This is a genomic window from Duganella fentianensis, assembly GCF_964031615.1.
Lineage (GTDB): Bacteria > Pseudomonadota > Gammaproteobacteria > Burkholderiales > Burkholderiaceae_D > Rugamonas > Rugamonas fentianensis_A.
The window spans coordinates 114,653-172,323 of sequence record NZ_CAXIQN010000014.1; the positions used below are offsets into that span (position 1 = coordinate 114,653).

44 protein-coding genes and 1 riboswitch (1 of these 45 cut by a window edge) are annotated in these 57,671 nt (G+C 61.9%); of the genes, 18 read left to right on the plus strand and 26 right to left on the minus strand.

The window, feature by feature from the left end; translation table 11 throughout:
• Both ABNT42_RS10245 and ABNT42_RS10250 read right to left on the minus strand, forming a co-directional pair.
• Positions 1-665: the start of a glycerol-3-phosphate dehydrogenase/oxidase gene (locus tag ABNT42_RS10245; RefSeq protein ID WP_348696656.1), read on the minus strand. The gene continues 967 nt to the left of window position 1, outside the view; the window shows 665 of its 1,632 coding nt (coding positions 1-665); it begins with the start codon at positions 663-665; its stop codon lies off the left edge, out of view.
• Positions 662-2,266 (minus strand): FAD-binding oxidoreductase, encoded by a 1,605-nt coding sequence (locus ABNT42_RS10250; RefSeq protein ID WP_348696657.1) that lies wholly within the window; start codon positions 2,264-2,266, stop codon positions 662-664. The genes ABNT42_RS10245 and ABNT42_RS10250 overlap by 4 nt, the downstream gene beginning before the upstream one ends.
• Before the next feature lie 122 nt (positions 2,267-2,388).
• Between ABNT42_RS10250 and ABNT42_RS10255 the strand changes: the two genes are divergently transcribed.
• Complete coding sequence (locus ABNT42_RS10255; RefSeq protein ID WP_348696659.1) at positions 2,389-3,417, plus strand: AraC family transcriptional regulator ligand-binding domain-containing protein; 1,029 nt, start codon at positions 2,389-2,391, stop codon at positions 3,415-3,417.
• A gap of 21 nt (positions 3,418-3,438) precedes the next feature.
• On the opposite strand, the gene ABNT42_RS10260 is transcribed toward ABNT42_RS10255, so the two are convergent.
• From ABNT42_RS10260 to ABNT42_RS10270, 3 genes are all read right to left on the minus strand, one after another.
• Positions 3,439-3,966, minus strand: coding sequence for an SRPBCC family protein (locus ABNT42_RS10260; protein WP_348696661.1), 528 nt, complete (start codon positions 3,964-3,966; stop codon positions 3,439-3,441).
• A gap of 64 nt (positions 3,967-4,030) precedes the next feature.
• Positions 4,031-4,231, minus strand: a complete 201-nt coding sequence (locus ABNT42_RS10265) for a hypothetical protein (protein WP_155435041.1) — start codon at positions 4,229-4,231, stop codon at positions 4,031-4,033.
• A gap of 58 nt (positions 4,232-4,289) precedes the next feature.
• Positions 4,290-7,148, minus strand: a complete 2,859-nt coding sequence (locus ABNT42_RS10270) for an insulinase family protein (protein WP_348696663.1) — start codon at positions 7,146-7,148, stop codon at positions 4,290-4,292.
• Between the two features lie 129 nt (positions 7,149-7,277).
• Here ABNT42_RS10270 and ABNT42_RS10275 point away from each other — a divergent pair, with 129 nt between their 5' ends.
• Entirely contained in the window at positions 7,278-7,631 is a 354-nt protein-coding gene (locus ABNT42_RS10275) for a translation initiation factor Sui1 (RefSeq protein WP_348696665.1), read from the plus strand.
• Here the strand turns inward: ABNT42_RS10275 and ABNT42_RS10280 are convergent.
• Positions 7,628-8,887, minus strand: a complete 1,260-nt coding sequence (locus ABNT42_RS10280; protein ID WP_348696667.1) for a DEAD/DEAH box helicase — start codon at positions 8,885-8,887, stop codon at positions 7,628-7,630. The two genes, ABNT42_RS10275 and ABNT42_RS10280, sit on opposite strands and share 4 nt — an antisense overlap.
• 161 nt (positions 8,888-9,048) lie before the next feature.
• Here ABNT42_RS10280 and ABNT42_RS10285 point away from each other — a divergent pair, with 161 nt between their 5' ends.
• Positions 9,049-10,020: a membrane dipeptidase gene (locus ABNT42_RS10285; protein ID WP_348696669.1), complete on the plus strand. Its 972-nt coding sequence runs from the start codon at positions 9,049-9,051 to the stop codon at positions 10,018-10,020.
• Here the strand turns inward: ABNT42_RS10285 and ABNT42_RS10290 are convergent.
• The gene (locus tag ABNT42_RS10290) at positions 10,017-11,837 is read right to left on the minus strand and encodes a DUF4153 domain-containing protein (RefSeq protein WP_348696671.1); all 1,821 of its coding nucleotides are present in this window, start codon (positions 11,835-11,837) and stop codon (positions 10,017-10,019) included. The two genes, ABNT42_RS10285 and ABNT42_RS10290, sit on opposite strands and share 4 nt — an antisense overlap.
• A gap of 183 nt (positions 11,838-12,020) precedes the next feature.
• Here ABNT42_RS10290 and dapC point away from each other — a divergent pair, with 183 nt between their 5' ends.
• The 3 genes from dapC to ABNT42_RS10305 are packed head-to-tail and all read left to right on the plus strand — an operon-like array spanning position 12,021 to position 15,270.
• Positions 12,021-13,235, plus strand: a complete 1,215-nt coding sequence (dapC, locus tag ABNT42_RS10295; protein WP_348696673.1) for a succinyldiaminopimelate transaminase — start codon at positions 12,021-12,023, stop codon at positions 13,233-13,235.
• 11 nt (positions 13,236-13,246) lie between these two features.
• A complete protein-coding gene (gene dapD, locus ABNT42_RS10300; protein ID WP_348696675.1) occupies positions 13,247-14,074 on the plus strand; it encodes a 2,3,4,5-tetrahydropyridine-2,6-dicarboxylate N-succinyltransferase in 828 nt (275 codons plus the stop codon).
• A gap of 56 nt (positions 14,075-14,130) precedes the next feature.
• Complete coding sequence (locus tag ABNT42_RS10305; protein WP_348696677.1) at positions 14,131-15,270, plus strand: PilT/PilU family type 4a pilus ATPase; 1,140 nt, start codon at positions 14,131-14,133, stop codon at positions 15,268-15,270.
• A gap of 20 nt (positions 15,271-15,290) precedes the next feature.
• Here ABNT42_RS10305 and ABNT42_RS10310 read toward each other — a convergent pair whose 3' ends face one another.
• The 4 genes from ABNT42_RS10310 to ABNT42_RS10325 form a co-directional block, all read right to left on the minus strand.
• On the minus strand, positions 15,291-15,791 hold the full coding sequence (locus ABNT42_RS10310; RefSeq protein ID WP_348696679.1) for a YfiR family protein: 501 nt from the start codon (positions 15,789-15,791) through the stop codon (positions 15,291-15,293).
• On the minus strand, positions 15,788-17,761 hold the full coding sequence (locus ABNT42_RS10315; protein WP_348696681.1) for a TonB-dependent receptor: 1,974 nt from the start codon (positions 17,759-17,761) through the stop codon (positions 15,788-15,790). The genes ABNT42_RS10310 and ABNT42_RS10315 overlap by 4 nt, the downstream gene beginning before the upstream one ends.
• Positions 17,748-19,049: a diguanylate cyclase gene (locus ABNT42_RS10320; RefSeq protein ID WP_348696683.1), complete on the minus strand. Its 1,302-nt coding sequence runs from the start codon at positions 19,047-19,049 to the stop codon at positions 17,748-17,750. The genes ABNT42_RS10315 and ABNT42_RS10320 overlap by 14 nt, the downstream gene beginning before the upstream one ends.
• A gap of 149 nt (positions 19,050-19,198) precedes the next feature.
• Positions 19,199-20,839 (minus strand): methyl-accepting chemotaxis protein, encoded by a 1,641-nt coding sequence (locus tag ABNT42_RS10325; protein ID WP_348696685.1) that lies wholly within the window; start codon positions 20,837-20,839, stop codon positions 19,199-19,201.
• 363 nt (positions 20,840-21,202) lie between these two features.
• On the opposite strand from ABNT42_RS10325, the gene ABNT42_RS10330 reads away from it, so the two are divergent.
• The 4 genes from ABNT42_RS10330 to ABNT42_RS10345 all read left to right on the plus strand — a co-directional run bounded on the left by ABNT42_RS10330 (position 21,203) and on the right by ABNT42_RS10345 (position 25,754).
• Positions 21,203-21,556 carry an ArsC family reductase gene (locus tag ABNT42_RS10330; RefSeq protein WP_348696687.1) on the plus strand — a complete coding sequence of 118 codons (354 nt, stop codon included), beginning with the start codon at positions 21,203-21,205 and terminating at the stop codon, positions 21,554-21,556.
• A gap of 9 nt (positions 21,557-21,565) precedes the next feature.
• Positions 21,566-22,699 carry a succinyl-diaminopimelate desuccinylase gene (gene dapE / locus ABNT42_RS10335; RefSeq protein ID WP_348696689.1) on the plus strand — a complete coding sequence of 378 codons (1,134 nt, stop codon included), beginning with the start codon at positions 21,566-21,568 and terminating at the stop codon, positions 22,697-22,699.
• 67 nt (positions 22,700-22,766) lie between these two features.
• Positions 22,767-23,654, plus strand: a complete 888-nt coding sequence (gene prmB / locus ABNT42_RS10340) for a 50S ribosomal protein L3 N(5)-glutamine methyltransferase (RefSeq protein WP_348696691.1) — start codon at positions 22,767-22,769, stop codon at positions 23,652-23,654.
• A 42-nt stretch (positions 23,655-23,696) separates the two neighbouring features.
• Positions 23,697-25,754, plus strand: coding sequence for an ATP-binding cassette domain-containing protein (locus tag ABNT42_RS10345; protein WP_348696692.1), 2,058 nt, complete (start codon positions 23,697-23,699; stop codon positions 25,752-25,754).
• Between the two features lie 64 nt (positions 25,755-25,818).
• Here ABNT42_RS10345 and ABNT42_RS10350 read toward each other — a convergent pair whose 3' ends face one another.
• Positions 25,819-26,301, minus strand: coding sequence for a chemotaxis protein CheW (locus ABNT42_RS10350; RefSeq protein ID WP_348696694.1), 483 nt, complete (start codon positions 26,299-26,301; stop codon positions 25,819-25,821).
• 116 nt (positions 26,302-26,417) lie between these two features.
• Here ABNT42_RS10350 and ABNT42_RS10355 point away from each other — a divergent pair, with 116 nt between their 5' ends.
• Entirely contained in the window at positions 26,418-27,521 is a 1,104-nt protein-coding gene (locus tag ABNT42_RS10355; protein WP_348696696.1) for a CaiB/BaiF CoA-transferase family protein, read from the plus strand.
• Between the two features lie 2 nt (positions 27,522-27,523).
• On the opposite strand, the gene ABNT42_RS10360 is transcribed toward ABNT42_RS10355, so the two are convergent.
• The 3 genes from ABNT42_RS10360 to ABNT42_RS10370 form a co-directional block, all read right to left on the minus strand.
• A complete protein-coding gene (locus ABNT42_RS10360) occupies positions 27,524-29,398 on the minus strand; it encodes a flagellar assembly protein A (RefSeq protein WP_348696698.1) in 1,875 nt (624 codons plus the stop codon).
• A 72-nt stretch (positions 29,399-29,470) separates the two neighbouring features.
• On the minus strand, positions 29,471-31,333 hold the full coding sequence (locus ABNT42_RS10365; protein ID WP_348696700.1) for a flagellar assembly protein A: 1,863 nt from the start codon (positions 31,331-31,333) through the stop codon (positions 29,471-29,473).
• 230 nt (positions 31,334-31,563) lie between these two features.
• Positions 31,564-31,971 (minus strand): hypothetical protein, encoded by a 408-nt coding sequence (locus tag ABNT42_RS10370; RefSeq protein ID WP_348696702.1) that lies wholly within the window; start codon positions 31,969-31,971, stop codon positions 31,564-31,566.
• Positions 31,972-32,143: 172 nt separating this feature from the next.
• Here ABNT42_RS10370 and ompR point away from each other — a divergent pair, with 172 nt between their 5' ends.
• Genes ompR through ABNT42_RS10385 form a run of 3 tightly spaced genes read left to right on the plus strand, consistent with a single transcriptional unit; the run spans position 32,144 to position 35,043 of the window.
• Positions 32,144-32,911, plus strand: a complete 768-nt coding sequence (gene ompR / locus ABNT42_RS10375; protein WP_348696704.1) for a two-component system response regulator OmpR — start codon at positions 32,144-32,146, stop codon at positions 32,909-32,911.
• Between the two features lie 15 nt (positions 32,912-32,926).
• Positions 32,927-34,282 carry an ATP-binding protein gene (locus ABNT42_RS10380; RefSeq protein ID WP_348696706.1) on the plus strand — a complete coding sequence of 452 codons (1,356 nt, stop codon included), beginning with the start codon at positions 32,927-32,929 and terminating at the stop codon, positions 34,280-34,282.
• Complete coding sequence (locus tag ABNT42_RS10385; protein ID WP_348696708.1) at positions 34,279-35,043, plus strand: hypothetical protein; 765 nt, start codon at positions 34,279-34,281, stop codon at positions 35,041-35,043. The genes ABNT42_RS10380 and ABNT42_RS10385 overlap by 4 nt, the downstream gene beginning before the upstream one ends.
• On the opposite strand, the gene ABNT42_RS10390 is transcribed toward ABNT42_RS10385, so the two are convergent.
• A complete protein-coding gene (locus ABNT42_RS10390) occupies positions 35,030-35,518 on the minus strand; it encodes an Imm26 family immunity protein (protein WP_348696710.1) in 489 nt (162 codons plus the stop codon). The genes ABNT42_RS10385 and ABNT42_RS10390 overlap by 14 nt on opposite strands.
• A gap of 110 nt (positions 35,519-35,628) precedes the next feature.
• A riboswitch (TPP riboswitch) is annotated at positions 35,629-35,727 on the plus strand.
• Positions 35,728-35,782: 55 nt separating this feature from the next.
• Between ABNT42_RS10390 and ABNT42_RS10395 the strand changes: the two genes are divergently transcribed.
• Positions 35,783-37,930, plus strand: coding sequence for a TonB-dependent siderophore receptor (locus tag ABNT42_RS10395; RefSeq protein WP_348696712.1), 2,148 nt, complete (start codon positions 35,783-35,785; stop codon positions 37,928-37,930).
• Here the strand turns inward: ABNT42_RS10395 and ABNT42_RS10400 are convergent.
• The 8 genes from ABNT42_RS10400 to ABNT42_RS10435 all read right to left on the minus strand — a co-directional run bounded on the left by ABNT42_RS10400 (position 37,927) and on the right by ABNT42_RS10435 (position 51,186).
• Positions 37,927-38,631 (minus strand): hypothetical protein, encoded by a 705-nt coding sequence (locus ABNT42_RS10400; protein ID WP_348696714.1) that lies wholly within the window; start codon positions 38,629-38,631, stop codon positions 37,927-37,929. The genes ABNT42_RS10395 and ABNT42_RS10400 overlap by 4 nt on opposite strands.
• Before the next feature lie 20 nt (positions 38,632-38,651).
• Entirely contained in the window at positions 38,652-39,173 is a 522-nt protein-coding gene (locus ABNT42_RS10405) for an ATP-binding protein (protein WP_348696716.1), read from the minus strand.
• Positions 39,170-39,814, minus strand: coding sequence for a nicotinamide riboside transporter PnuC (pnuC, locus tag ABNT42_RS10410; RefSeq protein ID WP_348696718.1), 645 nt, complete (start codon positions 39,812-39,814; stop codon positions 39,170-39,172). Before pnuC ends, ABNT42_RS10405 begins: the two co-directional genes overlap by 4 nt.
• Positions 39,811-41,949, minus strand: a complete 2,139-nt coding sequence (locus ABNT42_RS10415) for a S46 family peptidase (protein WP_348696719.1) — start codon at positions 41,947-41,949, stop codon at positions 39,811-39,813. Before ABNT42_RS10415 ends, pnuC begins: the two co-directional genes overlap by 4 nt.
• Before the next feature lie 123 nt (positions 41,950-42,072).
• Positions 42,073-43,509 carry an efflux transporter outer membrane subunit gene (locus tag ABNT42_RS10420; RefSeq protein ID WP_348696721.1) on the minus strand — a complete coding sequence of 479 codons (1,437 nt, stop codon included), beginning with the start codon at positions 43,507-43,509 and terminating at the stop codon, positions 42,073-42,075.
• Complete coding sequence (locus tag ABNT42_RS10425; protein WP_348696723.1) at positions 43,506-46,790, minus strand: efflux RND transporter permease subunit; 3,285 nt, start codon at positions 46,788-46,790, stop codon at positions 43,506-43,508. The genes ABNT42_RS10420 and ABNT42_RS10425 overlap by 4 nt, the downstream gene beginning before the upstream one ends.
• Positions 46,787-49,897, minus strand: coding sequence for an efflux RND transporter permease subunit (locus ABNT42_RS10430; protein WP_348696725.1), 3,111 nt, complete (start codon positions 49,895-49,897; stop codon positions 46,787-46,789). The genes ABNT42_RS10425 and ABNT42_RS10430 overlap by 4 nt, the downstream gene beginning before the upstream one ends.
• Positions 49,897-51,186, minus strand: a complete 1,290-nt coding sequence (locus ABNT42_RS10435) for an efflux RND transporter periplasmic adaptor subunit (RefSeq protein ID WP_348696727.1) — start codon at positions 51,184-51,186, stop codon at positions 49,897-49,899. Before ABNT42_RS10435 ends, ABNT42_RS10430 begins: the two co-directional genes overlap by 1 nt.
• A gap of 248 nt (positions 51,187-51,434) precedes the next feature.
• Here ABNT42_RS10435 and ABNT42_RS10440 point away from each other — a divergent pair, with 248 nt between their 5' ends.
• The 3 genes from ABNT42_RS10440 to ABNT42_RS10450 all read left to right on the plus strand — a co-directional run bounded on the left by ABNT42_RS10440 (position 51,435) and on the right by ABNT42_RS10450 (position 53,989).
• Positions 51,435-51,905, plus strand: a complete 471-nt coding sequence (locus ABNT42_RS10440) for a Spy/CpxP family protein refolding chaperone (RefSeq protein WP_348696729.1) — start codon at positions 51,435-51,437, stop codon at positions 51,903-51,905.
• 72 nt (positions 51,906-51,977) lie between these two features.
• The gene (locus ABNT42_RS10445) at positions 51,978-52,712 is read left to right on the plus strand and encodes a response regulator transcription factor (protein WP_348697134.1); all 735 of its coding nucleotides are present in this window, start codon (positions 51,978-51,980) and stop codon (positions 52,710-52,712) included.
• A complete protein-coding gene (locus ABNT42_RS10450) occupies positions 52,712-53,989 on the plus strand; it encodes an ATP-binding protein (RefSeq protein ID WP_348696731.1) in 1,278 nt (425 codons plus the stop codon). The genes ABNT42_RS10445 and ABNT42_RS10450 overlap by 1 nt, the downstream gene beginning before the upstream one ends.
• A 48-nt stretch (positions 53,990-54,037) precedes the next feature.
• Here the strand turns inward: ABNT42_RS10450 and sppA are convergent, their stop codons facing one another.
• Together sppA and ABNT42_RS10460 are read right to left on the minus strand one after the other, a co-directional pair.
• Positions 54,038-55,921 (minus strand): signal peptide peptidase SppA, encoded by a 1,884-nt coding sequence (gene sppA / locus ABNT42_RS10455; protein WP_348696733.1) that lies wholly within the window; start codon positions 55,919-55,921, stop codon positions 54,038-54,040.
• 51 nt (positions 55,922-55,972) lie between these two features.
• On the minus strand, positions 55,973-57,427 hold the full coding sequence (locus ABNT42_RS10460; protein ID WP_348696735.1) for a sodium:solute symporter: 1,455 nt from the start codon (positions 57,425-57,427) through the stop codon (positions 55,973-55,975).
• Positions 57,428-57,671 lie beyond the last annotated feature (244 nt).

Below are 57,671 nucleotides of genomic sequence, written 5' to 3' on the forward strand. Positions count from 1 at the left end.
ACGGCATACGCTGCCGCATGCGCGGCATCACTGTGCATGTCGCGCACCTGCACGCCAGTCACCTGCGCGTCATCGCGCAGCAGGCCCTGCACCACCATATAATTGAGCGCCACACCACCATGCGCCTGCGCTTCCTGCAGCACACGCAGCACCAGCCGCGCATCATCCGTCTTGGCATCGGTGTAGACCATGCCGCCTAGCAGGCCTTGGGTTGACACATTCGGCGCCAGCGCAGCGAACTCCGCGCGCTCGTAATAATGGCGGCTGCGCTGGCCGGCCAGCCGGTCATACATGGCTAGCCCGAGCAGGAACATCAGCTTGCCCGGCTTGCGTCCTGCATAGTGGCCGAAGGCGAAACTCTGCGGCTCCACCAGTCCGGCCGCCTGCTGCAGCAGATGTTCGCGCTCATGCACGGATTCGCGCGTCAGGCCGATCTGGCCTTCCTTCAGGTAGCGCAAGCCACCGTGCACCAGCTTGGAGGAACGGCTGGAGGTGCCCCAGGCGAAATCGCGCTGCTCCAGCAGCAGCGCTTTCAGACCGCGCCGCGCCGCTTCCAGCAGAATGCCGGCACCGGTAATGCCGCCACCGATCACTATCACATCCCACTGCTGCGCCAGCAAGGCAGGCAGCGCCGCCCGCCCCCCTTTGCGCCACACGGCGCTCATGGCAGCAGCTTTCCGGGGTTCATGATCTGCTGAGGATCGAAGTGGCTGAACAACGCCTGCATGGCTGATAGCCCCAGCTCGCCCTTCTCCGCTGCCAGATACGGCGCATGGTCAGTGCCCACACCGTGCTGATGACTGATGGTGCCGCCCTGCGCCACAATGGCCGAGCTGACCGCATGTTTGAGCGTGCGCCAGCGCGCCAGATCCTGTGCGTAATTGCCAGCCAGCCGGAACACAAACGTGGTGTACACGCTGGCGCCCTGCGCGTACAGATGCGACAGATGGGTGTAGGTATGCACTTTTTCGCCATACTGCGCCAGCGCCGCCGTGGCTGCCGCTTCCACCGTCTGCATCATGCTGCCCACGCGAGTCCAATCTACCGCCGTCTCCACCGTATCGATGGCATAGCCGTGCTGCCATGCGGCGTTACGCAGATACACATTGCGGAAGCGGTTCTGCTTCCACTTATCGCCCATGGCACGGCCGATATGCACGCCGCCCAGCGGCGCAGTGATTTCCAGCGCCGCCCGCAGCGCCGCCCTGGCTGCACGCTTTTGCCCGCTCACACCCAGCATCAGCATGCACTTCTGCTGTTTGCAGCCACGCAGCGCCAGATAGCTTTCCAGCATACCGATCAGGCGCTTGTGACCGGCCAGCGCCAGCATGGTGGTGGTCTCCAGCGGATTCGACAGCCGCAGCATGGACAGCGCCAGCCCCGCCTGCGCCAGCAGACGCACAGCCGTTTCGGCGCTCTGCCAGTCCGGCAGGAATACGGCATGGAAGGCTTCGTATTGCGGCAATGGCGTGACCCGCACCGTGGCTTCCGTCAGCACGCCCATGCGGCCTTCCGAACCCAGTACCAGTTCACGCAGATCGGTACCGGCCGCCGAGGCTGGGAAAGTCTGTATTCGCAGCGTCCCGGCCGGGGTCTCGACCACGCCGCCACGGAACAGCTGCTCGATGCGGCCATAACGCAGCGACTGCTGGCCGGACGAACGGGTGACCACCCAGCCGCCCAGCGAGGAATATTCAAAGGACTGGGGGAAGTGGCCCAGCGTGTAGCCGCGCGCACGCAGCTGTGCTTCCAGATCCGGCCCCAGCACGCCGGCACCGAAAGTCGCCAGCTGGGCTTCCGTATCCAGATAATGCATCTGGCGTAGCCGGCTCAGATTCACCGTCAGCACCGGCTGGGCACCGGCTGGTGCCGTCAGATGGCCCACCACACTAGTGCCGCCGCCTTGTGGTATCAGCGCCACGTTGTGGCGCTGCGCATACGCCAGCAGCATGCGGACGTCTTCACTGCTTTCCGGATAGGCCACACCATCGGGTGCCGTCTCGATCACGCCATAGCGCAGGCGCAGCCAGTCCGGCAGACTCTGCCCCAGCGCATTACGCAAGCGGACTTCCGCGTCGGTCTGTATCAGGCTGGCGACGCTGGCATCTGCCGGCAGCCGGCTCGCCGGAATGCTGGCGCAAGCCTGCTCCAGCGTAGCATCCGGCACCGCCGTACCGGCCCCTATGCGCTGCGCCAGAAATGCCAGCGCCTCATCATGCAGCGCAAACTCTACTGCTTCGTCTCCCCAACCGTTCCAGCGTCTCATCGTTTTCCTGTCAGCGTAGCGGCGCGCTTGCTATACTGGGGCGCGCCTAGTTTGAATGACACGAGAATAAAAGAAGCTGGAACACCGGTATTGCGCTTTCATGACAACCATCTTGTTCGATTATGCCAAGCCCGCACCCTGAGCACGCCCGGCGCGTGGCGGGCTCCTATCTGCAACCTCTGCTCGACGCCGCTGCGGCCCGCGGCGTGACGGCGGCTGCGCTGGAACAGGCGGCCGGTCTGGCCGCAGGCGCGCTGGCGCCGCTACCGGACAGCCTGCCCGCCAGCCTGTACGTGCAGTTGCTGGAACTGGGCGCGCAACTGGCGCAGGATGAACATTTCGGCCTGCACGTGGGCGAATGCGTCAAGCTGGGCACCTACAGCGTATATGGTCTGATACTCCTGAGCTGTCGCGATTTCGGCATGGCGCTGGAACAGACCATGCGCTACGAGCAGCTGGCCCATGATCTGGGGCGTTCGGCCATCACGGTGCAGGATGGCGTGGCTAACTACCACTGGCACAGCAATTATCCGGCCACCCAGCGCCATCTGGCCGACAGTGTGTTTGCCGGCATACGGGTGTTCGGTAACTGGCTGGCCGGCACCGCCCTGCCCGCCGCGCAGCTGCGCCTGACCCACGCGGGCGGGCCGCCACAACTGCGCGAGGAATATGTGCGGGTACTGGGCGCCATGCCGGTCTTTAACGCGGCAGAAAATTGTGCCAGCTTCGATGCGGCCATGCTGGGCTGGCCGGTGCCGAATGCCGATGTGAGCCTCTACCCCGTGCTGCAGCAGCACGCCGAACAGCTGCTGCGTCAGCGCGCAGCCCAGCCGCCGGACATCGGCGGGCAGGTGCATGCGGCCATCGTGCGCAATCTGGCACATGGTCAGGTGAGGCTGGCCACCATTGCCGATGAACTGGCACTATCGCCACGCACCCTGCAGCGCAAACTGAGCGAAGCGGGCGCCTCGTTCCAGCAGGTGCTCGATCAGGCCCGCTTTGCACTGGCGCGCGACTACCTGCGCCGGCCCGAACTGAGTCTGGTGGATATCGCTTTCCTGCTCGGCTATCAGGAGCAGAGTGCCTTCAACCACGCCTTCCGCGAATGGGCTGGCGTGAATCCGGGCGCCTACCGGCTGGAACAGCAGTAAGCCGCCCGTCCACTTCGGCGGCTATTTTTCCGCCACTTCCTTGAGGTTGGCAAGACCGGCCTCGAAGTCCTTGCCTATCATCTTGTCCATGCTGACAAATAGGCCCATCAGGCGGGTGGTAAAGTCGGCCGGCCCCGTCATGGTCCACACCACGGTAGTCATTTCGCCTTTGCTGGCCAGCGCAAAATCAGTCTGGCAGGCGGAGGCAAACGGCTTGATGAAATCCAGCTTGATCTGCACCAGTTCCGGCGCTTTCAGGCCGGTAATCTCCATCCGGCCGGCGCCTACTTTATCATCGCCTTCCCATGCATACACGGCGCCCAGATCTTCCGTTGCGCCGCTATAGGTACGCTTCATGGCGGGATCGAGCTTTTCCCATGGCGACCACTGGGTCCAGTGGTGGAAGTCGCTAATCAGCGGCTGGATACGTTCGGCCGGCGCCTTGATATCGATCTGGCGCTGCACGCGGAATGTAGTTGGCTGCACAGTCGCCATGCCCAGTATGATGGCGATCAGCAGCACGACACCTAGACCTATCTTCTTCAGCATTGTCCCTACCTCCTACGGAAATAAGGGGCGCACCAGCGCCCGCTACACTCAAGAACCCGGCTACTCAGGCCAGCGCTTCCTTGGCCGCTTCTTCCGGTGACAGACCATCGTAGAACAGATCAGTGAACCACTCCACCTGCTCCTCGATATGCTCCTGCGCCTGCGCCTGCGTGGCGCCGCCCTTCACCAGAAAACCTTCAACCTCGATACACCATTGAATCAGTTCCAGCGTTTCCGGATCCAGTTCTTCCTTCTTCTTTGCCATCTTCTACCTCCGTTACGCTATCAATAAGCGTCAGTGTAACAGGCCAGCGGCAGCAGCCCTACTTCTGCGGATACAGCACCACCTGCACATAATTTTCCCGATTCAGATAGGTGCGCGCACTATCTTTCAGATCCTCCGCCGTCAACGCTTCCACCCGCTGCGGATAGCTCAGTACATCGGCCGGATCGCTCTGATTGAAATAGGCATTCATCAGCACACTCTGCCAGTAGCCATTCTCGCGCAGATTCTTGCGATAGTTCTTCAGCCACGCCGCTTTGACCTTGTGCAGATCGGCCGGTTCAGCTCCATGCTCGGCAATGTTGGCGATTTCGGCAAACACGGCGGCCAGTACTTTGTCCACATTCTCCGGCGCACAGGGCAAGGTGGCCGTCACCGTGTAATGGGGATACGGCAGCCGCTCCATATTGCCGCGCAAGCCACCGCTATACATCACGCCCATTTTTTCGCGCAGCACTTCGATCAGCTTGATGTTCAAGACTTCGATCAGCCCCTGCAGCCGCATACGCTCGCGCGGTGAAAACTGCGCCTCGCCCGTGAACGTCAGCGTCACCGTGCTTTTCGGCTCGCTGCCCGCATACACCTCGCGCTTGACCACGCCCCGCACGGGCCGCACGCCGTCGTCACGGAAAGCGGTGGCCAGCTCGGCCACCGGCAGACTGGCCAGATAGGTCGCCAACAGAGGCTTGACCTGCTCCACCTCGAAACTACCCGTCATGAAGAAACTGAAGTCACGCGCGCTGGACAGGCGACTGCGGTACAGCTCCAGCACCTTATCCAGTTTTAACTGATCGAAATCGGCCGGCTTGGGTGCCCGTGGCACGCGCGGCTGCTGCGGGTACAGCGCGGCCGCCATGGCATCCTCTAGCAGCGCTTCCGGCCGCGCCAGATTATTCCGCGCCAGTTCGCGCTGGCGTTCCACAAAGGACTGGAAGATGGCGCTATCGCTGCGCGGCGCCGTCATATTCAGATGCACCAGCTGCAGCATGCTTTCGATGTCGGCACGGCCGGAGGCACCACTGACTGTTTCATTGACACCGGCGAGGCTGGCAGCTGCACCCGCACTTTTCCCTGCCAGTACCTTGACGATATCGGCCGGTGTGAAATCCTGCACCCCCATCTGATTCACAATGCTGCTGGCATAGCGCGCACTGAACAGGTCCTCGTCACCGAATAGCGACCAGCCGCCAAAACGCAAACCCGTCAGTATCACCTGATCGTTGTTGAAATCGGTCGGCTTGAGTACCACCTTGACACCATTACTGAGCACCAGCCGGGTCAGCCCCAGCACCTCGTCGCGGCTTTCGCTGACGATGCTGCCCGCTTGGGGCGGCTGCGTCATCAGCTGGCGCGCCACCGCCTTCTCGTGCTGCGCCACCACGCCGCGCTGCTCCGCCGCACTGGCCAGCGCCAGCATCTCGCCCGCCTGCGGCGCCGTGCTGCCGGCACCGGCGCTACCGGTGTACACCATCAGCTTGCTGCCGCCGTCCGGTAACTGGGCGCGTGCCGCCGCATTCAGTTCAGCCAGCGTCATTTCCGGTATCAGCGCCTGTGCATAGCGGTACTCCGCTTCGATGCCGGGGATGGTTTCCTGTTCGAGGAAATTGCGGATCAGTTCAGCCGCGTAATTGGCCGAATCGGACTTCTCGCGCTCGTTATACATACGTTCGTAATTGCGCAGCATGCCTTTCTTGGCACGTTCCAGTTCCGCCTCGCTAAAGCCGAACTGGCGGGCGCGCTGACTCTCCTGCAGCAAAGCCTGTATCGCTGGCGCCACCCCATCTTTGCCCAGCAAGGCACCGGCACTGAACGAACGGTAGCCATGCACGATCGCGTTCATGCCTGCGCCAGCCTGCAGATACGGCGGCTTGGCCTGCTGGCTCAATTCATACAGCCGCATATTCAGCAGCGTCGCCACCATGTTTTCCAGCAGCTTGTTGCGATAGTCCCCCACCGTACGCCCTTGCGGCGCCGGCGTGACGGGATAGCGGATGAACACGGAATTGTTGGCGATTTCCTTATCCGTGTACACCACTTCTTCCGGCTTGGTGCGGGCCGGGATTTTCGCGTACTGGTGCGGCCGTGCATGGTGTGGATTTTTCAGCCCGCCAAAATGCTGCTCGATCAGCGCACGCGCGCGTGCCGGTTCGATATCGCCTACCACCACCACCGCCATCAGGTCCGGCCGGTACCAGTCGCGATAGAAACGCCGGATCGCCTCATATTTGAAGTTCTTCAGCACGGCTTCCTGCCCGATGGGCAGACGGCGCGCGTATTGCGAGCCGTTGAACAGCTTGGGCAGCAGCACCTTGTTGACGCGATCATCGACACCTTTACCGATGCGCAGTTCTTCCAGCACGATGCCACGCTCGCTGTCGATATCGGCATCGTTGAGCGACAGGCCATGCGCCCAGTCTTCCAGTACCTGAAAGCCCTGCGCCACCACTTCCGGCTTGTCGGTCGGCAGCGGCAGAATGTAGATGGTCTCATTGAAGCTGGTGGAGGCGTTCAGATCAGCGCCGAACTTCACCCCCACCGACTGCAGGTAGGACACCAGTTCGTTACGCTTGAAATGGGTCGAGCCATTAAAGGCCATGTGTTCGAGGAAGTGCGCCAGCCCTTGCTGGTCATCGTCTTCCTGCATCGAACCCGCTTTGACCACCAGCCGCAACTCCAGCCGCTTTTCCGGTCTGGCGTTTTTCTGGATGTAGTAGGTCAGGCCATTGGGCAGTTTGCCCAGTATGACTTGCGGGCCAACGGGGATGGCATCGGATAGCTTGAATGCGGCAGCGGCAGGCGGGGCGACGGCAGCCGTGGCGGCCAGCGCCAGCGAGCTTGCGGAAAACAGCGCGGCCAGCACCGCGCGACGGAGGAAAGCTACTGGCAGACCTGACTTCATACCTGACGCATCCGGAAAAAACGAAAGGCCTACCTTACACTGAAACGCCTCGCTTGGGAGGAAATCATCGCAGCAGGTAAGGGAAAGCCTTACACCGGATCACAACAGGGCTTCTGCTAGAATTCCGCCATGAACAATTCGCGCCTTGTCTACTCCACCGAAACGGGACGTGTATGTCCCGCCTGCAGCCAGCCAGTCGCCGCATGCCGCTGCAAGGCTGCCAGCAAAGCCCACCCTTTAGGCGATGGCAATATCAAAGTCTCACGCGAAAGCAAAGGCCGTGGTGGCAAGACCGTGACACTGGTCAAAGGCATGGCACTTGACGCAGATGCACTGGCCACACTGGGCAAACAGCTACGCAGCGCCTGCGGTTCCGGCGGCACCGTCAAGGAAGGCGTGATCGAGATTCAGGGCGACCACTGCGACAAAGTGATGGCAGCGCTGCAGAAACAGGGCTATCAGCCCAAACGCGTGGGCGGCTAGGCAGATCCAGCCGCCAGCGCTGCCGCTTCGCGCAGCTTGTCCTTCTTGCTCTTGCGCTTGCCCTTGATACCACCATTGACGGTATCCGTCACCGAATTGGCGGCTGGCGGCGGCAGCGTCTCTTCCGGCTCGAACCCGCGCACCTGTTCCCGCTCCAGACGGATTTCCTGCCGTTTCTCGATCAGCCGCATATGCTGTTCCGTCTCGGCGCTGACAAAACTGATGGCCACACCGCTTTCACCGGCACGTCCCGTGCGGCCGATGCGGTGGGTATAGTCCACCGCCGAACGGGGCAGATCGTAATTCACCACGGCAGGCAGACGGGCAATATCGATGCCGCGTGCCGCCACGTCCGTCGCCACCATCACCTGCAGGCGGCAGGCCTTGAAATCAGCCAGCACTTCGGTGCGCGCGCCCTGACTGAATTCGCCATGGAAGGCGGCAGCGCGGATGCCATTACGATTGAGCTTATCGGCCACATGTTCGGCTGCATATTTAGTGGCAACGAACACCAGCACGCGGCTCCACTGGTTTTCCTTGATCAGATGCTTGAGCAGCATAGTACGGCGCGGCACATCGACCATGATGGCACGCTGCACGATATCGGGTTTGCTGACCGGCTCGGACAGCACTTCCACCCGTTCCGGCTGATGCAGCATGCGCTCGGCCAGTGCCTGCACCAGCGGCGGGAAGGTAGCCGAGAAGAACAGGTTCTGGCGCTGCGGCGGCAACAGCGAGAGGATGCGGTTCAACTCTTCGCTGAAGCCCAGATCCAGCAAGCGATCCGCCTCGTCCAGCACGAACATGGCAGTGCGGCCAATTTTCAGGGCATTGTGATCGATCAGATCGAGCAGGCGGCCGGGCGTGGCCACCACGATATCGGCACCGCCGCGCAAAGCCATCATCTGCGGGTTGATGGAGACCCCGCCAAATACGATGGCTACCTTGATCTGCATGGGCAGATGTGCCACCAGCTTGCGGATCGATTCGCCCACCTGTACCGCCAGCTCGCGGGTTGGCACCAGCACCAGCCCGTGCAGCTGGCGTGCCCCGCTGCGGTTATCCAGCAGCGACTGCAGCAGCGGCAGCGCAAAGGCGGCCGTCTTGCCGGAACCGGTCTGCGCGGCGCCCAGCACATCGCCACCGCGCAGGATGACGGGAATGGCAGCGCGCTGGATCGCGGTCGGCACTGCATAGCCGATTTCAGTCACGGCGTTGACCAGCGGGGGAACCAGGCCCAGAGAGGAGAAAGACATGTCGGCCTTAGTGAACTTAGTGAATATGGTGAATGATCAAAAAAACAAGCAATCCGGTGAATACTGCGCAAGTATAAAGCATGTAGTCACCACCACTGCAGCGCGATTTGCCCTTGCCCCGCATTCGTGGGAACATAGGGTTTTCCACTGAGCGCAAGAATATGATCAACTGGGACGCCCACGCCTGCCTGCCACAGCACCCGCAGGCCGATTTCACCCCGGTGCAACGCCTGCACGCTGCCGGTGTCAATTACGTTTCGCTCAACGTAGGCGCCGACATGAATCCGGTCACGCAGATCATGTCCGTCATCGCCGGCTACCGCGCCACCATCGCCGCCAATCCCGACCGCTATGCGCTGGTTGCTAGCGTCGACGACATCATTCAGGCAGCGGCCGACGGCCGCATCGCCATCAGCTTCGATCTGGAAGGCGCGCTACCACTGCTGGAACAGCCGGAAATGATTCCGCTGTACGCCCAGCTAGGCGTGCGCCAGATACACTTCGCCTATAACCGCAACAACAGCGTGGCCGATGGCTGCCACGACCTGCCGCGCGGCCTCACGCCGCTCGGCCATAGCATGGTGGCTGCCGTCAATGATGCGGGCATCCTGATGGATTGCTCGCACACGGGGCGGCTGTGCAGCCTCGATATCATGTCGGCTTCGTCGCAGCCGGTCATCTTCAGCCATGCCAACCCTTACACGCTGGTGCCGCACGGCCGCAACATCACCGATGAGCAGATCCGCGCCTGTGCCGCCACGGGTGGCGTGGTCTGCGTATCCGGTCTGTCGTGGTTCCTCGGTCAGGAACATCCCACTGCCGACGATGTGGCGCGCCATGTGGCCTATGTGGCCGATCTGGTGGGCGTATCGCACGCCGGCATCGGCCTCGATATCTGCTTTACCCAGCCGGAACTGGATGACACACCACCGGGCGCGTTCGATCCATCCTACTGGTGGCCCGCCTCGGCCGGCTACAGCGCCGACCGCGCGCCCACATTCACGCCACCGGAAGTATGGCGCCAGCTTCCCGCCGCCCTGCGCAAAGTGGGCCTGAACGACAACGAAGCGGAGCTGGTACTGGGCCGTAACATGATGCGCGTGGCCCAGCAGGTCTGGAGCGTGGCTCGCTAAGGTGCTGGTGTCAGCTCTTTGCAGTCATCCTGGTCGAAGGCGCTCTGGAACTGCAACACCTGCCCGCCCACTTGCAGAGCCTTGATGGTGGGCGCCACTAGCTGGAACTGGCCCAGTTTGAGCCGTTCCACCAGCGCAGGGCAGGAACTGCCTCCTAGCGCCAGCCGCCCCTGCAAGGCCCACTGCCCGTCAGTTTCGCGCCGGTACAGCGCCGGCCCCGGATAGCCGGCACCGCTAAACAGCAGCACTTCCGGCTGGCCATCGCCATCTGTATCGAGCAGCAGCGCATCGCACTTCTGCCCTGCCGTGGTCAGGCAGGCTGGCACAGGCCCCGCGCTACCCTGCCAGCGCTGGCTGGCAAAACTCTCCGGCAGGCTGGCCCCCTGCGGCCAGATCGTCAGGTTGTCGCGCACGGCCAGCGGCGTCCCCAGTCCGGCCTTGAGTGGCGTCCATGGCTGGACTTCCTTCAGCGCTTTAGCGGCCTGCTCGCGTATCCAGGCCGCCTCCGGCCCGCTATTTTGCTGCGCCAGCTGCTCCAGCGCCTGCTGACCATAGCGCTGCCCCTGGAAGCGCAGATAGTGGAAATCGAACAGGGCCGGCTTGGTGCGTCCTTTAGCCAGCCGCGCCATCTGGTTATTCACCGACAGCCGGGCCGGATCGGCCAAGGGCGTGAGCAGCGCCATCAGCACCGCCAGCAGCACCAGCGCGGTGGCCACATTGACGATGGCTATCGGCACCAGCCAGGTTTCATAACGCTGCGCCGCCCATGCATAGCCGAAGGCATAGCAGCTGGCCACCACCAGCGCGGCGGCAGCAATCACCCGGTCCACCGTCCAGCCATAATCATGCACGCGCAAGCCCAGCGCATACACTGCAATGGCTGTCAGCGGCAGGATCAGCAGCGCGGCCACGCGCGCACTCACGCGTACCGCCAGCGCCGCTTTGACATGGCCGTTCTGGAAGGCAGCGTTGATCAGCACGATCAGCACGGCATCGGCAGCCAGCAGCAAGGCAGTGGCGTGGCCCGTGCTCCACAAGGCGGCCAGCCCCGTGAACGGCAAGGTGCACAGGAAGCCGGTGATGATGACGGCCGCCACCAGCAGCAGCCATGACAGCAGCATCAGCAGCAGGCTGCGGATGCCGTGCACGATGGCCGGCCGCACGTCCGTCAGATGCATGGCGCACGACCATGCGAAGCAGATGACGGGCACGTTGAACCACGCCTCGGTCAGCATTTTCTTGAAGAAGTCCAGCTTGAGCATGGCGAACAGGCCGCTGCCCATCAGCAGCACCAGCCACAGCGCCCCGACGAAGACGGCGGAAAACAGCAGCTGTACCACCAGCTTCCACGACAGATCGAAATAGCGGTCGTAGCTGGCAATGCGGCGCTGATCGAGCGCACCGGCCAGCACCAGCGTATGGGCAATGAACAGGAACACGGCGCCGCACGGCAGCACGGGGCCGGCCAGCACCCGCCATGCCAGAATTCCGCCCTGCCCCGGCGCCAGCTGCAGTTCCACATTGCGCTGCACCGCGTGCAGCGCCATCGCCAGTACCACGCCGGCCGCGACCAGCATCCACAGCGCCAGCTTTTTCGGCGCCATATGGCCCATGGCCGAAATCAGCATGGCCGGCAGCAGCAGCCCGGCCATCAGCAGCGGCGCCATCACGGCCGGTGTGCTGGCCAGCCAGCCGCCCTGCTGGGCCGAACGGTAGATCCAGTACAGCAGCGCGCCCTGTAACAGCCCGGTCAGCAGCCGCCAGCCCATGACCCGCTGACTCACCTGCGCAGCGGGCAGCAATTCATCCTGCTCCATGCTCATCCTTCCTGATCGCGATAGCTCGCAGTATGGCATAGCTCACCCGCGCCCTGCTGTCTGACGTTTATTATTTGACATGATAGACACAGCAGCCGATGCGCCAGCGCCATAGACGCTATAATGACAGGCTGCTGTATTGCATTCTGCTCTTTTTTCAACGATCCGCCTCTGGTCCGTCACGTGAATCCACATCTCGACAAGCTGCAATCCTATCCGTTCGAAAAACTGCGCCAGCTGTTCTCGCAGGTTAGTCCCAATCCCCAATATAGCGCCATCAGTCTGGGCATGGGGGAGCCCAAGCACCCTACGCCGAAATTCATCCAGCAGGCGCTGATCGACCATATCGATGGTCTGGCCAACTACCCGACCACGGTAGGTAGTGATGCCCTGCGCGGTGCCATTGCCGGCTGGCTGGAACGCCGCTACGGCATTCCCAAACTGAACCCTGCCACCCAGGTCCTGCCCGTCAACGGCTCGCGCGAAGCGCTGTTTGCCCTGACCCAGACGGTGGTCGATCCGGCCGCCAAATCGCTGGTGGTGAGCCCGAATCCGTTCTACCAGATCTACGAAGGCGCGGCCTATCTGGCCGGTGCCCAGCCCTATTTCGTCAATTCCGACCCTAGCCGCAACTTCGGCTGCGACTACGACAGCATTCCGGCCGACGTGTGGCAACGGGTGGCGCTGCTGTTCCTGTGCTCGCCCGGTAATCCGACCGGCGCGGTGCTCAGCCTGACCGACTGGGAAAACCTGTTTGCCCTGTCCGAGCGCTATAACTTCGTGATCGCCGCCGACGAATGCTATTCCGAGATCTACCACGGCAGCGAAGCGCCACTGGGCGCCATGCAGGCAGCCCACATACTGGGCCTGTCCACGGTCGAGCGCCCGTATGCACGGCTGGTGGTATTTTCCAGCCTGTCCAAGCGCTCCAACGTACCGGGCATGCGCTCGGGCTTTGTGGCGGGCGACGCCGAAGTACTGAAAAAATTCCTGTTGTACCGCACCTATCACGGCGGCGCCATGAGCCCTGCCGTGCAAGCTGCGTCTGTCGCGGCCTGGAACGACGAAACCCACGTCGAACAGAACCGCGAAAAATACCGTGCGAAATTCGCCGCCATCACCCCGCTGCTGCAGCCGCATCTGCAGGTGGAACTGCCGGACGCCGGCTTCTACCTGTGGGCCGATGTCAGCCAGACGGGCCTGAGCGACACCGAATTCGCCCAGCGTCTGTACGCCGAATATAATGTCACGGTACTGCCGGGCAGCTATCTGGCGCGCGACGCCCACGGCATCAATCCGGGCCGCAACCGTATCCGTATGGCGCTGGTCGCCGAAACGGAAGAAGGTCTGGAAGCTGCCCAGCGCATCGTTCAATTCTGCAAATCCCTTACTCAATAAGACCGCACATCATGAGCCAACAACTCCAGAACATCATCGACCAGGCATGGGAAGACCGCGCCAACATCAACCCGGCCAATGGCAGCGCCGAACTGCGTGACGCTGTGTCGCACGTGATCGCCGGTCTGGATGCCGGCACCATCCGCGTGGCCGAAAAAACCGGCGCTGACTGGGTGGTCAACCAGTGGGTCAAAAAAGCCGTGCTGCTGTCGTTCCGCCTCGAGAACAACGTCGTTATGCCATCCGACGGCACCATGCAGTTCTACGACAAGGTTCCGACCAAGTTCGCCAACTATACGCCGGAAGATTTCGCAAAGGGCGGTTTCCGCGTGGTGCCGCCTGCCGTGGCACGTCGTGGTTCCTTCATCGCCAAGAACGTGGTGCTGATGCCTTCCTACGTCAACATCGGCGCCTACGTCGATGAAGGCGCCATGATCGACACCTGGGCTACCGTCGGCTCCTGCGCCCAGATCGGCAAGAACGTGCACCTGTCCGGCGGCGTCGGCATCGGTGGCGTGCTGGAACCGATGCAGGCCAATCCGACCATCATCGAAGACAACTGCTTCATCGGCGCCCGTTCGGAAATCGTCGAAGGCGTGATCGTGGAAGAGAACTCGGTGATCTCGATGGGCGTGTACATCGGCCAGTCGACCAAGATCTACGACCGTGCTACCGGCGAAGTGAGCTACGGCCGCGTGCCGGCCGGCTCGGTGGTGGTATCGGGCAGCCTGCCTTCGGATGACGGCAAGTACTCGCTGTACTGCGCCGTGATCGTCAAACGCGTGGATGCCAAGACCCGCGCCAAGACCGGCATCAACGAACTGCTGCGCGGTATCTAAGCCGGACAGCACCAGCGGGGATCTGATCCCCGCTTTTTTTTTGCGGGGAGGTGGTGATGGCCATGCAGCGCTTGTTCCAGCTGATGCAGGAGCAGAAAGCTTCGGATATGTTTTTCGCCGTGCAGACGCCGGTGCATCTGAAAATCAACGGCGAGCTCATCCCCATCAACCAGCAGGCGCTCAGCGCCGACAACATCCATGCGCTGCTGGCCGAAATCGCCACGCCAGAACAGCTGGCCGAACTGGCGCGCAGCAATGAACTCAATATCGGCATCAGCGTGCCCGGGCTGGGACGTTTCCGCCTGTCGGCCTTCCGCCAGCGGGGACAGATTTCCGCCGTATTCCGCTACATTCCCGCCGCCATACCCAGCCTGACCGAGCTGCGCCTGCCACCCGTGCTGGCCCAGCTGATCATGGAAAAGCGCGGCCTGCTGCTGATGGTGGGCGCCACCGGCTCCGGCAAATCCACCACCATTGCCGCCATGCTGGACCAGCGCAATGCCGAACGCAGCGGCCATATCCTGACGCTGGAAGACCCGATCGAATATCTGTTCCAGAACCGCAAATCCATCGTCAACCAGCGCGAAATCGGCAGCGATGCCAGCGACTTCGCCACCGCCCTGCGCAACGCCATGCGGCAGGCGCCGGACTGCATCGTGATCGGCGAAATCCGCGACCGCGAAGCGATGGCCGCCGCACTCGCGTATGCCCAGTCCGGCCATCTGGTGATCGCCACCCTGCATGCCAACAATGCCTACAATGCGCTGCACCGCATCCTCAGCTTCTACCCGATCGAGAACCGCCCTGCGCTGCTGCAGGATCTGGCCTCGACCCTGAAAGCCATCGTCAGCCAGCGCCTGCTGGCTTCAGCTAGCGGCGGCCAGCGCACCGCTGCCGTCGAAGTGATGCTGAATACCCGCCACATCTCGGAGCTGATCGAACAGGGCGAGATCGTGCAGATCCGCGACGCCATGGAACAGAGTCTGTCACCCGGCTCGCAAACCTTCGAGCAGGCTTTGCTCGCGCTGCTGCAGCAGGGCCAGATCACGCAGGATGAAGCGCTGGCTCACGCCGATTCGGCTACCAATCTGCTGTGGCTACTGAATAACGGACCGGATAGCCGCAGCAGCGGCAGCAGCGCAGCACAGCCCGACGCGGCGACGACTTCGTTTTCCGGCTTTAAGCTGAACGGCTGAACAGCTGAACAGCTAGGCGCCTAGCGCACTTCGCGCGCCAGCTTCAGCATCTGGTAGCTGATGGCCAGACCGCGCCGCCGCGATTCGGTCTGGTTGATGCGGAAGGCCAGACCATCCGGCTCGATCACCAGCCCGATCACGGCGCCACTGCGGAACGATTCCGGCGTTTCGCCCACGATCAGCACCGGATCATCCCCCAGCGCTTCCTGCCAGCGGCGCAGATCACCACGCACGCCGCTACCCAGCACCAGTAGCTGGCACTGGCCGGCCCGCTGCGGCTCGCTCAGGGTAACGATATGGGCACCATTCTGCGCCACCGCGCGCAGCGCTTCCTGCAACGCCGCATCACCCGCAACGCAGTAGGTAAATTCGCGCGCCGGGGGCGGTGGCCACTGGGTCAGCTGGGCAAAACGATAAATGAACGCCGCCTTCAGTTGCAGCAGATCGGCCGCCGCAGCGCCACCACAGCACAGCATCAGCGCCATGGCGGCCAGACCGTGCGCAGCGTAGCGCGGCTTCATAGACCGAAATTCCGCGTCAGCGTCAGGCGTACGCTACGCCCGTCCTGCAACAGAGGAAAACCTTCGCCGGCGGGACGGGCAAAGTAACGCACATCGGCCAGATTGTAGACCGACAGCGCCACCTCGTAGCCGGCCGGACGCCACAGCAGCGTGCTATTGAGCAGCGCGTAGCCGGGCAGCGACAGGCCGCGGCTGGTGGTACGGCTTTCGCTCAGCACCTGCCAGCTCCAGCGCAGGCGCTCACCGGCCAGCGGCCATCCGTAGGACGATTTCACCATCACACCGGGCGAACTATCGAGCCGCTGCCCCTGGCTATCGGTGGTGCGCTGGAGTGACACCCCCAGTTGCCACTGCTGGCCGGCGGACCAGCGCCGTTCCAGCCCCAGTTCCATGCCATGGCTGCGGATGGCGCCACTGTTCTCGAATACGCCCAGTTCATGATTGACGCTGATCAGGTCACGCATGCGCGAACTGTAGAGCGAAGCGCGGTACTGCAGCTGCGGCGTCAGGCGCTGCTCCCACGCCAGTTCCAGCGTACGGATCCGTTCCGGCGTCGGCAGCGCCGCCTCGAGCGGTGCATTCACATGGTATTCGTACAGATTGGCGGCGCGGAAAGCGCTGCCATACATCAGTTTCAGGCTGGCGTCCGGCACCCCGCTCCAGCTCCATGCCAGACGGGGGTTGGTGCTGGCGCCACCGGCGCGCGCTTCATCGTGACGCAGGCCCAGCGTCAGCTGCTGGGTGTCACTCAGCGTCCAGGCATCCTGCAGGAACAGGCCGTGACGCCGGTTCACGCCGTAGAAATATTCGAACAGCGTGCCATCGCTGAGGCCATAGTCTATGGTCTGGGTGCGATCGTACTGGTATTCGAAGCCGGCCATCAGATTATGGTTGTGCCAGCGCTGGGTACTGATGCGCAGATCGGCATTCCACCAGCTACCGCGGGCACGGCTGCGGTATTCGTTCCAGCGCATGGCCGTATCGATGAAGGGATAGATGCCCACGTAGTCGGTATGCTTGGCCGACAGTGCAGCATATACCAGCCAGTCCTGCCCCAGGCTACGCTGATACTCCATGACGGCAAAACCGTTTTCCGAGATGCGCCGGTCCTGCACGATAGGCACCGGCGCAGCGTCGCCGATGAATTCGGCCATGCCATGCTCGCGCCGGCTGGCACCGGCCCGCAAGGTCCAGTCGCCATATTTGAACATGCCCAGCAGGCGCTGGCCACGGTCCCAGTTATGTTCGCTCACCTGCTCCTGCAGATCGGGCCGCACCAGAAACTGCATGCCGATGCGTGTCTGTTCGAATGCGCTGAGCGCCAGCCAGCTCTCCCAGCCCTGCTCCGAGCGGTGGCCCACACTCAGGCGTCCTTCGCGTTTGCGCTGGCTATCGGTATTCACGCGGGCCTGCACGCCGTGCAGCTTGTCCACGCCCTTGGTGATGATGTTGACCACACCGAAGAAGGCATTATTCCCGTAGAGCGCCGAGCCGGGACCGGGCGCATATTCGACCCGGTCGATCAGATCCACATCGACCATGAACTCCGGTCCGATCAGGCCCGCATCGTAGATGTTTTCGTTGATGCGCATACCATCGATCAGGAACAGCAGGCGCGCATTGTAATCACCGGGACGGCCCAGCCCCCGCGCGCCCACGTAATAGAACTCGCCATCGTCCTTGACGTACAGCCCCGGCATGGTACGCAGAATGTCGCCCATATTGCGCAGGGCCAGACGGGCGATTTCATTGTCCGTAACCACATAGGTCACAGCCGGTGCCTGCGTGGCACTGCGGGCAAATCGCGAAGAAGTGGATTCCTCGATCTCGCGCGTGACTTCGTTGCTACTCTGTTTCAGCAGTTCTTCCAGTGTCGGGGGATCGCCTGCGCCATTCTGCTGGGCCTGGGCCTGCGCCTGCCATAGCAGCAGCGCCAGCACCACGCTGCCGGCGTGCTTAAGTCTGGCCATGCTGTGGCCTCCTGAAAGTATTTTTGCCAGCCCGCTTGGCTTCGTACATGGCGTGATCGGAAGCGTTCAGCAGCGCCGTTGCTTCCGTCGCATCGATCGGCGCAAAGGCCAGCCCCACGGTGGCGCCGATCGGCATCACGGCGCCACGGATGGTCATGGTCACGCGCACCGCATCGATCAGGCGCTGGGCCAGCTGTTCGGCCACTGCCTCGTCGGGCAGTTCCGGCAGGATCAGGGCAAACTCGTCGCCGCCCAGCCGGCACAGCACATCGCGCGAGCGCACCGCAGCCGACATGCGGCGCGATACCTCGCACAGCACTTCATCGCCCACATCGTGGCCATACTGGTCGTTGACCTTCTTGAAGTTATCCAGATCGATAAACATCAGCGCCATCAGCTCGCCGTGGTCCACGCACAGCGTCAAGTGGCGCTGAAGTTCCCCCTGAAAGAACAGCCGGTTGGGTAGTCCGGTCAGGCTATCCTTGTGCGCCAGCCGCTGGAATTTCTGCCCCGCCTCATGTTCCTGCGCCAGCTGCAGACGCAAATCGGCCTGCCAGATTTCTATGCGCTTGAGCATTTCGTTGAAGCGTTCGCTCAGCCGCCCCACTTCATCGCGCCGGTAGATGGTGGCACGCTTGCTGTAATCGCGCTGCTGCGCAATCTGCTCGGCCAGATGGGACAATTCCACCAGCGGACGCAGCGCACGGCGCTGTACCAGCACCAGCCCGCGCCATGCCACCAGTATCATCAGGACCATCAGGGCGATTGCCACCGTACTCAGTAACAGCAACGATAAGTGCAGGCTGGCCAGACTTTCGCGCAGCACCAGCACCCCTACCAGCTCATTCTTGAGCCGGATCGGCGCCCACACTTCCAGTGCACTCCAGCCCGCAGTACTCTGCACCCCGGCCAGCGCCAGACCGGCGGGCGGCAGCTCGGCCTGTGCAGGCGCGGCCTGCCGCCCGGCCTGCCAGTGGGCGAACAGCACGCCATCGGCGGTCTGCACCTGCACGAGCTGCAGATCACTACGGCGCGAGAAGGCTTCCAGTTCGATCTGGGCGGCGCCGCGATCGGCAAACACCAGCATGGGGGAGACACTATTGGCCAGCAGGCTGGCACTCAGTTCGGCACTGTGCAGCTGGCGTTCGCGCGCCACATACCAGGTAGCAGTGGCCAGCAGCAGAAAAGTCAGCACCATGGTCATGCTGAGCAAGCGCAGATTCAGCCGGGTCAGTCGTTTGACCAGTGAGTCGGCAGGAGGCAGCACGGCGGAAGTAGCTGGTTTCATGGGCGCTTGCAACAGACTGGGCGCGCCGTGCTGGCGCAGCCGCGGAAATCGGTTTTTCCGTAAGGAATCTTCTTTCCGAAATTGTAAGCGTAATACCGTGAAAAGTCGCGCTTAAGCGGCGCCGGCGTGGCGGCGCCGCCACCAAAGCGTCAGGAGGCTAGTTGCAGGGCGCGGCGGGCCGGCTGACCTTGCGCCACCTGCGGCTGACGTTCAGCGACGGGCGCGCGTTGCGACGAGATGTTCACCAGTTTGAACTGGTTCACCAGCTGGCCCAGATGCAGCGCATGGTCGCGCATATCGCTGGCGACAGCAGACGCCTGCTCCGTCACGGCAGCATTCTGCTGGGTGATTTCATCCAGATGAATGATCGCTTCATTAACCTGCTCGATGCCGCCATGCTGGTCATTGCTGGCCATGCTGATATCGGCCACGTGGGTGTGCACTTCCGCCACCGAGCTGACGATGGTCTGCATGATGCGTCCGGCATCGGCCACCGACTGGCTGCCGCTGGCCACGGCCTGCGACGACGCTTCGATCACGCCCTTGATTTCCTTGGCGGCAGCAGCCGAGCGCTGCGCCAGCGTGCGCACTTCCGAGGCCACCACGGCAAAGCCACGGCCCTGTTCACCGGCACGCGCCGCCTCTACTGCAGCATTCAGCGCCAGAATATTGGTCTGGAAGGCGATACCGTCAATCACGCTGATGATCTCCGTGATGCGGCGCGAACCTTCGGTGATCTCTTCCATATTCGCCACCACCTTGCGCACCACTTCACCGCCCTGCGCAGCCACCTCTGCGGCAGTATCCACCAGCACATTGGCCTTGTTGGCATGTTCGGCGTTGTCGCGCACCGCCTGCGTCAGTTCTTCCATCGAAGCGGCGGTCTGTTCCAGCGAACTGGCTTGCGCTTCCGTGCGGGACGACAGTTCCTGATTACCTTCGGCCATTTCAACCGCGCCGCGGCTGACCACATCGCTCGACTCCTTGATCTGGCCGATCAGCAGCTTGACGTTAATCTGCAGAATCCGCAGCGCCTGCAGCGCATCTTTGGCCTCCTTGCAGCCGCGCGCTTCGATATGACGGGTCAGATCGCCATCGCTCATCTGTTCGATATCGTGACGGATCTGGTTCAGCGGTTCCACCGCATTGTTATACGCCACACCCCACAGCACCCCGGCCAGCAGCACCGACAGCAGCGCACTGCAGCTGGCCCACATCAGCATGCCTTGCGCCACGAACATGGCAGTGGCCAGCGTGACAAACACGGACAGACCACCCGCCAGCGCCAGCCGGCCACTCAGGCTGGTGATGCGGCGCAGGCTGAAACGGCTCTTGTGACGGGCCGGTACCACCTGACCGTGCCGCACATGGATATGGGTGGCGCCTTCGCGCAGCAGCTTGTACGCCGCTTCCGCCGCTTTGACTTTCTCGCGGCTAGGTTTGATGCGGATCGAGGTATAGCCGATCACGCGGCCATGTTCCACCACGGGCGCGGCATTGGCTTCTACCCAGTAGTGATCGCCATTCTTGCTGCGGTTCTTGACCACGCCGTTCCAGGCCTGTCCCTTTTGCAGGCAATGCCACATATCGGCAAAGGCAGCGGCCGGCATGTCGGGGTGGCGCAGGATATTCTGCGGCGCGCCCATCAACTCCTGCTCGGTGTAGCCGCTAATCTTGACGAAGTCCTGATTGACGTAGGTGATATTCCCTTTCAAATCAGTCTTGGAGACGATGGTCTCGTCATCCCTGAGTACGTACTCGACGTTGGTAACTGGTCCGTTATTGCGCATGGCATTCCCTAAAGATCGATCGCGGGGTGTCTGTTGAACATTCCACAATTCAGCTAACTTGCAAAAAATTCTGGCGCGTTGTATCGGGCAGACCTTGCCAAAGTGAGAGCACAAGCGGGTTCATGGCTTGCATTTATGGCAGGCAACTCTTAGTTGCATGCGGGAACTTTAGCACCGTGAAAATTGTTAAGCAATCTTAAAAATACTGAATTTTTCTTAATGTAAATCGCTTGATTTATTCAGTTTTCAAACGGCTGGAAATCGGTTAGGAAATCGCGCCCTCGCCGCCGGTGGCGAGCTGCGCATGGTATGCTAGCGCCGCCTTCCTCTAACACTACCCTCAGCGAGCCTGATAATTAGCCTATGCATATCACCGTCTACGGCATTCCGAATTGCGATACTGTCAAGAAAGCCCGCGTCTGGCTTGCGGAGCACTACCCGCAAACCGTGTTTCACGACTTTAAAAAACAGGGATTGAGCGCCGAAATTGTTGCCGCATGGATACAACAAGTGCCGCGCGACGTCTTGATCAACAAGAAAGGCTTGACCTGGCGCAATTTGCCGGACGAGCGCAAAGCCGCCATCGTCGACGATGCCAGCGCGATTGCCCTGATGCTGGAACAGCCTTCCGTGATCAAACGCCCTGTGCTCGACAAGGATGGCCAGTACGCGGTCGGTTTTTCCGCCGCGCAATATGAACAGATTTTCAATTCCTGAACCATGACCATGACTCCTTCCCGTACCCTGGCCCTGACCGAGAAACTGATTGCGCTATCCTCCGTGACACCGGACGACCGCGGCTGTCAGGCACACCTGATCAGCCTGCTCGAACCGCTGGGCTTTGTGTGCGAAACCATCGAATCGAACGGCGTGACCAATCTGTGGGCCCGCAAAGGCACGACCGCACCGCTGCTGGTGTTTGCCGGCCATACCGACGTGGTGCCTACGGGTCCGGTCGAACAATGGCGCTCGGAACCGTTTAACCCTACCCATCGCGATGGCAAACTGTACGGCCGTGGCGCGGCTGACATGAAAACGTCGATTGCCGGCATGGTGGTAGCGTGTGAGGAATTCATCGCCGCCCATCCCGAGCACCGAGGTTCGATCGGCTTCCTGATCACCAGCGATGAAGAAGGTCCGGCCACGGATGGCACGGTGGTGGTGTGCAATATGCTCAAGGAACGGGGCGAAGTGCTGGACTACTGCATCGTCGGCGAACCGACCTCGGACGAAACGCTGGGCGACATGATCAAGAACGGCCGCCGCGGTTCGCTCTCGGGCAAACTCACCATCAAGGGGGTGCAGGGCCACATCGCCTACCCGCAACTGGCGCGCAACCCTATCCATCTGGCTGCACCGGCACTGGCCGAACTGGTGGCCGAACGCTGGGACGAAGGCAATGAATACTATCTGCCAACCTCGTGGCAGATGTCCAACATCAATGCCGGCACGGGCGCCAATAACGTAATTCCGGGCGAGATGGTGATCGACTTCAACTTCCGCTTCTCCACCGCCAGCACCCACGAGGAACTCAAACGCCGCGTGCACGCCATTCTGGATAAGCACGGCCTGCACTATGACCTGAAATGGGCGCTCAGCGGCCTGCCCTTCCTGACCCCGCGCGGTACGCTGAGCGATGCGTTGTCGGCAGCGATCCGTAGCGAGACGGGCGTGGAGACGGAACTGTCGACCACGGGCGGCACCTCGGATGGCCGCTTTATCGCGCAGATCTGCCCTCAGGTGATAGAATTCGGCCCTCCCAATGCCAGTATCCACAAGATCGACGAACATATCGAACTGCGTTTCGTCGATCCGCTGAAGAATATCTACCGCCGTACGCTGGAAAACCTGCTGGCCTGATCCTGCTGTCGCCTGATCTGCCTGCGCGCGGCGTGCGTGCCCTGTTGACCGTTATAACTAGAGAGCTATGAATACCACTCCATTCACCACGCCGCGCGACCTGCTGCGCTATGCTGTGTCCCGCTTCAATGCTGCCGGCCTGTTTTTCGGCCATGGCAGCACCGAGGCCTTCGATGAAGCGGCCTACCTGATTCTGCACACCCTCAAGCTGCCGCTGGACCGTCTGGAGCCCTTCCTCGATGCCAAACTGCTGGCCGAAGAAATCGCTGCCGTGCTGGCCGTGATCGACCGCCGCACCAACGAACGGGTGCCGGCTGCCTACATCACCAACGAAGCCTGGCTGGGTAGCTACCGCTTCTACGTGGACGAGCGCACCATCGTGCCGCGCTCCTTCATCGCCGAACTGATTCCGCAATACTTCGCGCCGTGGGTCACGGAACCGGAAAACGTGCGCAACGTGCTGGAACTGTGCACTGGCTCCGGCTGTCTGGCCATCATGCTGGCTGACGCCTTCCCCGATGCAGAAGTCGATGCCGTGGATATTTCGGCCGACGCGCTGGAGGTGGCGAAGAAAAACGTCGCCACCTACGAACTGCAGGAGCGCCTGACCCTGATCCAGTCCGACCTGTACACCAATGTACCGGACAAGAAATACGATCTGATCATCACCAACCCGCCGTATGTGAATTCGGCTTCCATGAGCAAGCTGCCGATGGAATACCGCGCCGAGCCGGAACTGGCGCTCGACGGCGGCAAAGACGGCATGGATCTGGTACGCAAAATCGTCGCCGGTGCTGCCGAGCGCCTGACCGATGACGGCCTGCTGATCGTCGAAATTGGCAACGAGCGCGATTTCGCCGAAGCGGCCTTCGGTGAACTGGGCCTGACCTGGCTCACCACCAGCAATGGCGATGACATGGTGTTCCTGCTCACCGCCGACCAGCTCAAGCTGTAATCCACCACGCTGTACCCCTAGCCCCGATAAGAAGAACCACCGATGATCCGTTTTATCCAAGTAAGCCTGATGCGCGGCGTGAAGCCGCTGCTGGAACAGGTCGATGTCACTCTCAACCCTGGCGACAAGATCGGCCTGATCGGCGCGAACGGCGCCGGCAAATCCAGCCTGTTCGCCATGATGCGCAACGAGCTGCATCCGGATCAGGGCGAGATCGATTTCCCGGCCAAATGGCGCGTCGCTTACGTGGCACAGGAAACCCCGCCGCTGGAACGGGCTGCGCTGGATTACGCCATCGATGGCGACGTCAATCTGCGCAAGCTGGAGGCGGAACTGGCGCGGCTGGAAGCGGAGCCGGAATCGAGCGAGAATGGTCTCGCCATGGGCGAAATCTATAGCGCGCTGGCCGATGCCGACGCCTACACCGTGCAGTCGCGCGGCGAACAGCTGCTGCTGGGGCTGGGCTTTACGCTGGAGCAGATGAAGCAGCCCGTGTCCAGCTTCTCGGGCGGCTGGCGTATGCGCCTGAATCTGGCGCAGGCGCTGATGTGCCCATCCGACCTGCTGCTGCTCGACGAACCGACCAACCACCTGGATCTGGACGCCATCATCTGGCTGGAAGACTGGCTGAAACGCTATACCGGCACGCTCTTGATCATCTCGCACGATCGCGACTTCCTCGACGAAATCGTCAACGTCATCGTGCACATCGACGAGCGCAAACTGAAACGCTACTCGGGCAACTACTCCTCGTTCGAGCGCCAGCGCGCCGCCCAGATGATACTGGCCGCCGGTGCCATGGAAAAGCAGCAGCGCAAACGCGCCCACCTCGAGTCCTTCATCAACCGCTTCAAGGCCAAGGCTTCCAAAGCCCGTCAGGCCCAGAGCCGTATGAAGGCGCTGGCCAAGATGGAAGAACTGGCGCCGCTGCGCGCCGCGGCCGAATTCTCGTTCGAATTCCGCGAACCGCTCAACGCGCCCAACCCGCTGCTGGTGATGGAAGACGTGGATGCCGGCTACCGCAGCGAAGACGAGAAGACGGGCGAGATCAGCAGCAAGACCATCGTCAACCACATCAACTTCTCGCTGCAGATCGGCCAGCGTATCGGCCTGCTGGGTGTGAATGGTGCCGGTAAATCGACCCTGATCAAGACCATCGCCGGCGAACTGGCACCGCTGACGGGTACGGCCACCGTGGGCAAAGGCCTCAACATCGGCTACTTCGCCCAGCATCAGGTAGAAATGCTGCGCCACGACGAATCGCCGCTGTGGCATCTGGCCAAGATCGCCCCGACCGTACGCGAACAGGAACTGCGCAACTTCCTGGGCGGATTCAACTTCCCCGGCACCATGGTCACCAGCCCGATCGCTCCGTTTTCCGGTGGCGAGAAAGCCCGTCTGGCACTGGCCCTGATCGTCTGGCAGCGCCCTAACCTGCTGCTGCTTGATGAACCGACCAACCACCTGGATCTGGAAACCCGCGAAGCGCTGACGGAGGCACTGGCCCAGTTCGAAGGTACGCTGGTGGTGGTATCGCACGATAGGCACCTGCTGCGCGCCACTACCGACCAGTTCATCATCGTGGCCGACGGCAAGCTGCAACCGTTTGACGGCGATCTGGATGACTACAAAGACTGGATGATGCAAACCAAGCTGGGGAAAGGCACCGATGTGCTGCCCGCTGCGGGCAAAGCCAACCAGACCGATTATCCGGTGACGTCGCCGGTGGCTCCGGCTCCGGCTAGCGCGCCAGCATCTGCGCCAGCCAGCGCAGCGCCAGCCGCCAACAGCGGAGCCGCAGCGGTCAGCAGTTTCCAGAGCAAGGAACAGAAGCGGCAGGCGGCGGAAGATCGCCAGCGCCTGTCAGCCCAGCGCAAGCCGCTGGAACAGAAGCTGAAGAAAGTCGACGAGCAGATGGCCAAGCGCAGCACCCAGAAAAGCCAGATCGAAGCACAGCTGGCCGAGCCCGATATCTATGATGCGGCCAACAAGCCCCGTCTGATCAAGCTGCTGGCCGAACAGACCGACGTTACACGCGAGCTGGGCGAGCTGGAAAGCGAGTGGCTGTCGCTGCACGAACAGCTGGAAGCGCTGGCCTGACGGCCACGGCGTGGCAGGCGACGTAGGCGCCGGCCTGCTACGCAATTCCACGTCCAGCCGCTGTCTACGCTGCCTGCCGCACACCCACCGGCGCTTTACGCACTGACATCAGCTTCTCGATATCGACCACGATCAGGCGGCGACCATCCACCTCGCCCCGCCCCAGCAGATAGTCGACGCCGGCCGCACCGGCAATCGGCTGCACCTGCTCCAGCGACAGCGTCACCACATCGGTAATCCCATCCACCACGATGCCCACCACGGCGTCAGCCAGCTGCAGGATGATCACGTCGGTGCGCGGATCGTGCTGCGGCGGACGGGGGCCGAACGCCACCCGCATATCGACAATGGGCATGATGACGCCGTGCGAGACGGCCACCCCCGCCACGATCTCCCCCGCCGTGGCAAAGCGTTCCAGCGCCTGCAAGGGCCGCAGTTCCTTCACCTTGGCGAAATCCAGCGCATAATCGAGCCCGCCGAGGCGGAACACCAGATACTGGCCGGCGCCCGCTGCAGCGCCTTGGTCGTGCATAGTCAAACCGGACATGATCATCCTTTCGTCGGATAACAGGCATGTCTCATCCTAGCCGCAGCGGGCGTTGAAAGCGTTGAGAAGCGTCAACTTTCGCCAGCCTGCGCGCCGCCCGCTGCTACAATTTCTGCATGACACCTGACCAGCCACTGATACCGCCCGAGCCGCCGGAACAACCACTGCGGGGCATACGGGTACTCGATCTGACCCGTTTGCTGCCCGGCCCCGTCGCCACCATGCATCTGGCCGACATGGGTGCGGAAGTCATCAAGATCGAAGACCCGGGTACGGGCGACTACGCGCGCAGCATGGGCCCCGTGCGCAAGCAAGTCTCGCAGTTCTTTGTCGCCGTCAACCGCGGCAAGCAGCTGCTGCGCCTCGACCTCAAGGATGCCGCCCAGCGCGAACAACTACTGGCCATGGTGGCACAGGCCGACGTGCTGGTGGAGAGCTTCCGCCCCGGCGTGATGGACAAGCTGGGGCTGGGCTGGGCGGTGCTGAAGCAGCATAATCCCCGACTGGTCATGTGTGCCATCTCCGGCTACGGCCAGCATGGCCCGCTGGCCCAGCAGGCCGGACACGATATCAACTACATCGGCTATGCGGGCCTGCTGGCGCAGAACTGCGCCAGCGATGGCGTGCCCGTGCTGCCCAATCTGCAGGTGGGCGATCTGCTGGGCGGTGCACAGGCGGCACTACAGGGCATACTGGCAGCGCTGGTGGCCGTCAAAATGGGCGGCATGGGAAGGCTGGTCGATGTATCGATGACGGCCACGGTAATGGCGCATAACATCATGCCGCTAGTCGCCGTCAACAATGGCGCACCGGCCGCAGCGGGCGCCGATCTGCTGACGGGCGGGGTGCCCTGCTACAGTGTGTACCGCACTGCCGACGGACGCTACATGGCGGTGGGTGCGCTGGAACTGAAATTCTGGCAAACCTGCTGCGACGTACTGCAGCGTCCAGACCTGAAAACTCGCCACTGGCAACTGGGCCAGCAGGTGGGCGGCGCCGACGCCATGGCCGTCAAGGCCGAACTGGCAGCGCTGTTTGCATGCCACACGCTGGCCGAATGGCGTACCCGCTTTGACGCAGCCGATTGCTGTGTTACACCCGTACTGACGACGCAAGAAGCCTTGCAGCACCCGCTATTCGCTAATCTAGTTAGTCAGCGCGAGCACGCAACGGAAGGCCGCTACTGGAGCGTCGGCCAGCCCGTGCAGTTTCACCTGTAGGTTCAGGCTTCCGGTTCCAGCGGCGGAGTCCAGTCCAGCGGCCCCTGACTGCCGGCATACACCACCTGCATACCCGGCACAGTCGTGCGCACCTTGGCTTTCAGGTCTTTGGCCGGACGGTCGTAAGGGGGATTGCCATCCGGTGCAAAGCTCATGGTACGCAGCAGCACATCGCCCGTCAGCTGCTCCACCTTGCAATAGGAACCGCGCATGATGGCCAGCTTCTGCCGTTCGATCAGATTGACTTCTTCCTGCGCCTGCTCGTGCTGCACTTCGGCCGCCTTCAGCAGCAGCGACAGTTTGGAGATGGCGCGCAGCGAGGGCCCCACATTGGCCGCCATCTTGTGGAATAGCTGTTCCTGCTCTGGCGACAGCACCACTTCACGCTTGCGCACACGGGTGGCCAGGGTCAGATAGGTGCGCACATCCGCCTGTCCTGACAGCGCTTCGATTTCATTGCGCCGGATTCTAGCCTCATGCGCCGTCTGCTGCACGCGCGGCTGCAACTCCATGATCTTCTTGTTGAACTTGGACAGGTCAGGCACCAGCGTGTACAGCAGCATTTCGTGCTGGCGGCGTGGTCCGGCACTCTGGATCTCGATCTTGCGCGCGCCGATGGCGCAGCCCTCGGCCACCTTGATGTGGACTTCCTCGGCCAGAATTTCGCAGTTGCTGGCTTCGTCGATATACACCTTGCTACCTGAAATCACACAGCTCTCGGCGCGGGTCAAGTGCACCTCGCCCTTGCGGGTCTGCAGCACGGCACCGGAAGCCACGCCGCGTACCAGAATATCGCCTTCCAGATTGGTGGTAGTGCCGCCCATCAGATTGCGGCTCAGCGTAATCGTCCCGCCGCGTGAACTGATATTACCGAACACATCGCCGTGGATGGTGATGTTGCCGCCATCGACCACGCGCTGCTCCTGCACGTCGCCGAATTCTTCGTATTCGCCCGTCAGCTGCAGATTACCCGTGGTGCGCGCGCTGACGCCTTCGCGGCTGATGATTTTCGGCCCGATCGACAGCCGCTTGGTGGCAGCATCGATACTCAGAAAGCCTTCCACCGCCGACACCAGAAACTCGCCATCGCGGCTATTCTCGATCACCGTGCCTTCGCCGGCCATGTCGCTCAGTTCCAGATCGCGCGGCACGGGCGGTTCCAGCACGATGCCGGACAGTTCATAGCCGCGCGCGCCCATCACCTTGGGCACTTTGCGCAGCAGGCGTACATTGGCTTTGACTTGCGGGAAGCGGTTCTGGAAAGCCTGCAGATCAAGCTTGCCATCCTTCTTCTCGCGCGGTGCATCGCTGCGGTGGATGTCCTGCGACACTTCCTCGATGGTGGCGTCGCGCCCCGGCGCTGCAGCCAGCCGGCGTGCCACCACGATGCGCGCCACGCGGCCATAGGAAATCACATCGCGCACGGCTGGCGCATCGATACCGAAGCGCACACCTTTCACCCACATGTCGGACACGAACTCGTCGAAATTCAGCCGTGCCGGCTGGGCCGGCATATCGGGGATTTCGAAAAACACTGGCTCGAAGAAGTACTCGGCTTCGCCATTGATCAGTTTCACTGCCTTGTACAGGGTACGGCGGGTGGGATGGAAAGGCTCGATGCTGGTGGCAAAGCGGATCATGGGCTGACTCGCCACATTCTCCGGCAGATCCGGCCCGCAGTTGTACAGCAGCTTGATCAGAATGGCGTAATCAAGGCCGGCAAAATAGGAACTGCTGAGAAAAACCTGACTTACCGCAGAAAGACAGGAACGTGGCGAAGCATCCCGCGCGAAGAATACACCGTCGGGACGCTTGATGATTGCGGCCGGCAGCTCGCCCTCTGCCGCCTGTCCTAGCGCCTGAGCCTCATCCGACACAATGTTCCTCACAAAACGGGGCGATTCCCGAATCTAGATTAGCATGAACGCTTGAAATTTGGCAGTGCATGGTTATCCGGCGATGGAGGGGGCACGCGGGTCCAGATGCCAGTTCAGCACACCGGCACTGTCGCAGAACAGCATGCGGCCGGCACCGGCATTGCGCAGGCGCTGTTTGATGTCCTTGGCAGGCAGCATGATCAGGGCGGTGCTGGTATTCTGGAACGGCATGGTGCGTACCATGGTTTCGCCGCACACCATGCGCAGACAGCAGCGCGCGTGGCCGGTAGCCGCCAGCTTCTGCTCGATCACGCGCTGCAGCTTTTCCTGTGTCATCTTGAGCTGGGCGTGGCCGGGACGCAGTTCGTCGCGCAGAGTAGAAATCGACTGCAGTTCCGTGGCCACGGCACCGGCGATCTTGCGCAGCAGATGCCCCTGTTCGGGCGACAGTTGCAGCTCCTGATTGCGCAGCTTCTGCGCCAGCGCCAGATAGCGCCGCACATCGGGAATGGCAGCAATCGCATCGATCTTCTGCTGGACTTCGGCGTTGGCCAGCTGTAGCGCCGTCTCGCGCTGTCCCAGTTCGCCGATCTCCTGATCGAACTGGCTGACATCGCGCACCAGCACATGCACCAGCATTTCCGTGCGGCGGCGCGGACCGGCACTGTCGATCTCCACATCGCGCGCTGCGACGGCGCAGCCTTCAGCCAGTTCGATGCGCACGGTTTCGGCAATGATCTCGCAGTTGGAAGCGTCGGTGATCGTTACCGAGGTGCCCGAGATCACACAGTTCTCGGCCCGCCCGATGACGATCTGGCCACTATCTGTATGGATCACGGAACCGGAAGCCACGCCGCTGATGGTGATATTGCCGGAAGCGTTGTGCACCGCGCCGCTGACCAGATTCTGCCCCAGCACCACGGTACCGCCGCGCGAAGTGATATTGCCATACACATTGCCATGCACGGTGATATCGCTACCAGTGACTTCGCGCTGTTCCTGAATGTCGCCGAATTCTTCGTAGGCGCCAGCCAGTTCCAGATTGCCGGTCGTCTTGCCGCTGACACCGTCCAGACTGATGATCTTGTCCGTGATGGAGATCCGCTTGGACTTGGCATCCACATTCAGGAAGCCCTTGCGGGTCGACACCACATACTCGCCATCCTCGAACATGCGCGCTTCCGTGCCCTCGCCGGCAAAGAAGCTCAGCGTCAGGTCTTGCGGCGCATCGGGCGCGGTACGCCGGCCGCCCGTATCGTAGCCGGGCAGGCCCGGTACGGCCGGTATCTTCTTGAGCAGCTTGACGTTGGCTTCAATCTGCGGGAAACGGTTCTGGAAGCTGCCCAGATCCACCCGGCCATCGGCCCTTTCCTTGGGCGCGTCGCTACGATGCAGGTCGGACGAGACTTCCTCCACGCGGGCATTCTGGCCCGGCTGCGGGTCCAGATCGATGGCCACGGTAATCCGGTCTGGCTTGGTGGACGCGATCGCGGCTGCCACCGCTGCCACTTCAATGCCGAACAAGATGCCCTTGTTCCACATCTCGGTGACGAATTCGTCCACGTTCAGGCGGGTGGGACGCTCGGGTATGATGGTGCCGTCGGATAGTTCCTGCGCTTCCAGATACAGCGTCTCGAAATAGTATTCGGCATAGCCGCGCCCCAGTTTGGGCGGCTTGTACAGCGCCACGCGCTCGGGCGGGATCTCGCCCAGATCGGTGGCAATGCGCACCAGCTCCTTGCCGGGCATTTCCGGCCCCACACCGTACAGGGCTTTGATCAGTACCTTGTAGTCGAGACCGGAGAAATAACGGTGCGAGTGGAATACTTCGTTGATGGCCGCCACCAGCGTCAGTTGCGACATCGACATATCGATGAAGATACCATCGCCCTGCCGCACCAGACCGACGGGCAAGCCGACACCCGGAGCGTGCACTTCCTCCCCTGATGTCACTAGAGCAACGTCTTGAACCACCATCTCCCTCCGAACGGCTTGCACGCCGAAAGACATTGCGTGTAATTAATTAATATTACACTCTGCCTAAAAGGAAGGTTGAATAATTCACATTGTGGGAAGCATAACTGTGAACTAATTGCTACATATCAATAATACATTGATAAGTATCGCCGCCGCGCGGCGGCAATCCGCAGGGAAGCAGCGGACAATCAGCGGCGTGGCGGGTTGGCGTAGATATCCTGACCCGCTTCATTGATCTGGCGACGCAGGTCGCGCCGCTCATCCGGCGTCAAGCGGCCGGCGCGGCGATTCATCTCCGCATTGCGGCCCGCTTCCTGCATGGCGCGGCGCTGCTCCTCGGCACGCGCCTCGTAGCTGCGCGGATCGATCTGACGCAAATCGCCATTACGGCCATCCTGAGCACGGCCACCAGCCATTTCACGCCCGCCACGGCCATCGTCACGGTGCTGACCTTCGCCATTACCGGCTGCCTGCGCCAAGCCGGCAGCCAGCAGACCGCCGCACACTGCGCCGCATGCCAGCATGGCACTGACGGACGAACGCACGCAAAAATATGCGCTGGCTGCCGCGATCATTTTTTTGTGAGTGATGCCCATCTTGGCGTTCCTAATGACTGATTCTATGTCCCGAGTGTATGCTGGATTACCGCAAGCTGTAAGAGCAATTGGGTAAAGTTTGTAACACTTTGTAATGCCTCAAATCAGGCGTTTTCGCGGAACGATTATGACGTTACCATAGCAACATGAATAAGACAAATCTGGCAGAGATATGACTAGTTTATCGACCGAATCCAGCAACAGCGCCGCCAACCTGAACGGCCATCAGGCCAAAATCATGGTGGTAGACGACGACGTACGTCTGCGCGACCTGCTGCGCCGCTATCTGACCGAACAGGGTTTCAACGTCTTCACGGCAGAAAGTGCCACCGCCATGAACAAGCTGTGGCTGCGCGAGCGCTATGACCTGCTGGTGCTGGACCTGATGCTGCCCGGTGAAGACGGTCTATCGATCTGCCGCCGTCTGCGCGGCGCAGGCGACCAGACCCCTATCATCATGCTGACCGCCAAGGGCGAAGATGTGGACCGCATCGTCGGGCTGGAAATGGGCGCCGACGACTACCTGCCCAAGCCATTCAACCCGCGCGAGCTGGTGGCCCGTATCGGCGCCGTGCTGCGCCGCCGTGGTCCGGACGAAATTCCCGGTGCGCCTTCGGAAACCCCGCAATCGTTCGAGTTCGGCCAGTTCGTGCTCGATCTGGGCACCCGCACGCTGAAGAAAAACGGCGAAACCGTGCCGCTCACCACGGGCGAATTCTCCGTGCTCAAAGTGTTTGCCCGCCATGCACGCCAGCCGCTGTCGCGCGAAAAGCTGATGGAACTGGCCCGTGGCCGCGAGTACGAAGTATTCGACCGCAGTCTGGACGTGCAGATTTCCCGCCTGCGCAAGCTGATCGAGCCTGATCCATCGAGCCCGCTGTACATCCAGACTGTCTGGGGACTGGGTTATGTGTTCATACCGGAGGGTCAGCCGCGCTAAGTGCGCGCCAGCGTAATGATGTCCCGTTTCTCGCTCCGGCTGGCTAGCCTGAAAAGCGGCCTGTTCTGGCGCACCTTCTTCCTGCTAGGCGCCCTCACCACTCTCAGCATGACGGCATGGGTCGGCATGATCAGCGTGGTGCAGCACGAACCGCAAGTCCAGCAGATTTCCTCGCAGGTGATCTCGGTGGTCACCATCACCCAGGCCGCCCTGACCCACTCGGCGCCGGAACTGCGGCGCGAGCTGCTGTTCGATCTGGTGGCCAACGAAGGCATCCGCGTGTTCACGCTGGAGGAGGACGACAAGGTCGAACCGCCGCCTGCCAACGCCCTGATGCCCGACATCGAGAAGCTGGTACGGGCCAAACTGGGGCCGGATACCCGCTTCTCGTCCAAAGTGAACGGCACGCCGGGTTTCTGGGTCAGCTTCAAGATCGACGACGATGCCTACTGGCTGATGCTGGAACGCGAGCGTATCCGCGGCCTGACGGGCATACAGTGGCTGGGCTGGGCCAGCGTGGTATCGGTGGTGTCGCTGATCGGCGCCGCCTTCATTTCCAGCCTGATCAACCTGCCGCTGCGCCGCCTGACGCAGGCTACGCGGGCCTTTGCACAAGGCCGGCGGCCAGCGCCGCTACCGGAAAAAGGCCCGACCGAAATCATCCAGGCCAACCGTAGCTTCAACCAGATGGTGGTGCAGCTGCAGCAGGTGGAATCGGACCGCGCCGTCATACTGGCCGGTATCTCGCACGACTTGCGCACCCCGCTGGCACGCATGCAGCTGGAGGTGGAAATGGCCGACCTGTCGAAGGAAGCACGCGAAGGCATGCAGTCCGACATCGCCCAGATGGACGACATCATCGGCCAGTTCCTCGATTACGCCAAACCGACGGAAGCTTCCAGCTTCACCAGCATCGACCTGTCTGCCCTGCTGGAAGAAACAGCCCATGAAGCCGGGCGTTTGCCCGATGTGCGGATCCACACCGAGATCACGCCGGACGCCCATGCCATGGGCAATGCTACCGACCTCAAACGGGTCATCAACAACCTGATCGAAAACGCGCGCCGCTATGGCAAGACGCCCGGCAGCGAGGTGACGGAAATCGATATCCGCTGCAGCATCAAAGGCAGCCATTCCTCGCGCCACGTGCTGATCGAAGTACAGGACCACGGCACCGGCGTGCCGGACGAACAGATCGAACAGCTACTGAAACCGTTCACGCGGCTCGATACGGCACGGGGGCAGGCCAACGGTGCCGGCCTCGGTCTGGCCATCGTGGAACGGGTGATCCAGCGCCACGGCGCCGAACTGCAGGTACGCAACCGCGCAGGCGGCGGCCTGCAGATCCAGATCAGCATGAAGGCCGTATGACGCTGGCGCCTGATTGCAAACGCGCGACACTGCGTCGCACCGCGCTGTACCTGCCCGCCCTGCTGCTAGCTGCCAGCGCGCAGGCCGCGCCCGCCTCGAATGCTGCGCCACTACCCAGCAAACAGACCCGCGCCAGCGCGCTACAGCAACGCGAACCTAGCGACGCAGAACGCAGCAGCTTCGACGCCTACTACCGCCAGCTGGCACTAAGCGAGGCACGCGGCGCCCGTCCTGTCGCGCCCCTGTTCGCACCGACGTTCGAGATTTCGCGCCGGCGCGGCCAGCCGTGGCAGGTGGTCGCCCGCGTCGATAGCGCGCCACGCCACTCGGCCGTGGACCTGTGCCGCCAGATCCGCTCCAGCTTCATCTACGATGCCGCAGCCAAGCCGGAGCAGCGCTGGCAAGCGGCCGCCCAGCCGCCCAGCTGGCATGTCTGGCTGGCCCGCCCCAATACCGTCTGCACGGCAGCACAGCATACCGTGCTGATGGAACCCAGCGTGCCGCCGGAAGATGTGGTGGCGCTGCTGCGCCAGCATAGCGCACTGCTGCAGCGCGCCCGTCTGCTACTGGCGGGGAATTCGCAATGCATACGCCAGCGCGCCCTGCCGTTCACGCTGAGCGCAATCGAACCCGCTGCCGCCGCGCAGGGCGCCCCCACAATGTTCGGACTGGTGTTCGAGAGCGACCGCGACACGCGCGTGCGCGTGGCCGTGCGCAAGCATCGCGGCGAATACGCCGCATGGAATGTCAGCTGCGATTAGGTGCTGCCGCGCCCAGCAGGCGCGTCAGCAATAGCTCTACCGAACCATAGCCATACAGCGAATCCGTTTCCAGCCCAAGGGAATCCGCCATATCATAGGGAACGGCCTCTTCGCGCTCGGCGCGGCTGGGATCCGTATCGGAATAGCTGACCCGCCAGGCCCGCTGCAGCTTGTCGGCGCGGCGCAGAAACTGCGGCACGGGCCAGCGCGCCGGCTGCCAGCGCGCACTCTCGCCCAGCACGGGCCAGTGGCCGCTGGCCAGCGCCATATCGCCCACCCGCAGCACCCTGAGCGCCGCTTCCGGCTGCAGCGCATCGAGCTGTTCCAGCGTTGCCAGCTGTGGCAGGCGCGGCCCGAACAGATAGGCCAGCATGGTCTTGCTGGTCGGTGCGAGTCGCACCACCAGCCCCCAGCCATAGCCGCCATCGAGCAGGGGAATGGCAAACCAGCTACCTTCCCGATACATAGGTTTCATCGTACTCCTCTCGACTTGCCGCCCAACGAGGATGCAGTGTAGCGGCGCCCCGCCAGCCATGGCGCACGACTAGGCCGGCCAGCCGCGCGGCGCGGCACTGTGATACACTAACGCCTCGCTAGGGGTCCTGGGCTGTTGTGTCCGGGTGAGAGATACCCTTCGTACCTGATCTGGATAATGCCAGCGAAGGAAAGCGCAAAGTAGTTCTCCCCTCCTTTGATGGCTCTCCCGCACGGCATCCAGCCGAACATGTAGAGAGTCCATATGACCACCACCAAATTTGCCACCAGCCCGCTCGCCCTCGCGATCGCCCTTGCTTTCCCTGTCAGCGCACTGGCCGACAGCGCCGAACAGAGCATGCCCGAAGTTCTGGTTACGGCCAGCAAAGCCCAGCTTAACCGCGCCAGCGTGGCCGGCTTCAGCGATGCCCCGCTGCTGGAAACCCCGGCCAGCGTCAACGTCATCAGTGCCCAGCAGATGCAGGATCTGCAGATCCACTCGACCACCGACGCCGCCCGCTACGACGCCAGCCTGAGCGACGCCTACAACGCGGTCGGCTATTCCGAACAGTTCTCGATCCGCGGCTTCAAGCTCGATAACGCCACCAGCTACCGCAAGGATGGCATGGCCATTCCGGGCGACACCCAGATCCCGCTGGAGAATAAGGAACGCATCGAAGTGCTGAAGGGCCTGTCCGGCCTGCAGGCCGGCGTATCCGCACCGGGCGGCATGATCAACTACGTCACCAAACGTCCGACCGAGCAGACCCTGCGCACCGTGATTCTGGAAGAACGCGAGCGCGGCAACCTGTACGGCACGGTCGATCTGGGTGGCCGTTTCGACGACCCGCGCTTGGGCTACCGTGTGAATCTGGCGGCCGAGCGCCTGCGTTCCTACATCAAGGGCGCCGACGGTAACCGTAAATTCGCCAGTGCCGCTTTCGATTTCAAGATCTCGCCACAAGCCCTGCTGCAGATCGATGGCGACATCCAGAAGAAATCTCAGGTCACCGCACCGGGCTTCCAGCTGCTCAACAACACCACCCTGCCAGTCGTAGCGGCTGACACCATGCTCAACAACCAGCCATGGAGCCGTCCGGTGGAAACCACCAGCAGCAATCTGGGTGCGCGTTTCGCCTACAGCTTCTCGCCAGAGTGGAACGCCAGCATCAGCGCCAACCAGCACCAGTTCAAACGTGACGACTACACCGCTTTCCCTTACGGCTGCGGCGCACAGGGCCTGTATCCGGGCTACTGCGGCAATGGTGATTTCGACGTGTACGACTACAAGAGTCTGGGCGAGAAAAAATCGCCGTTCGCCGTACAGGCCTTGCTGCAGGGCCGCTTCGTCAGCGCCGGCATCAACCATGCTGTGACGTTTGGTGCTTCGCTGGCACGCAACAGCGAAAAATGGGGCGACTATCTGTACACCCAGGCCGGCAAGGACGGCACTGGCTACAGCAATATCTACCACCCTATCGTGGTGGCACCGGCACAAGGCAGCAGCGGCCCCGTAACGGAACGCCGACACACGCTGGACCGCGCCGTGTTCGCACAGGATGTAGCCAGCCTGACCGACCAGCTGAAACTGCACGCCGGCGCCCGCTACGTGCAGATCAAGCGTGATGAGTACGTCGGTGCCGACGATAACGGCGTAGCGCTGCAGTACGCCCATACGGACACGGGCTACTGGCTGCCGAATGTAGCGCTGGTGTACGCGCTGCGCAGCAATGTGTCGGTGTATAGCTCGCTGGCACAGGGTCTGGAATACGGCGGCGTGGCACCGCTGGGCACCAGCAATCAGGGCCGCGCGCTGGCCCCGAACAAATCCAAGCAGGTGGAAGTGGGGGTGAAAGCCGACGTGCATCCTGACCTGAACGCCTCGCTGGCGCTGTTCCAGATCCGCAAAGGTCTGGAATACACCTCGGCGCAGAACGAGTATGTGCGCAACGGCGAGGCCCAGAATCGCGGTCTGGAAATGGCACTGCATGGCCGCGTTAGCCGCAGCCTGGCCGTGGGCGCCAGCGCCACCGCGCTCAACACCCAGCAGCATGATACGGGTCTGGCCAGTCTCGATGGCAAGCGCGTTACCAACGTGGCGGCTTTCAAATCCAGCGTGTTTGCCGACTACGCCGTGCAGGAAGTCGCTGGCCTGTCGCTGAGCGCCAACTGGCAGTATTCGGGCAAGAAGGCCTTCGATATCGAGAACAAGGTATTTGTGCCTTCCTACCATGTGCTCAATCTGGGCGGCGCCTATGCCACCCGCGTGGGCAATACGCCAGTCACGCTGCGCGCCAGTGTCGATAATGCGCTGGACAAGTTCTACTGGCGCGATGTCACACCGGATCTGGGCGGCTACCTGATGCCGGGTGCCAGCCGCACGCTGCGCGTGTCGGCCCAGTTCGACCTCTAAAACAGGTACTGCACGCGCAGCGTTACACTCTTCGCTGCGCGTGCCGAATTGCGCCCTATCAGATAGGCAAATTCGTATTTCACTTCCTGCTGGCCGATATCACGGTGTCCGTACACCATCGGCCCGGCACGGTGCGACTGCTGCCGGTACGGCAGCCAGTCATTCCACTTCCCCACTTCGCCAAACGCCTGCAGGCCCGGTTGCAACCATGGCAGCCAGTTGTGCTTGACCTGTAGCTGGTAGGTCAGCGCCGTCGCAGCCGGCGCCGCCGTGACAGAGGGACTGACGCGGACATCGCGCTGGAAAAACAGATTGACGTTGAACTGGGTGCGGCCATATTCGGTCTGCAGTACCGGCCCCCATTCAAGCGTGTAGCCATCTTCGCTGTTGCGGGCGCGCGCGATGCGGGTGTGCAGCGCCAGATCGAAATCGTACTGCCCCTGCGTCAGCAGAAAATCATTCTGCCAGTCGGTCTGCACCCAGCGCCCTGCCCCGCCATTGGTCTTGATCCACTTGGCATACACCTCGGTGTACCAGCGCGAGGTAAGGCCGTAGCCTATGCCGAGCTCCGGCGCAGCCACGGTGCGGCCGTTGTAATGGGCGTTCCAGTATTTGAAATCGATCGAGGCCTGATGCTCGACGTCGTAGGTAGAGACAAGGTAGTAGCCGGTATCCGCCAGTGCTAGCGGCGATATGAACATCGATATCACCGCCAGCCTTTTCATAGATGCCGCTCCACCTGAGAAAGTCGTTCGCCGGGATCGCCCGACACCAGCAGATAGGGTATCGCACGGGCCGCCAGTTCGTCCAGCAGCATGCGGTTAATGGTGACGCTGACTTCGGCGCATTCGCGCATCAGCCCATCGGCCACCCACGGAATATCGGCTGCCGTGACCAGCGTCAGATCGTAATCGCGCTGGTGGCTGGCCGCCAGCGCGGCCAGCGGCGCATCCACTGCACCGAAATAGTGCCGGCTATAGATGGCCGTCATCAGCGGCGTGGTGTCGCAAAAAAGATACTTGTGAGCGCGACCAGCAGCCAGTTCCTCGCGCGCACGCTGGGTGCTGGCGATATGGAACTGGTCTTCGGAACGGGGCACCCTGCCCTGCACATCGACAAACTCGCGCAGATATTCGGGCACCCACACGGTCTGATAATGCTCGGCCAGTGCGGCCGCCAGCGTGGATTTGCCGGAGGATGCTGCGCCCAGTATGGCGATGCGCAGCGGTGTGGCCGCCCTCATTCCAGCGCCATGCGCCCGCTGGCCGGCACATCGCCGCGCCATGCGCGCAAGCCCATTACCGCCATGCCGACAAACACGGCATACAGTATCGCCGTCAGCACCAGATGCTTGTGCAGATACAACGCCACATACAGCACATCGACGATAATCCACACATGCCAGTTCTCGATCTTCTTCCGCGACAGCAGCAACTGGCCAACCAGACTGCCCGCCGTCAGAAAGCCGTCGGAATGAGGCACGTCGGTATCCGTGTACGACTTGAGGAACCACGCCAGCACGGCAAAACCGCCCAGCCACGCCGCAGCCGCAATATAGCGGCCACGCGTAGTGAGCTCCGTCACGGGCAGGCGCTCGTGGCTATCGTCGCCATGCAGCCACTGATACCAGCCGTAGATCGATACGCTGATAAACACCAGCTGCAGCCCCATGTCGCCATACAGGCGCGAGCCGAAGAACACCAGCCCGTATGTGGCCGAAGAGATGATAGCAAACAGCCAGCCCCAGTGGGACTGGCGGATGTTGAACCACACCGTGGCGACCGACAGCAGGAAAGACAGCAGCTCCAGCGGGGTCGTCGCCAGCCCCGCCAGTTTCCATGGCGTGTAGGCGACTCCCAGCAGAACAGCAAGTTGTTCCATCATTTTTTGGCCGGATATTTGATGGTCATTTCCTTGAGCACGTTGTCAGCGTGATCGACTTCGCTCATCACCCACAGCATATAGCGGATATCCATGTGGATGGCGCGCGTAATGGCCGTGTCGAAGTACCAGTCCTTGGTAATCGATTCATAGGTCGAATCGAAGTTCAGTCCCACCAGCTCACCCTTGCGGTTCATCACCGCCGAACCGGAGTTACCACCCGTGGTATCGGCGCTGGTCAGGAAATCGACCGGTACGGTGCCCAGCACGGAATCCTTGAACTGGCCATAGCGCTTGGCCTTGATGGCATCGAGCAGCTTCTGTGGTGCGTTGAACGGATCTTTACCCGTGTGCTTCTCGACGATGCCTTCCACCGTGGTGAACGGGCCTTTGGTGATGCCGTCTTTCGGCGAGTATGGCGATACCGTGCCATAGGTCACGCGCAGAGTCGAATTCGCGTCAGGATAGACCGGCTTGCCCTGCGATTTCTTCCATGCGATCACGGCCTGCATGTATTGCGGGATCACGCGTTCCAGATTGCCATCGAGTTCCTTGCGGCGCTCTTTGAGCGACTGGGTCACGCCATCGAGCTTGATCGCCAGCTGGACGAAAGCGTCATCGGCAGCGCTAACCGCTGCAGCATCCTTGCCTACCCATGCCAGACGCTTGGCGGTATCACCCAGTTCCGTGCGGGCGTACAGCGCTGGCACGGCGTCCACGGCTGGCAGCAGGCTGTCCAGATCCGTCACGTGCATGGATTTCGGCAGCTTGGCATAGCGCTGCAGTGCCGCCGTGAAGCGCGCCTGGTCCACGCTGGCCACGAACGATTGTTCCAGACGGTTCAGACGGGCCTTGATGAAGCTCAGGTCGCGCTGCTGGTAGCCCGATTCACGCTCGGCATCCGGCTTGGCGCTTTCGCGGGCCAGACGGTTGAGGGTGATAGCGCTTTTCAGCAGATCCGAAGTGGTCGCCACGCTGTAGCCGAATTCCTCGTCGCTCAGTGCCAGATCGGCTGCAATCACGCTATCGAGTTCGGCCAGCAGCGTTTTCGACACGTTAGGCTGCTTGCCATACCATGCGCGGAACTCGGCATCCTGCACATCCTTGATGGCGGCGATGTCCTTGCGCGCGAAGCCGTCCAGCAGGCCCTGCGTCTTCTTCATCACGTTGTTCATGCTCTTGTCGACGCTGGCGTAACGCACTGCGGCAGCAGCATTGCCCTTGGTGGCGGCAGCAATCACGTCCAGATCAGCCTGAATCTCTGCCACGCGGGCCGGATAGGCCGAATCACGTGCAGCGCGGATTTCCGAAGGCAGCTTGTAGCGGCTGGTGCGGCCCGGATAGCCGGCCAGCAGCACCGGATCGCCGTTCTTCAGACCTTCGGCCGATACGACCAGAAAATCTTTCGAGTGATACGGCACGTTGTCCGGCGACGGATCGGCCGGACGGCCATCCTTGCCCACATAGGCGCGCAGGAAGGAGTAGTCGCCGCCTTGACGTGGCCATTCGTAGTTGTCGATATCGCCACCGAAATTACCAATCATGTCGGCCGGTGCGTACACCAGACGCACGTCGCGTATCATCATCTGGCGAATGCGGTAGTACTCAAGGCCGCGGTGGAAGGCTGGCACCGAGCAGCGATAGAATTTATCGCTTTCGCATTCGGCGATCAGCGACTTGATGGCTTTTTCCACCGCCTCGTGGCGCTGCTTGCCCGACATGCCAGCTTTAACGTCTTTCAGCACGCGGTCGGTTACGTTTTCTACTTTATCGGTCACGTACACCAGCGTGTTCGGACCGCCCGGCAGTTCTTCTGCACGGGTCTTGGCTAAAAAGCCATCAACGATGTAATTGTGTTCGGGCGTAGCGTTACGCTGGATGGCGCCGTAGGCGCAGTGGTGGTTGGTGACCACCAGACCGGCGTCGGACACGAACGAGGCCGAGCAGCCGCCCAGCGACACGATGGCGCTCATCGGGTGCTTGGACAGATCGGCCAGTTTTTCGGCCGGAATGGTAATCCCGACGCGCTTCAATTCGGATTTCAACTGTGGCAGTTGGTAGGGTTGCCACTGGCCTTCGTCGGCCTGTGCCGCAAATGCGCTTAGCAGTGCAGCGGGGAGAATGAGATGTTTTAACAAGATATATACCCCAGTTTGAGTTCTGGCGGGAGTATATTCCTTCTGGCGCCGAATGAGTGGTCTTTTTAAGCCCGCAAAGCCTGATTTCTAGCCGTTTTGCGGCTAGAAATCAGCAGCCCTAGCCTATTGCGCCGGCACGTGCCAGCCGCCACCGAGCGACTGGATCAGAGCGATGGCCGTAGTCTGCCGGTCGGCCTGCGCCTGCACCAGCGCACGCCGTGCCGTCAGCGCGGTATTTTGCGCTGTGACCACCTCGCTGTAACTGACCTGCCCTGCGCGATAGCGGTTCAGCATTTGCGCTTCCACCTGATCTGCCGCAGCCGATGCCGCCTTGCGCAGATCCTGCTGCTGCGCCAGCACACGGGTAGCGGCCAGCTGGTTCTCCACATCGGCAAACGCCGCCAGCACGCTCTGGCGATACTGGGCAATGGCAGCATCGCGCTGCGCTTCGGCACCGGCCACGCGTGCCTTGGTCGCACCGGCATCGAACAGCGTCTGCGCCGCCGACAGGCCTAGCGACCACAGATTATTGGACGCATTGAACAGTCCCGCCGAACTGGCGGCCGCATAGCCATAGCTGCCCGTCAGATTCAGCGACGGGAAGTAAGCGCTGCGGGCAATGCCGATCTGCGCATTGGCGGCCGCCACGCGCCGCTCTGCTGCGGCGATATCGGGACGGCGTTGCAGCAGCGTGGACGGCACACCGGCTGGCACGTCGGGCACCACCACCTTCCATTCCGCCGCCGGCAGACTGAAGTCGCTAGCCGCCTTGCCCAGCAAAACCGCAATCGCATGTTCGAGCGTGGCGCGCTGGCGCGTCAGGGTCAGCTGGTCGATACGGGCATTGGCCAGCTGGGTTTCTGCCTGCAACAGATCGGAGCGCGCGGCCAGCCCTGCATCGAAACGGTTTTTAGTGATCTGCAAAACGCGCGCATAGCCTTCCACCGTGGCGTCCAGCAGGGCTTTCTGTGCGTCGGTCTGGCGCAGCGAAATGTAATTAGTCGCCAGTTCGCCCTGTGCAGAAAGCCGTGCAGCCGCCAGTTCGGCGCTGCTGATCTGCAGATTGGCCTGCGCATTGTCCACACCCGCACCGAGCTTGCCCCAGATATCCGGCTCCCAGCTAGCGCCTATGCTGGCGCGATACTGGTTGGCGGTGGGCGTCTTGTCGCCGCCACCGGAGCGGGTATCGCTGGCCGATAGCGTCACGCTGGGGAACATGCCGGCGCGCTGCTGCTGCACCAGCGCCCTTGCCTGCGCATAATTGGCCGCGGCTGCCGCCACGTTCTGGTTGGAGACTTCGACACTGGCAGCCAGCTGGTCTAGCACAGGGTCAGCAAAGAGCTGCCACCACGGGCCACGTTCCAGCATGTCGGCAGGTGCTGCTTCGGTCCATCCAGCGGCCGTCTTTTCCACTGCACTGGCAGCCTCCTTGTAGGCGGCCACTTGTGGCGTGCTGGCCGTCTGGTAAGCCGGTGTCACGGCACAGCCGCTGGCCAGCAAAGTGGTCAGCACGGCCAGCGCCAGCGAAGATAAACGGAGAGTAGTCATGTGTAGGCTCATGGTGTGCTCGGCGCCGCATCATGCAGGCGGCTCAGGTGTTGTTCGGATGGACTACGGCGACGCAGTTTATCCATCAGGAGATAGACCACAGGAGTGGTCAGCAAAGTCAGAATCTGGCTGGCAATCAGGCCGCCGATAATCGCCACGCCTAGTGGCTGGCGCAATTCGGAACCTTCGCCGAAGCCGATGGCCAGTGGCAGCGCGCCCAGTGCGGCGGCCAGCGTGGTCATCAGAATCGGCCGGAAGCGCAGCAGACAGGCTTCGCGCACGGCTTCGCGCGGCGTCAGCCCGCGCGAACGCTCGGCCTCCAGTGCAAAGTCGATAATCAGAATGGCATTCTTCTTGACGATACCGATCAGCAGGAAAATGCCGATCAGTGCAATCGTCGAGAACTCCATCTTGAAGATCAACAGCGCCAGCACGGCGCCCACACCGGCCGATGGCAAGGTAGTCAGCACGGTGACTGGGTGCACCAGACTTTCGTACAGTATGCCCAGTACGATGTAGATCACCACCACGGCGGCAAGGATCAGCAGCGGCAGCGACTTGTTGCTGTCCTGTGCGGCCTTGGCGGAGCCCTGGAAGCTGCCGCGCACATTGTTCGGCATACCGATTTCCGCTTCCGCATCCTTGATCTGTGCCGCCGCATCGGACAGGCTCTTACCCGCCTGCAGATTGAAGGCGATGGTCGTCGCCAGTTCGCCATCCTGATGGTTGATGGCGGTTGCCGTCGAACCTTCGGCGAAGGTGGCGATAGCCGACAGTGGCACCATGGTGGTCGCCGTCGTGCTCAGGGCGGAGCCGGACGACGCATCCTTGACGGCGGGTGCTGCCACGTTGGCCGGCATGGTGCTGGCCGTGGTGGTAGTGGTTCCGTTTGTACTGGTGCTCACCGTCTGCGCCACCGGCGCGCCGTTAGGGTTGCTGGCACTCGGCGCAGGCAATCCTTTCGATGGCACATACACATCCTTCAGCGCTTCCGGACTCCTGGCGAATTCACGCGGCACTTCCATGATCACGTGATACTGGTTCAGCTCACTGTAGATGGTGGCTACCTGCCGCTGACCGAAGCTGTTGTACAGCGCATTATCGATATCTTTGGCCGACAGGCCCAGACGGGAAGCACTGGCCTTGTCGATGGTGACGAAAGTTTCTACCCCGTTTTCCGCCTGATCGGTATCCACATCGGTCAGCGCTGGCTGGGTTTTCATCGCCTCGGCCAGACGACTAGCCCATTTTTTCAGGTCAGCCTGATTATCGCTTTTCAGCGTGTACTGGTAGTTGGCATTGGCCTGCCGCCCGCCAGCACGCAAATCCTGCACGGGGCTGAGGAACAGGCTCACACCCGTAACCTTGGCCAGTTTGGGACGCAGACGGGCGATCACCGCCTGCCCTGCCACGCTGCGCTGGCTGGCCGGTTTCAGGTTGATGAACATGAAGCCACCGCCAGCACGACGGCCACCGGTAAAGCCCACCACGGTCGCCACATCGGGATCATCCTTGATGATATTAACCAGCTGTTTAAGCTTGCCCTGCATGGCCTGAAACGAGATGCTCTGGTCGGCTCGGATGCCACCACTGATCTGCCCCGTGTCCTGCTGCGGGAAGCCGCCTTTCGGAATGGCTGCGAACAGGTAGAAATTCAGCCCGATCACAAACACCAGACTAAGCATCACCAGCCAGACACTGGATAGTGCCCAGTCCAGACTATGTTCGTAGCCTTTCAGGATAGCGTTAAAGCCCCGCTCGAAGAAACGCGCCACCGGCCCCGCTGGCGCGGCATGGGTGTGACCAGGTTTGAGCAGCCATGCGCACATCATCGGCGTGGTGGTCAGCGACACCACCAGCGAGATCATCACCGCCGCCGACAAGGTGATGGCAAATTCCTTGAACAGCGCACCGAACTGGCCACCCATAAACAGCAGCGGAATAAATACGGCGATCAGCGACAGGCTGATGGACAGCACGGTATATCCCACCTCGCGCGCCCCCAGCAGCGCGGCCTTGAAGCGATCCATGCCAGCCTCGATGTGGCGAGTGGTGTTTTCCAGCACCACGATGGCGTCATCGACCACAAAGCCCGTCGCCACTGTCAGCGCCATCAGCGACAAGTTATTCAGGCTGAAGCCCAGCAGATACATCACGCCGAAGGTGCCCAGCAGCGACACCACAGTCGCCACCGCAGGCACGATGGTGGCGCGCAGACTGCGCAGGAAGGCGCTCACCACGAACACCACCAGCAGCACGGAAATCACCAGCGTGATTTCGATTTCGTGCAGCGAGGAGCGGATCGAATTGGTGCTGTCAGACGCTACTTCGATCTTCACGTCGGATGGCAGTTGCGCCTGCAGTAGCGGCAGTTGCGCGCGCACGCTATCGACGGTTTCGATCACATTCGCCCCCGCCTGCGAGCGCAATATCACCACAATCGCAGGCTGGCCGTTGAACAGCCCCAGATTGTTCTGATCCTCCACCCCGTCCACTACCTGCGCCACATCCTGCAGGCGAATCGCCGTGTCGTTGCGCCAGCCTACCACCAGATTGCGATAATCGGCCGCGCTGCGGCCACCCGTGGCATGCGCCGATTCCGTGTAGATCTGCAAGCGCCGGCCATCGCCCTGCAAAGCGCCACGAGGACGATTGGCATTGGTGGCCTGTATCGCCGCCCGCACATCTTCCATCGACAGGCCGTAGCGGTTCAGCGCATACGGATTCAGTTCCACCCGCACGGCCGGCAGCGAACTGCCGCCCAGCTCCACGTCGCCCACGCCCGTCACCTGCGACAGGCGCTGCAGCACCGTATTCGACACGGCATCGAAAATCTGCCCCGGCGTTTTAGTCTTGGAGGTTAGCGCCAGAATCATCACCGGCATGCCGGAGGTGTTGGCTTTACGATAGGTGGGATTGCTGCGCAGAGTGGCCGGCAGATCGACGCGGCTGGCATTAATCGCCGCCTGCACCTCGCGCGCCACCGCATCCACATTGCGGTTCAGATCGAACTGCAAGGTTACGCTGGACGATCCCGTATTCGATTGCGAGGTCATCTCGTTGACGCCGGCAATCACACCCAGATGGCGCTCTAGCGGGGTCGATACACTCGAAGCCATAGTGGCCGGACTGGCGCCGGGCAGATTGGCATTCACCGAAATTACGGGGAAATCCACCTGCGGCAGCGGCGCCACCGGCAGTACGAAGAACGCACCGATACCTGCCAGCGCCAGCCCGCAGGTCAGCAGCACGGTGGCGATAGGCCGTTTGACGAAGGGCGACGACAGGTTCACGACACACCACCTTCAGGCATCGCCGCCTTGCCGCGACCGAAACGGCGCGCCAGACTATCGAAGCCCAGATAGATTACGGGTGTGGTGAACAGCGTCAGTAACTGGCTGACGATCAGGCCACCGAAGATGGCAAGGCCCAGTGGACGACGCAGTTCGGCGCCCTCACCCCAGCCCAGCATCAGCGGCACGGCAGCGAACAGCGCAGCCAGCGTGGTCATCAGAATCGGCCGGAAGCGCAGCAGTGCGGCCTGATGAATCGCCTCACGCGGCGCTTTGCCCTGTTCCCGCTCCGCTTCGATGGCAAAGTCGATCATCATGATGGCGTTCTTCTTGACGATACCGATCAGCAGAATGATGCCGATAATGCCGATCACGCCCAGATCCTGACCACTGATCAGCAGCGCCAGCAAAGCCCCCACACCAGCCGAAGGCAGGGTAGACAGGATGGTCAGCGGGTGGATATAGCTTTCGTACAGCACGCCCAGCACAATGTACACGCACACCACCGCCGCCAGAATCAGCCACAACTGGTTGGACAGCGAAGCCTGATAGGCGCCGGAAGCGCCGAGGAAGGTCAGCGTAACAGATGGCGGGAAGCCGATTTCGTGCGCCGCCTGCCGGATGCTATCAACGGCCGTACCGAGCGACACACCGGCTGCCGTATCAAAGCCCAGCGTAGTGGCCGGATACTGCGCGACGTGGGTCACCTGCAGCGGCGCAGCACGTTCGCTGATGGTCGCTACGGCAGACAATGGCGTGGCCTTGCCGGAACCCGTGCGCACCTGCAGATTACCCAGATCGGCCGGCGTGGTGATGTCGTCGCGCCGCGCTTCCAGAATCACGCGGTACTGGTTGGTTTCGGTGAAAATGGTAGAGACGATGCGCTGGCCGAAAGCGCTATACAGCGCATCATCAATCGACGCCGCCGTGATCGACATGCGCGACGCACTGTCACGATCCACCGTCACATAGGCCGCATTGGCGCTGGCACCCACATCGGATACCACATTGCGCAGTTCGGCCTTGGTGCGCATCTGCTCCGCCAGCTTGGTGGCCCACTCGTTCACGGTGGCGTTGTCGGCCCCTTCCACCGACACGCGGAACTGGGTTGGCCCCGTTTCCGCATCGATGGTCAGATCCTGCGTCGGTTGCAGATACAAGGTCAGGCCGGGAAGCTGCGCCACGCGCTGGCGCAGCCTGTCCATAGTCTGCTGCTGACTGCTGCTACGCTCGTGCTTCAGATTGATCAGCATACTGCCCGTATGCAGCATGGTGTTATTCGCCGCATCCACACCGACCACGGAGCTGAGCGTGCCCACGTCCGGATCTTCCAGTATCAGCTTGGCGGCCTGCTGCTGCAGTTCGGCCATGCGCGCATACGAAACCGCTTTGCCGGTTTCCAGCCGCGCCTGCAACTGCCCCGTATCCTGCGTGGGGAACAGCCCTTTCGGAATCACCACATATAGCAGCACCGTCAGCATCAGCGTGCCCAGTGCCACCAGCAGGGTCAGGCCGCTATGGTTCAGCACCCACACCAGCGCGCGGTCGTAATGGGTGATCACATCATCGAAGAACTGCTGGAAACGCAGTGCACAGCGATTAGGCTTCTGCTCCGCATGGCTCTTTAGCCAGCGCGCCGACATCATCGGCACCAGCGTCAGCGACACCACCGCCGAAATCAGGATGGTAATCGCCAGCGAAATGGCAAACTCGCGGAACAGCCGCCCCACCACATCGCCCATGAACAGCAGCGGTATCAGCACGGCAATCAGCGAAACGGTCAGCGAAATAATGGTGAAGCCTATCTGCGCCGCGCCTTTGAGCGCCGCCACCATGGGCTTTTCGCCTTCTTCGATATAGCGCGCGATATTCTCGATCATCACGATGGCATCATCGACCACGAAGCCAGTGGCGATCGTCAGCGCCATCAGCGACAGATTGTTCAGGCTATACCCGAGCAGATACATGATGCCGCAGGTGCCGATCAGCGAAATCGGCACGGACAGGCTGGCAATCACCGTAGCGCGCAGGCTATGCAGGAAAGCGAAGATCACCAGCACCACCAGCACCACGGCCAGCAGCAGTTCCAGTTCCACATGCTCGACCGAAGCGCGGATACCCGTGGTACGGTCACTCAGCACCTCCACCTTCATGGCGGCGGGCAGACCGGCCTGCAGCTCCGGCAGGCGCGCCTTGATGGCATCTACCGTAGCGATGACATTCGCGCCGGGCTGACGCTGTACATTCAAAATGATGGCCTGCTGCAGACCGTGAGCATTGCCGGACCACGCACCGAGCTCCACGTTCTCCGCGCTTTCCTTCACCGTCGCCACATCGCTCAGGCGCACAGGAGCGCCATTCTTGTAAGCGAGGATCAGTTCCTTGTAATCCTTGGCCGTCACGAGCTGGTCATTGGCGTTAATGCTGTAGGCGCGGGTGGGGCCATCGAAACTACCCTTGGCGCCATTCGCATTGGCCGCCGTGATCGCCGTGCGCAGCGTATCTAGCCCCAGTCCATACGAAGCCAGTGCGTTGGTATCGGCCTGTATGCGCACGGCCGGACGCTGGCCGCCGCTCAGCGTCACCAGCCCCACACCGGACACTTGCGAGATCTTCAGCGCCAGACGGGTATTCACCACGTTCTGCACTTCCGTCAGCGGCATGGTGTCCGAGGTAATCGCCAGCGTGAGCACGGGCGCATCGGCCGGATTGACCTTGGCATATACGGGCGGGGCTGGCAAATCGGTCGGCAGCAGCGAGGCGGCCGCGTTGATGGCAGCCTGCACTTCCTGCTCGGCCACGTCCAGCGTCTGCCCTAGTCCGAACTGCAGCGTGACGATGGAGACACCGGCAGCGCTGGTGGAGCTCATGCGCTGCAGTCCCGCCATCTGGCCGAACTGGCGCTCCAGCGGTGCTGTGACAGTCTGCCCCATCACTTCGGGGCTACCGCCCGGATACAGCGTCTGCACCTGTATGGTGGGGAAGTCCACCTGCGGCAGCGCTGACAGGGGCAGGAATTTGAAGCCGACCAAGCCTGCCAGCACTATCGCCAGCATCAGCAGCGAAGTCGCTACCGGCCGTTTGATAAAGGGAGCGGACGGACTCATTATTTAGCTACGCCTTTTTCTTTGTGCTGGCCGCCAGCGCCACCAGCACCGCCAGCACCGGGCAGCGTCACTTTAGCGCCTTCCTTGAGACGGTCCGCGCCTTCCGTAATCACCTGCTCGCCCACTTTCAGGCCGCTGGCAATCTGCACCTTTTCTGCGGTCGCATGGCCGCGCGTGATCGGTCGCACCGTCACGGTTTTATCGGCTTTGAGCACATACACGAAATCACCATTCGCACCATGGCGCACGGCCGTCACGGGCACCATCACGGCATCCTTGATAGTGCGCATTTCCAGTCGCAGATTGACGAACTGGCTAGGGAACAGCGCCGACTTGGCATTAGCGAATCGTGCTTTGGCTTTGACGGTGCCCGTCTGCACATCCACCTGATTATCCATGGCCGAGAACTTGCCGCTTTCCAGCGTGTTAGTACGGGTGCGGTCTAGCGCCACAGCGGTCAGGCTGGCACCACTATTCACCTGCTGCATCAGGGTCGGGACGCTATCCTGCGGCACCGAGAATTCCACATCGATAGGCGATAGCTGGGTAATTACGGCGATGCCGCCTGCATCGCTAGCCCCCACCAGATTACCCACATCCACCACGCGCAGGCCCACCCGTCCCGTTATCGGCGCCACGACTTTGGTGTAGCCCAGATTCAGCTTGGCCGTGCCTTCCTGCGCACGGTCCGTCATCACCGTGCCTTCCAGCTGTTTGACCAGTGCCGCCTGCGTATCCACATCCTGCCGTGCGATGGAATCCTGTCCCAGCAAGGTGCGGTAGCGTTCCAGCGTCAGCTTGGCATTTTCCAGTTGCGCCTCATCGCGCTGACGCTGGCCGGAAGCCTGTAGCAGCGCCATTTCAAACTGGCGTGGATCGATCTGTGCCAGCACCTGCCCTGCTTTCACCATCTGGCCTTCCTTGAACAGCACCTGCTGCAATATGCCCGACACCTGTGGCCGCACCGTGGTGGTCGCCGCCGCCGTAACCGTGCCCAGTGCTTCCAGCGTCACTGGCAAATCCGCCTTTTCCGCCGTCGCCACGCCCACCGTCGTGACAGAACCGCGCCGCCCGCCGGGGCCACCGGGACCGCCCGGCCCTGCAGGACCGGCTGGCGCCGCTGCACCTGCCACACCGGCAGCGCCGGCCGGACTGGCCGCTGGCTGATGTGTCAGATACCACGCCAGCCCGCCCAGCCCCGCCATGGCAGCAACAGCGATAACGCTGCCCAGCAGGCGCGAACGGCGCGCCGGAGTTTCCTGAATGAGGGTCTTGTTCTGGCTATCCATTGGAGTCCTTAAATGACGTGCATGACCATGGCAAAGCCGCCATGGCGATCGATGCGAGGACTCTAGCACAGCAAAAAACGCCTGTGTGCCGGCCGGCTCCTGCGGATACAAACTCGCTACAAATCAAGGACTTTGCTCACATTTGACTACGTCTGCTTTACATATCTTTACCTTTGCGACATGCCCACTACACACTGCAGGCGCACACTGATTCTGTCGTTTCCCGATTATCCGAAAGAGGAGAAAACATGAGTATTTTTAACCGCAAAACGCTAGCTGCCTTCCTGCTGGGTAGCACTCTGACTGTCGGCCTGGGTGCCTTCGCTGTCGAGCGCCACATGGGTGGCCACGGACCTGCCATGGCCGCCGGCAGCCACATGGAACGCATGCTCAAGCACCTGTATGTCGAAGTGGATGCCACCGATGCACAGAAGGCCAAAATCGATCCGCTGATGAAGGCCGCCATGGACGACCTGAAGCCCATGCATGAGCAGCTATTCCAGCTGCATAAGCAGCTCGCCAGCCAGATGGCCGCTCCCACTATCAACCGCGCCGAACTGGAAAAAACCCGCGCCAGCGGCATCGCACTGGCCGACAAGGCATCCGTGCGTGTGGTGCGGCTGATGGCCGATATCGGCGACAGTCTGACGCCTGCCCAGCGTCAGAAACTGGCCGAGCGTCTGGACAAGATGCACGAGCGCCGCCGTCACCGCGACTAGTCCCGGCAGCCTTGCGCCCGGCATCGAGCCCGAGGCTTGTACGGTGCGCAAGGCAAACGTAGAATGAATCGCATGAATGCCGCCCCTGCCCCAGCCCCTGACCATATCCTGCTAGTCGAGGATGATCCCCGCCTCGCCGAGATGCTCACCGAGTATCTGGCGCAGGCGGCTTTTCGCGTTACCCACGCCGCGAGCGGGCGGGCCGCCCTGAACGCCATGCAGGCGGGTCATATCGATGCGGTGATACTGGATCTGATGCTGCCCGACATGGACGGGCTGGAAGTGTGCCGCCATTTGCGCGCCACTTCCGACGTCCCTGTGCTGATGCTGACGGCGCGCGGCGACGCTATCGACCGCATCATCGGGCTGGAGATGGGGGCCGACGACTACCTGCCCAAACCGTTCGAGCCGCGCGAACTGCTGGCGCGCCTGCGTGCCATCCTGCGCCGCCGTAGCGACCATCGCCACCAGCCCGGCCTAGCCCCCATGACCAACCCCGAGCTACTACGATTTGGCCGGCTGGAAATCGATCCCGCCGCCCATGCTGCCCGTATCGATGGCCAGCCGTGCGAACTCACCGCCTACCAGTTCGATCTGTTGCTGGTGCTGGCGCAGCACGCCGGACGTGTGCTGTCGCGCGACAGCCTGATGGAACAACTCAAAGGCGAAACGCTGGAAGCCTTCGACCGCTCGATCGATGTGCATATGTCGCGCATCCGCGCTGCGGTCGAAGATGATCCTAAAAATCCGCGCCGCATCATCACCGTGCGCGGCGCCGGCTACCTGTTCGCCAAGGTGCAGGACTAATGGCCGCGCCACGCCTGCCTGCGCGCTGGCCTTGGGGCCTGCCACGTCTGTACATCCGCTTCTATGTGGCCCTGCTGGTGACGCTGGTGATCTTCGCGCTGGCCGTGATGCTGGTCTGGCACCGTAGCGGCGGCCCGCTGGAGCGCTCCAACAGCGCGCTGGCGCAAGTGATGCAGAATGCGCTGGCCAGCGCCGACGCACCGCCCGCACAGCAGCAGGCAGCACTGGAACACATGGCCGCCGGCATGCAGGCCAGACTGACGCTGTACGGGCGCGACTGGCAGCTACTGGCCGCCGTGGGCGAGCCGATACCGCCACACCGCTGGCGCCAGCGCGATCTGCGCGGGCCGCCGCCAGAATCGTTTGTCCGGCTGCCGGACGGGCGCCGCCTGCTCTCCAGCGTGCCGCTAGGCTTCACCCGCCCCAAAGCCATGCTGCACAACGCCCTGCTGCTGGTAGCGCTGGGCATAGGCATCGCCGCCTTTCCGCTGGTACGCCATCTGACCAAGCGGCTGGAACGCCTGCAGCAAGGCGTGGAATCGCTGGGCGCCGGCAATCTCACAGCGCGCGTAGCAGTTGAAGGCAAGGATGAAGTGGCGCAACTGGCGCGTAGCTTCAATCGCGCAGCCGACCAGATCGAACAGCTGGTGGGTGCTCACAAAACATTGCTGGCGAACGCTTCGCACGAACTGCGCACGCCGCTGGCGCGCATCCGGCTGGCACTGGAACTGATGCAGGATGAAGTGGATCCGAAACGGCGCGCGGGGCTGGAGCAGGATATCCGCGAACTCAATGCCCTGCTCGATGAAATCCTGCTGGCCAGCAGGCTCGATGCCATCAATGCCGAAGTCATGCTGGAAGAACTCGATCTGCTGGCACTGGCAGCGGAAGAATGCGCCCACTACGACGAGGCAGAATTAGACGGCGTGAGCGCCGTACTGAATGGCGATGCGCGCCTGCTGCGCCGCCTGCTGCGCAACTTGCTGGAAAATGCGCGCCGTCATGGCGCGCCGCCTACCCGCCTGCAATTGCGCTGCGCCGATGGGCAAGCCCTGCTGACGGTATCGGATGGTGGCGCCGGTGTGCCCACCTCCGAAGCGGAGCGGGTGTTCGAGCCCTTCTACCGCCGCCACGGCACCCGCGATAACCACGGCGCCGGTCTGGGACTGGCGCTAGTGCGGCAGATCGCCCGCCGCCATGGTGGCGAAGCGCGCTGCGCCCGTCTAGAAGATGGCCGCAGCGGCTTCCTGATTACGCTGCCGCTGAAAGCGGCCTAGCATTGCGGCGGGACAGCGCCTTGCACGCTGCCCCGCTGCACGACTACATCAGGGCGATTCGCACAGGCAGTGGGTCACTGCCGTAAAGGGTTTGTGCGCCGCCGTCAGTTCGGCCAGCCAGCCCAGATCCTGCGCAATGCCGTTGGCGGCAGTCACCGGCAGGCCGGTGCTGAGCGCCACACTATGCTTCCACTGCACACCCAGCGTCTGCGCCATCGATTGCGCTACCGCCTGAGCCGCCGAACCACCGAGCAGACCGATAATCCGGTCTACCTTGCTCACATCCGGTTCGATATACACCACGCGATATTCGTCCAGCTTGGCGCGGCTGGCCGCTGCCTTGAGTGCATCGCCAAAGCCGCCCAGCCGGTCGACCAAGCCGCGCTCCTTGGCCTGTTCGCCGGTCCAGACGCGGCCCTGCGCCACAGCGTCGATTTTCTCCGGCGTGGTCTTGCGCGCCTTGGCAGCGCGGCCAATGAAGTCAGCATAAATATGGTTGATGCTGCCTTGTATCACCTGTCCGAAGCGGGGATCGAGCGGGCGCAGCGGATTGGTCGCATCGCCCAGCCACGTAGTCGGCCGGCCAGCCGTGTGGATGCCCACTTTATCGATCACCTTGTCCGCCGTCGGCAGAATGGCGAACACGCCGATCGAACCGGTAATCGTGGTCGGTGCTGCAATGACTTCATCCGCCGCCATGGAGATCCAGTAGCCGCCGGAAGCAGCCACATTACCCATCGAAACCACCACCGGCTTACCGGCGGCACGGGTCAGTTCCAGTTCGCGCCGTATCACTTCCGAAGCAAATGCGCTGCCGCCGGGCGAATCTACCCGCAGCACCACCGCCTTGATGCTATCGTCCTCGCGTGCCGCACGAATGAGCTTGGAGGTCGAATCACCGCCGATAGCACCGGCGCTGGCCGTGCCATCGCTGATCTCACCCTGCGCGACCACCACGCCGATGGCATCACCCGTCAGTTTCGGACGGACACGCGCCAGATATTCATCAAAGCCGATCTGGCGGAAGCTCTTACCCTTGGCATCGGGCACGCCGCGCTTGAGCATCAGCTCGCGCACTTCGTCCTTGGTCTTCAGGCCGTCCACCAGCTTGGCCGCCAGCGTGACTTTGGCCAGATCGCCCTTCTGCTGCTCCACCAGCGCTGGCAGATCGTTGATGGTCTTCATCACGCTGCCCTGCGCCAGCTTGCGGGCTTTTTCCACTTCCGACGTGTAGGCATTCCACAGGCCGTTATTCAGATAGGCCTCCGCTTCGGCGGCCGCTTCCGACGGGCCGTTGGCGATATACGGTTCGGCAAAGCTCTTATAGGTGCCGACCCGCATCAGGTTAACCGTCACGCCCAGTTTATCAAGTGCGTCGCGGTAGTAATTACGGTAGCGGCCAAAGCCTTCCAGCATCACCATCCCCATCGGGTGTAGATACACTTCCGACGCATGTGCCGCCAGCAGGTACTGGCGCTGATCGTAGCTGGAGCCCCACGCCACCACCGGCTTGCCGCTGGCTTTGAAGCGGTCCAGCGCAGCGGCCACTTCGCGCAGGATGGCCTGACCACCACCATCCATTTCATCGGTCAGCAGCACGGCGCTGCTGATATCGGGATCTTTGGCGGCCGCTTCCAGCACGCTCAGCACATCGCGCAATTGCAGCGTCTTGCGGCTGTCGGCACCGCTGACGCTATTCATCAGCGCATCGCGCGCATTGCCGCTGGCCTGCTCGACCAGATGGCCTTTCAGGTTCAGCACCAGCGCCGTCTTGGGGCCGGGCGACTTGGGCCCGCCAGTGAACAGGGCGATAGCCAGCGCTACCAGCACCAGCAGGAACAGCAAATTGAGCACGGTGCGGCGGCCCGCATCAAGCGCACGCCAGCACCAAGCAAAGCCACTACGCAGCCAGGAAAACGGGGACTTACTCATTCAAGCTCCAGTCGATTGCGAAATTAACAAGTAACACATTGTATGCTGTCCTCAGCGTTGCGGGCGGGAAATTAGCCACAGTCCGGCAAATACCAGCAGACCGTTGACGATCAGCAGCTCCAGCCCCATGCGGTAACTGCCGAACAGCGCCGCCTGATTCAGCTCCAGCAGATAGCACAGCACCGGCCCCGCCAGCGCTACCAGCGGCACCAGCCGGCGCACGCCATGGCGCAGGGTACGTCTGGTCAGCAGGCCGAAAGCGAACAGACCGAGGATAGGGCCATAGGTATAGCCGGTCAGCTTGAGTATCAAGCCTATCATGCTGGCGTTATCGATCCAGCGGAACAGCAGCACCAGCGCCAGAAACAGCGCGCAAAAACCCAGATGCACCCAGTGGCGCTGGCGTAGTTTGTCGGCTTCGCTCAGGTCGGTACGGTGCTGCCAGCCTAGTATGTCAAGGCAGAAACTGGCCGTGAGTGCCGTCATGGCGCCATCTGCACTGGGGAACAAGGCCGAGACCAGGCCGAGGAAAAATAGTAGTTGCAGCGCGGCCGGCATGTGCTGCATCACCACGGCCGGGAACAGCTTGTCACCGCTGACCTCCATCCCGGCGTTGCGGGCGTATAGGGTCAGCATACCACCCAGGAACATAAACAGCAGCAGCACAGCGGACAGAACGATCGTCAGCACCAGCATATTCTTCTGAGCGTCGCGCAGAGTCGGCACTGAAATATTCTTCTGCATAATTTCCTGATCCATGCCCGTCATCGCCAGCACAATAAATATCCCCGCCAGAAACTGCTTCCAGAAGTAGCCGGGGCTATCCCACTGCAGATTGAGCACGTGTGTCAGCCCGGCACGTTGCTGCGCTGTCCAGGCGGCAGCCACATCCAGATCAAGTTGGCCCAGCAGCCAGTACACGCAGGCGGCTACCGCCAGCAACATCCCCAGCGTCTGTAAGGTATCGGTCCACACCAGCGTTCTGACCCCACCTTGATAGGTGTAGAGCAAAATCATCAGCAATATCACGACGGTCGTGAGCCAGAACGGCACCTGCAAGCGATCGAGCAGCGTGGCCTGCAGAATATTCACCACCAGATACAGCCGCGCCGAACCGCTGAGCGTGCGGGCTACGATAAAACAGCTGGCCCCGCTCAGATAAGCCCCCTGCCCCAAGCGTTGCGCCAGATACTCGTATATCGAGGTCAGCTGCATGCGGTAGTACAGCGGTAGCAGCACACCGGCAACCAGCACATAACCAACAATGTAGCCAGCCATCACCTGCAGATAGGCATAGCCTTCGCGCCCGACCATGCCGGGCACGCTCACAAAGGTCACGCCACTCAATGTGGTGCCCACCATGCCTACGGCCACCAGCAGCCAGTGACTACGCTTGTTGCCGATAAAAAAGCTCTGATTGCTGGCATGCCGTGCAGTCTGCCATGCCACCCCCATCAGCACGGCGAAATACAGCAGCAGAAGTATAAAAAGTGAGATTGCCGACATAAATAGCGCGGTGGCCGTGAATTAAATGGCCAACAATATACACTGGCTATTCGCAAGCAGTATTTCCATGCTCGACCTGCGCTACGCTAGAGCGGTCTCAAACAGCATGAAAATTAAGATTTTAATATTCAAAAGTATAAAGGAAGTTAGCCTGATTGAAAGCTACTTTTCCCTATGGCAGGAAGAGTGAGAATTGGTGAGATTTAAACCATGTAGCTATCGCACATTAAGTTTCCATAGGGCT

What these genes read in the sequence shown, in the direction of transcription:
- ABNT42_RS10330 (WP_348696687.1), top strand. Translation starts at nt 21,203, where the DNA reads ATGCATATCACCGTCTACGGCATTCCGAATTGCGATACTGTCAAGAAA.
- pnuC (WP_348696718.1), bottom strand. Translation starts at nt 39,814, where the DNA reads ATGATGGAACAACTTGCTGTTCTGCTGGGAGTCGCCTACACGCCATGG.
- sppA (WP_348696733.1), bottom strand. Translation starts at nt 55,921, where the DNA reads ATGAGTAAGTCCCCGTTTTCCTGGCTGCGTAGTGGCTTTGCTTGGTGC.
- ABNT42_RS10380 (WP_348696706.1), top strand. Translation starts at nt 32,927, where the DNA reads ATGATGTCCCGTTTCTCGCTCCGGCTGGCTAGCCTGAAAAGCGGCCTG.
- ABNT42_RS10405 (WP_348696716.1), bottom strand. Translation starts at nt 39,173, where the DNA reads ATGAGGGCGGCCACACCGCTGCGCATCGCCATACTGGGCGCAGCATCC.
- ABNT42_RS10255 (WP_348696659.1), top strand. Translation starts at nt 2,389, where the DNA reads ATGCCAAGCCCGCACCCTGAGCACGCCCGGCGCGTGGCGGGCTCCTAT.
- ABNT42_RS10430 (WP_348696725.1), bottom strand. Translation starts at nt 49,897, where the DNA reads ATGAGTCCGTCCGCTCCCTTTATCAAACGGCCGGTAGCGACTTCGCTG.
- ABNT42_RS10280 (WP_348696667.1), bottom strand. Translation starts at nt 8,887, where the DNA reads ATGTCTTTCTCCTCTCTGGGCCTGGTTCCCCCGCTGGTCAACGCCGTG.
- dapE (WP_348696689.1), top strand. Translation starts at nt 21,566, where the DNA reads ATGACTCCTTCCCGTACCCTGGCCCTGACCGAGAAACTGATTGCGCTA.
- ABNT42_RS10370 (WP_348696702.1), bottom strand. Translation starts at nt 31,971, where the DNA reads ATGGGCATCACTCACAAAAAAATGATCGCGGCAGCCAGCGCATATTTT.
- ABNT42_RS10305 (WP_348696677.1), top strand. Translation starts at nt 14,131, where the DNA reads ATGGCCATGCAGCGCTTGTTCCAGCTGATGCAGGAGCAGAAAGCTTCG.
- ABNT42_RS10395 (WP_348696712.1), top strand. Translation starts at nt 35,783, where the DNA reads ATGACCACCACCAAATTTGCCACCAGCCCGCTCGCCCTCGCGATCGCC.
- ABNT42_RS10445 (WP_348697134.1), top strand. Translation starts at nt 51,978, where the DNA reads ATGAATGCCGCCCCTGCCCCAGCCCCTGACCATATCCTGCTAGTCGAG.
- ABNT42_RS10325 (WP_348696685.1), bottom strand. Translation starts at nt 20,839, where the DNA reads ATGCGCAATAACGGACCAGTTACCAACGTCGAGTACGTACTCAGGGAT.
- ABNT42_RS10260 (WP_348696661.1), bottom strand. Translation starts at nt 3,966, where the DNA reads ATGCTGAAGAAGATAGGTCTAGGTGTCGTGCTGCTGATCGCCATCATA.
- ABNT42_RS10250 (WP_348696657.1), bottom strand. Translation starts at nt 2,266, where the DNA reads ATGAGACGCTGGAACGGTTGGGGAGACGAAGCAGTAGAGTTTGCGCTG.
- ABNT42_RS10270 (WP_348696663.1), bottom strand. Translation starts at nt 7,148, where the DNA reads ATGAAGTCAGGTCTGCCAGTAGCTTTCCTCCGTCGCGCGGTGCTGGCC.
- ABNT42_RS10385 (WP_348696708.1), top strand. Translation starts at nt 34,279, where the DNA reads ATGACGCTGGCGCCTGATTGCAAACGCGCGACACTGCGTCGCACCGCG.
- ABNT42_RS10310 (WP_348696679.1), bottom strand. Translation starts at nt 15,791, where the DNA reads ATGAAGCCGCGCTACGCTGCGCACGGTCTGGCCGCCATGGCGCTGATG.
- ABNT42_RS10315 (WP_348696681.1), bottom strand. Translation starts at nt 17,761, where the DNA reads ATGGCCAGACTTAAGCACGCCGGCAGCGTGGTGCTGGCGCTGCTGCTA.
- ABNT42_RS10435 (WP_348696727.1), bottom strand. Translation starts at nt 51,186, where the DNA reads ATGGATAGCCAGAACAAGACCCTCATTCAGGAAACTCCGGCGCGCCGT.
- ABNT42_RS10350 (WP_348696694.1), bottom strand. Translation starts at nt 26,301, where the DNA reads ATGTCCGGTTTGACTATGCACGACCAAGGCGCTGCAGCGGGCGCCGGC.
- ABNT42_RS10355 (WP_348696696.1), top strand. Translation starts at nt 26,418, where the DNA reads ATGACACCTGACCAGCCACTGATACCGCCCGAGCCGCCGGAACAACCA.
- dapD (WP_348696675.1), top strand. Translation starts at nt 13,247, where the DNA reads ATGAGCCAACAACTCCAGAACATCATCGACCAGGCATGGGAAGACCGC.
- ABNT42_RS10450 (WP_348696731.1), top strand. Translation starts at nt 52,712, where the DNA reads ATGGCCGCGCCACGCCTGCCTGCGCGCTGGCCTTGGGGCCTGCCACGT.
- ABNT42_RS10265 (WP_155435041.1), bottom strand. Translation starts at nt 4,231, where the DNA reads ATGGCAAAGAAGAAGGAAGAACTGGATCCGGAAACGCTGGAACTGATT.
- ABNT42_RS10400 (WP_348696714.1), bottom strand. Translation starts at nt 38,631, where the DNA reads ATGTTCATATCGCCGCTAGCACTGGCGGATACCGGCTACTACCTTGTC.
- ABNT42_RS10290 (WP_348696671.1), bottom strand. Translation starts at nt 11,837, where the DNA reads ATGGAGCAGGATGAATTGCTGCCCGCTGCGCAGGTGAGTCAGCGGGTC.
- ABNT42_RS10460 (WP_348696735.1), bottom strand. Translation starts at nt 57,427, where the DNA reads ATGTCGGCAATCTCACTTTTTATACTTCTGCTGCTGTATTTCGCCGTG.
- prmB (WP_348696691.1), top strand. Translation starts at nt 22,767, where the DNA reads ATGAATACCACTCCATTCACCACGCCGCGCGACCTGCTGCGCTATGCT.
- ABNT42_RS10440 (WP_348696729.1), top strand. Translation starts at nt 51,435, where the DNA reads ATGAGTATTTTTAACCGCAAAACGCTAGCTGCCTTCCTGCTGGGTAGC.
- ABNT42_RS10390 (WP_348696710.1), bottom strand. Translation starts at nt 35,518, where the DNA reads ATGAAACCTATGTATCGGGAAGGTAGCTGGTTTGCCATTCCCCTGCTC.
- ABNT42_RS10285 (WP_348696669.1), top strand. Translation starts at nt 9,049, where the DNA reads ATGATCAACTGGGACGCCCACGCCTGCCTGCCACAGCACCCGCAGGCC.
- ABNT42_RS10320 (WP_348696683.1), bottom strand. Translation starts at nt 19,049, where the DNA reads ATGAAACCAGCTACTTCCGCCGTGCTGCCTCCTGCCGACTCACTGGTC.
- ABNT42_RS10420 (WP_348696721.1), bottom strand. Translation starts at nt 43,509, where the DNA reads ATGAGCCTACACATGACTACTCTCCGTTTATCTTCGCTGGCGCTGGCC.
- ABNT42_RS10345 (WP_348696692.1), top strand. Translation starts at nt 23,697, where the DNA reads ATGATCCGTTTTATCCAAGTAAGCCTGATGCGCGGCGTGAAGCCGCTG.
- ompR (WP_348696704.1), top strand. Translation starts at nt 32,144, where the DNA reads ATGACTAGTTTATCGACCGAATCCAGCAACAGCGCCGCCAACCTGAAC.
- ABNT42_RS10275 (WP_348696665.1), top strand. Translation starts at nt 7,278, where the DNA reads ATGAACAATTCGCGCCTTGTCTACTCCACCGAAACGGGACGTGTATGT.